The sequence below is a fragment of the uncultured Butyricimonas sp. genome (genome assembly GCF_959596855.1).
Taxonomy (GTDB): Bacteria; Bacteroidota; Bacteroidia; order Bacteroidales; family Marinifilaceae; genus Butyricimonas; species Butyricimonas muris.
Map to the genome: position 1 here is coordinate 115,344 of NZ_CAUFYA010000001.1, position 57,671 is coordinate 173,014.

Consider the following 57,671-nt stretch of genomic DNA (forward strand, 5'->3'; position numbering starts at 1 on the left):
TCTAAGGGCTCGGATTCTACATTGTTCTGGTTGACAAAAGTGATGCTGGCACTTGCCTCTTGTGCTCTGGTAAAACCATCCAGCAGGAGTGAATCGCCACTGTAACCACAGGCTTTCAATACCTTATTCCCCTGTGCATCCAAATACCGAATGTTCATGGCAAAGATATCTCTATTATTCGGTAGAGTATAGTGCATCATCGCTCCGCCCGCCACAGGCATAAACTTAAGTTCCAAGCCTTCCGTTGATGTCTCGAAAATGACATTATCATCATTACAGGAAACAAAACCCAGTAACAGGAAGAATAATATCCATTTATGTTTTTTCATCGTCTGATATTTTAAAATGTATTGTGACTGTTCTTTTACCACCCCGGATTCTGTACCATTCCGGAGATTAAAATCTCTTCGGCATCAATCGGTTCGAAGTAGTCCCGGGGTGCCACGAATTTATTTTTGCTCCATACGACAACCGGTCCGTTCTCATTGTTATAGAATGATTGATATGTTGTTCCGAGGATATTCCAGCCGTATTGTTTCTGATTCATCTCCTGAGGTGCGATCAGCCAACGGCGAATATTCCAATAACGGTGTCCCTCGAACGCAAATTCAATATTACATTCCTGACGAATGATATCACGCATACCGACTTGTGATTCCACTTTCGTGGGGTTGTTGGAGTAACTCCTCCAAGCCTCCCGTACCGGTAGGATTCCTGCCCGTTTGCGTACTTCATCAAGCGGATTGTACACCCGATCATCCGGTGTCTCCAGATACTCGTTCCAAGCTTCAGCCTGCATAAGGTAAACCTCGGCAAGACGAATGATCGCGGCTGTTTCTATTCCCTGTAAGTTATTCGCATAACCTTGGGTGGGAAACCACGAGAAAAGGTGTTTTTTCAACCAGTAACCATTGATGTTCTGCCAAGTATTACTAACGATAATATCTGCTTGCGTACCCCAAGGCTCTTCATTTTTATGTGCTTGCACGAGTAAGTTATAATCATCTTGCAGCGTGTTATTTCCCCGTTGCCAGTACATCCGGTCGCCAGCAATACTGGCATAAAAACGAGCTTCCCGTTTCAAGTGAAGATTTACTACTGACGTATTCAACGGGATCACATTTTCGTAAAGCTGACTACTCTCGGAACCCAATTTGTAGCGATTTCCATAAGCCCAGTCATTGTCGGCATCAATCGGTAACCCGTGTTCCGTGTAATACATCTCCACCATCTTCATCGAGGGAGAGAGACAGCCGAGTGCACTACCTTCGAAGTTTTTATTATCGCCGACCAACCTCGGTAAAGTAAATGTATGAAATCCAGAAACATATTTCCATTCTAACAGATATTCTTGATTGTCAAAACGAGAGAATGTGGTATTCTCGATGTCATACATAGTGTTTAACAACTTTGTTTTTTTTGCACTATACCCGGAAGATAATTTTCGATCTCCCTGCAAACATATCTCGATTGCTTTGTCTGCAGCTTCGGCAGCCAACAACCATTTGTTCCGATCATAAGTTTTGTTAAAAAGCAGTTCTCCGTTCTTGTTCTTAAAATCGGAATAGAACACGTTCCCGTTAAAAAGAGGAGATGCGGCATAAAGCAGCACTTTGGCTTTCAGCGCATATAATGCTTCTAGACAGAACGTGTGTCCGTTGTTGGATAATCGCTGGTAATGCATAGGCATATATTTCATCGCCTCCTCCAGTAAATTGACGATTTCCTTGAAACAAGTATCCACGGGTTGACGCGGCAGTTGATACTTCGATACATCTAAATCTACCGGCATATTTTGGGGAATCAGACAAATAGGACCGTAACGACGTACCAATTCAAAATAGACAAACGCCTTCACCGCTTTCACGTCTGCTTTCCACCAGTTGCGATCGTCTTCATCAATATTATAAGTATGATCTATATTCTCGAGAAAAGTATTGCAGTTCCGAATAATAATATACATTCTATACCACAGGGAACCATAAGGTTTTTGTGACATTTGCAGCCCGTCAGCCACTTTCAATCCGTCAAGACCATACATATCCGAATTATATAAAGCCAAGCAGGTCACGTACTCGTCGGCACCCATATAGGAAATATTTGAACGAATATCCGTCATTACGGTATTCAAATCACTGTAAATCCCTTTCCACCATGCCTCTGCTTTTGTCCGTTGCTCGAAAATCGACTCCACCGTTTCGATGTCCTTTTCCGGTACCATATCGAGATAGTCACATCCGGGGAGGAGGAGAACAGCACAAAATATAGATAATAAATATTTTTTCATTGTTACATTTATTTAAATTAGAAACTTACGTTCAAGCCAACCGACCAAGTGCGTTGAATCGGGTAGTTAAAACCGCTGTCTCCCAATTCCACGTCCCAAATCTTGAAATTCGTGATCAAGAAAGGATTATTAACACGAGCATAGATTTTCACGCTTTGCATTTTCAATTTTTGCATCACCTTCTGTGGGAAATTATAGGCCAAATCGATAGAAGTACAACGCAGGAAGCTACATTCTTGCATAAAATAAGTCGATTTCCGCTCTTCAGCACCACTTTTCCAGTCTTCCTGAGGATTATGTACCTCGATGGATTGCGTGGAAAGACGCGGCCAGAAAGGACGTTCTTGCATATTATTTGTACTCCAGTGATCGTCATAAATAGCTTTCAACATCGCCCGATTCTTCACGAACGGGCTGATTTTCTGCGGGTCCACGAAGAAAGCCCGTTTTCCTGAGCCTTGAAAAGAGAAGTTGAACTCGATGTTTTTGAAAACAAAAAGCCCGCCAAACCCGTAAATAACACGAGGTGTACTGGGAAAACCAATGTAAGTGGCATCATTCACGTCTATCACGCCATCGCCATTCAAATCACGATAGCGAATATCTCCCGGCATCACATCTCCACCCTGCCGGGGAGAATTTGCAATTTCTGCCTCGTCACGGAAAAGACCTTCGGCTATGTAACCCACCTTTTGGGATAATTCATGACCTTTTTTCCGTTGCCATGCCGGTTTGTCGGTAGCCTCTTCAATTTCTTTAAATACAGCCTTATTGTAAGTGAACGTACCGTTCAGTATCATCCAGAAGTCTTGGGAAAACATATGTTGCACCTTACCCGCAAGGTCTATTCCCCGGGAACGGGATTTACCCACGTTCCCGATTTGCATCATCTCCAAACCGGTAGACGAAGGCATCGTGTAACGGTAGTCAAGAATATTGTGGCGTACCTCCTGATAGATATCTGCGTTAATATCCACGATCCCGCCGAAAAACTTAGCTTCTATACCGAAGTTGATTTGCTCGGCAATTTCCCACGTGATTTTATCGTTAGGATAAGCCGTGATTTTATATTTTTTCATCTGTTGTCCACCCGGAGAAGGATCCATAACGTTTTCCGTTTTTATTAAAGGTAAATGGGTGAAATGCGGATCATTAATAACCCCATCATTTCCGACCTTACCCCACGAAAGACGGAATTTCAAGAAAGAAAGCCAATGGGCTGTATGGTTCGCCAACAAGCTCTCTTTTGATGCGATCCAAGCTCCGCCGACCGAGGGGAAGAAGCCGAATCGATGATTCTTGGCAAAACGCTCGGAACCGTTATAACCGAAACTGGCTTCTAGGAAATATTTACTTTTAAACCCGTAGGTACCACGCATGGATAATCCCAAATTCCGACGAGGAATACCGTCCAGTACGGTCTGTGTCTGAGAGGTTGAATTCTCTTGCGCATTTAATACCGCTGTCAAACTGGTCTGGTGTTCTCCCCAAGCTGCCACGTGCAACCCCTGTATCTCGTAAGTCATCTGCGTGGATTGAGAACCACCACTTTGTTGTCCGTCTTTCTCCAATGTTCTTGATGCATTAAGCGAGTTTATCGCGTTTAGCTTATGCACACCGGTTTCAAAATCATAACTGGCTAAAGCATACCTATAAGGATCGGTAACATAAGCGTTGACATAGTATCCCTCCTGATTCAGCGAAACGGAAGCCCGTAATTCCAATCCTTTGAGAATGGGTGAAAGATTATGAATATACTCCGCCCGAGCTACCGCCGAGTAACGACGGCGATCTTTGTATCCCTTATGAAGTTCCATATAGGGATTAGCCGTATTCTGGTCTACGGCTCCGAAACGAAGATGCGGCCAGGCAAATGTAGCATCTCCCGGGTAAGTCGGAGCAAAATCCACAGGCGAAGCGTTGAAAGCCATACCGTAAGCCTGTGTTACATCTGCATAAGGACCGTGATATTTATCCAGATTGGCTGAGGAGTTAATGTTCAGGCGAATCCCAGCACTTAAGTCTATATTCAGGTTCGCGCGGAAAGAGAATGTACTATTTTCGATATTACATTTAAACTGGTTCAAACGGTCGGTTTTCAACATCCCCTCATCCCGGACGTAATTAACAGAAGCATAGTATTGAACCTGACGAGAACCACCCCGAAGATTTAGGCCTGCCCGATGATTAATGGAATAGTCGTGAAACATGATATCATACCAATCATTGGCGGGATATACCCAAGAAGGATAAAGAGGAGAACCTGTACGTTCGATGCGCTCCACACTATACTGGGGGGTTGCTTCAGGATCACGAGACAGTAATGCCCGATTGTACATTTTCATATAAGTAGTGGGATCCACCACCTCAATTTTCCTCGTTGGCATACTTACAACAGCTTCGTAACGGAAAGAGGTATAGACACTACCTTCCTGCCCTCTTTTAGTCGTCACAAGGATAACCCCGTTAGCTCCTCGAGCACCGTACATCGCCGTGGCAGAGGCATCTTTCATCACGCTGAAACTTTCTATATCCTCCGGAACCATACGAGAAAGATCCAATTTTGAAGATTCCACTCCATCGATTAATATAAGAGGATCAATGTTAGCACTCGTTTGGAATGAAGTAATACCCCGAATGTAGAATTTGGTATTCATCTCTTCTTCCGTCAGAGCCCCGGGAAGTCCTCCCGTCTGCCACCCGATCATTCCGGCGATTTTTCCAGCAAATTGAGATGTCAAATCACTACTTGAAGATTTTAAGTTTCTTGCATCAACAGTAGTAATTGCAGAGACCACACTTTCTTTTTTCTGCTCGCCGAAAGCCACGACGGTTACTTCCTCGAGATTCTCTTCCGTGGGAATTAATCGAATGTTGACTTTATCTTTCCCCTTTATTTCTACGACTCCTGTTTTATAACCGATAAAAGAAACCCGCAATACATCTGTTGCTCTTGCCGAAATAGAATAACGTCCATCGGCATCCGAGGATACTCCTTGAGTGGTTCCTTGAATAAGCACTGTTGCACCCGCGATCGGATTTCCTTTTTCATCCACGATTTTACCACTGACTTTAATCAGATTCACAACAGGTTTTTGCCTCAAAATAATCACAATACGATTACTTTCAATGATATAATCGTAAGGACTATTACCTAACAAAATATCCAAAGCATTTTCTACCGTTTCATCTTTCACCTCTAAAGAGAAAGGACGATTTTTATCTATTTTGTCATTACTTTGGAAACCATAATCTATTCCCGTCTGCCGATTAATCTCAGCAAGAATTTTCTCTAAAGTGGCATTTTTCATAGAAATGGTCACTTTTTTCTGGATATTGTCAAATATATGATTCGTAGCCCCGCACATACTCAATGGTATGGAACTAAACGTAGCAAGCATAAAAAAAATGCACAATACGTATTTTTTAGGCGATAAGCATACCGCTCTTGATTTTTTTTGCATAAATTTGTAATACTATTTGATTAAAAAGTAAATATCATTTAGTAACACATTGCGATCGCTAAAGGTCCAATTTTATGTAATCGCAATTTGCTCTAAGATTATCCCGCCTTGCGGGATATCTTTTTGGATTTTCTGTTATCTCTTTATAATGTAATGCCCCCTTTCTTTTACGAATTTACAATTTGTCATCAACTCGATAAACGAAATCACTTCATTGATCGGAGTTTTCTTGTTCAGATTCATGGTTACTTCAATTATTGTAATATCGACCTGTGGTTCAAATTCAACTCCATACCACGCAGAGATATCTTCCAATACTAAATTCAATTTTTTATCTTGATATTTAAATACCCCGTCCATCCATGCCGTAGCGTATCGGGTATCCACTTGCCGCACTTCAACATGACCGGAGCCGGAATCATAAGAAACTTGTTCACCCGGCGTAATTCGGATCTCATTTCTGTTAGGTGATTGGAACCCTATATTACCTTCAACCAACACCGCTTCGAGCGTATTCAATCGAGTTGTTTTAACATTGAATCGTGTTCCATAAACCCGAATTTTCGAACCGGATACATTTACCTCGAACGGTTTTTCCGACTTCGTAACATCAAAAAATGCTTCTCCGGAAAGCTCCACTTCACGCCGTTCCCCGATAAACTCGACCGGATATTTCAAACGACTTCCTGCATTCAACATTACCCGAGTTCCGTCGGCAAGCGTAACATTGTACATATATCCGGCAGGAATCACAAGTGCGTTGTACTCCACCCCCCGGGTATTATTCACCATCGAGTCATAAGCGATATGATTCTCTTCCACCCGAATATTCGACCCATTAATTGTTTCCCCTACATTTTCTTTCTGCAAGTTCACACTATTACCGCCGGAAAGAATCAACGTGGGAACAGCAACTTTATTTTCAACCTTCACGACCTTGGTCACCTTCACAGCTTCAACCAACTTATGTTCCGGCTCATTTATCCACAACAAAGTAAAAATTATCCCAAACAGAATCACTGCTGCTGCAGAACTCGTACCCCAAATCAAGCGACGACGCAACTTCATCCGGCGGAGACGTCTGTCAAAGCGAAGTCCGGCAGCCTCCACTTCTTTGTCTGAGGGGATTTTTATCGTATCTATGATTTTTTCTATATCTTTTTCAGTTTTCATAGCTTATGCTTTTACGTATATATAAATCGAAACATGAAAAACTACCGTGAAAAACTATTCTTTTTGAAAAAAAAATTACATTTGCAAAAATAGAAGGTATATGACGTTTCATTCAGACTATTCGGATGATCAACTTTTAAAATTATTTAATCAACGGGATGCACGTGTGTTCGGGATTGTTTATCGTATGATATACAGGGAACTATATCTATACGCTACTAGTTTGTTTGAATCTCTCAACATCCCGTCCGAAGATATTATCCAAGATGTCATGGCCGATATATGGAAGCGAAGTTCTGTTCAATTTCCCACGCTGGCATACATTAAGACATTCTGTTTTATCGCCCTGAAAAACGCATACAAGAATAAATTAAAACATTTGGGACATCAGCAACGTTTCGAATTGGAGTGTAAAGTAGAATATGAATTCTCGGACGATATGGAACGTGTGGAACTGTACAAAACCCTGTACGATTCCCTTCAAATCCTGCCCGAAGATTACGCCACAGTGATTCGTATGTATCTCGAAGGTTGGAAACCGGAAGAGATTGCATCAAAACTGGGTATCGCTCTCCAAACCGTCTATAATAAACGGCGGGAAGCGGTCATCATCCTACGAAAACACATGGTGGATAACAATCTATGAACCGAACAAATCCCTGCAAATATCTCCTATTCGGGACACGAATTTCACGTTTATATGTGCCGGAGTTTTGACAAGCGCCTTTTTATTCCCCGACGGCACGAATATCTGTTGGAACCCCAATTTCTCGGCTTCCAATACCCGTTGCTCGATACGACTAACGGCACGTATTTCACCCGAAAGCCCGACTTCCCCGGCAAATACCGTGTCCGACGGTATCGGGGCGTCAATATTCGAGGAAAGTACAGCCATAACCACGCCGAGATCCAAGGCAGGGTCACTCACCCGAATACCTCCCGCGATATTCAGAAAAACATCCTTTGCCGCCAAACGGAATCCTACCCGTTTTTCAAGCACCGCCAACAACATATTCAAACGACGAGTGTCAAAGCCCGTTGCAGACCTCTGGGGCGTCCCGTAAGCAGCCGTGCTTACCAATGCCTGCACTTCCAACAAAATCGTTCTGACGCCTTCCATCGTGGCGGCAACCGCCACCCCGCTTAAATTCTGGTCATGATTGGAAAGGAGCAACTCGGAAGGATTTGCTACCTGACGTAAACCGGATTGCAGCATCTCGTATATCCCGATCTCGGACGTCGAACCGAAACGGTTCTTCATGGAACGCAGGATGCGATACATGTGTTGTTGGTCACCCTCGAACTGTAACACGGTATCCACCATATGTTCCAAAATCTTGGGACCGGCCAGCTGACCGTCTTTCGTGATATGTCCGATCAATATCGTGGTAATTGTATTTTCTTTGGAGAAACGCAACAATACATTCGTGCATTCCCGTATTTGTGAAAGACTTCCCGGGATAGCATCCACCGTTTCGGTAGACAATGTCTGAATGGAATCGATAATCAACAGTTTCGGTTCCAGTGCACGGGAATGTTCCAGCACCGCTTCCAGTGAATTACCGGAAAGAAACAAACAATCGTCATTCTCCGCACCCAAACGTTGTGCCCGCATCTTGATCTGGGATACACTTTCCTCCCCCGACACGTAAAGCACCTTCCCGTTATGATTATGCAAGGCAAATTGCAAGATAAGAGTGGATTTCCCGATGCCCGGCTCTCCGCCCAACAAAATCATAGATCCCGGTACAATTCCGCCTCCCAACACCCGGTTCAATTCCCCGTCGCCCGTATCCATCCGTTCGTCGGCATTGGTTTTCACCTCCGATAACCTCAACGGGCGGGAAGAACTGTTCCCGATAATAGAAGCCGCCCGTTTCCCCTTCACGGCAACTTCCACTTCCTCCACAAAACTATTCCACTCTCCACAAGTGGCACATTTCCCTACCCACTTGGATTCTTTCGCCCCGCAATTCTGGCAAACGTAAACGGTCTTAGATTTCACCATAACAATTGAAAATTGAAAATTGAAAATTGAAAATGATTAGTTTTCAACGTTCAATTTTGTTGTTTTTACTATACTTGCTGTAAGCCGGATTAATTCACGGCTCTCCCCTATGATAGAATCAAACTCTGACTCGGTTAAATAATCTGTTTCTTTCAGCAATAGAAGCCAATATTCCGTTTCATTGGCCTCTTTTAAAGCTATATTCACTTTATTAATGAAATCTGCTTTAGACTGCGCGTGTTCACTCTCTCTAATCAACGCTCCAATCGACGTCCCACTCCTAAGCAACTGTTTCGACAACACAAACTCCTTACGCTCTGCACATAAAAACTTGTACAAATTAACTATCCGTACCGCAAATCGGAAAGACTTCCCCGCAACAATATTTTCCTCTTTCATTTTCAATTTTCAACTTTCAATTTTCAATTGTATCAGTCAAAAATTTCATCCACGAAATCGGATTCAGTGACCACCTCGTCACCCTCATCATCACAATCAAGGACTTTATTCACGCCATTCGGTTTTTCGAAATCTCGTTGCGGAACGGCAAGCGATTTATCGGCATATACTTTTTGCATAAATAATGCCCAAATCGGGAGAGCCATACTGGCTCCTTGACCATTCGCCAAGTTCTGGAAATGGATGGAACGGTCTTCAGCTCCAACCCACACTCCCCCGGCAAGATCGGGAGTGATTCCGATAAACCAACCGTCGGAGTGATTCTGTGTCGTTCCGGTCTTCCCACCGATCGGATTGGTAAATTTATAACGATAGCGTAACCGAATACCGGTTCCTTCATCAATAACACCTTTCAAAAGATTTGCCATCAAATAAGCCGTATTCTCCGTGATTACCTCTCGGGATTCGGGCTGGAACGTCGCCAATAAATTACCGTACTTATCCTCTATCTTGGTCACCATTATCGGCGAATTGTACACTCCTTTATTCGCGTACACGGAAAAAGCGGAAACCATCTCTTTCACGGAAACTTCCGAAGAACCCAAGAATATAGCAGGCACCGGATCTATAAAACTGTTAATACCCATTCTATGAGCCATCTGTACCACTGCCTCCGGGGTAAATTGCTTCAATACCCAACCGGAAATATTATTTACCGAGTTCGCCAACCCCCATTTCAAAGTAACCATCTCACCCTCACGCTTATTTGTCGAATTGCGGGGCGTCCATGTAGTCCCGTCCGGCAACACGAAAGTTTGCTGCACGTTCAACACTTTCTGACAGGGCTCCAATCCCTCCTGCATCGCCAAGGTGTAAAGAATCGGCTTAATAGTAGATCCGATCTGCCGTTTACCCGTGCTCACCATATCATACTGGAAATAATGATAATTAGGACCTCCCACGTACGCCTTGATATGTCCGGTAGCGGGTTCCATTGCCATAAATCCGGCACGGAAGAACGATTTATAATGTTTCAGAGAATCCAACGGACTCATTGTCGTGTCACGCACTCCATTCCACGTGAAAACAGACATGGCTATCGGTTTAGCGAACTCTTTCTTGATTTCGGCAAAACTCTTGCCAGCCTTGTTCATGGAGCGATAGCGCTCCGTGCGCCGGATAGAAGTATTCAAAATTTCATTAATCGCTTCCTTTGTCAGGTCATTGGAGAAAGGCGGATTCGCTTTATGCTTTCTTTCCGCCATAAAAGTCGGTTGCAACGTTCCCCCTAAATGCTCGGTCACCGCCTCCTCCGCGTACTTTTGCATCCGGGAATCCAGAGTCGTGTAAATCTTCAACCCATCAGTATAAATATTATAACGGGAACCGTCGGATTTCAGATTCTTGTTACACCACCCGTAAAGCGGGTCCCTCTCCCATGCCAGCGAATCAACGGCATATTGATCTTTATTCCATTTGTAATTCTTCTTTTCCGGTTTATTAGCTGTCAGGTACAAACGCATATATTCCCGGAAATAAGTAGCGATACCCTCTTTATGGTCTTCTTTATGAAAATCCAGTCCCAACGGCAAATTCTTTAAAGAATCGCATTCCATTTCGGAAATCTTGTCATATTTCAACATCTGACTCAACACCACGTTCCGGCGCCCCAACGTTTTATCCGGTCGACGCACGGGATTGAAAAGTGAAGGATTTTTCGCCATACCCACCAACATGGCCGATTGCTCTACCCGTAATGAATCGGGAGAAGTGGAGAAATAAATATTTGCCGCGGAGTTAATACCTACCGCCAAATTCAAAAAGTCAAATTTATTGAGATACATGGTGATGATTTCCTCTTTCGTGTAGCTCTTTTCCAACTTCACGGCAATCACCCATTCCCGGAATTTACGGACAGCCAACTCCACGAAGCTTTGGTTTGCCTCTCTGGGGAATAACATCTTTGCCAGCTGTTGGGTAATCGTGCTACCTCCCCCGGCTGCCGAATTACCTGTCGCCATTCCTTTTGCCACCCGGAACAGACCGCGCACGTCAATACCGCTATGTTCATAAAAACGTACGTCCTCCGTGGCTATCAACGCATCAATCACGCTCTGGGGAATATCTTTATATTCCATGTAACGACGGTTCTCGCTACCCTCGAAATATTTCCCTATGATTTTCCCGTCAGCAGAATACACCTCTGTCGCAAAACTATTATTCGGATTTTCCAACTCCTCGAACGTGGGCATAAAACCTAATTTCCCGTCGGAAACCAAGTAAAAAAAGAAAAATATTCCTCCCACGAATATCACGAACAACCCCCAAAAAATGACAAAGTCTTTCCAATATTTCTTTAATATCTGCATCCTGTTAAATATTTATTACCTATTTTCATTCCACTATCCACTCCCCGATATTTCGAGTTTTATTGTCAAAATTAATTCCTATCCGGAACAACTGCCGGGAATCAGCCTCGAACGGGCGAGCGTAATGCTTCTCCTCTATCTGACGCAGAGCCTCCTCCGCCGTTCCGTCCAACTTGAACTCCATCTCGTAAATATAACGGTCTGTCTGCAACACCAAATCAACCCTTCCCTCCGACGTGTGATACTCGACTTTCACGTAAAAGCCCACCAAACGAAAAACAATGAAAAGTACATTCTGATAATGCACTTCCAAATCCCGGATAATCTCGTAAGGCGTATCGGCAAAAAAACTCTGAAGCCTACACAAGAAAGCATTCGGCTTACCAGTTCTGATTTCTTTCACGAATTGTTGAATTTCGAATGGGGATTCCACTTTATTTATTCTCGTGTAGAACGGCATCAAAAACTTGACAAACCCCTCCCCCACTTCACGATTCGGGAATCCAAGAATATAATTTCCAAACTCTTCATCATAATCCTTAATCGTGAGATACCCGCTTTGATAAATCACGGGAATCGGACTCTCGTCCGCGTAGATACTGTTCAGCACCTCCGCGCTCGTTTCCTCCCGGGACATTTGTTCCAAATTATAATGGTTCTTCTGTAACAATTCCACCAGATAAGTCGGGGTCCCCGTTTCAAACCAGTAACTACCGAATTTCATCTTGTAAAAGGTGTTCAACACGCTAAAGGGATTATAAATTCCCTCGGAATTTTCCACGAAATGATACCCGTCATAAGACTCCTTCAACCGGGCGCATACTTCCTCGTACGTCATTTTCTGGGCAGAAGCCAATTCGCGCAAATCAGCCTCGAAATAACGATGAATCTCTTCCCCCGTCATCCCGCATATAGCGACATACCGGTTATCCATGGATATATCATTCAGATTATTGAGGTCACTGAACACGCTGACTTTCCCGAACTTGGTAACACCTGTCAATAAAGCGAACTTGATATCCCCGTCCATGGTTTTCAAAACCCCGTAAAACGGTTTCAACGTATTACGAAATTCCCGTTGCAACCCTTCGTTATTGATGGCCTGCAACATCGGCTTATCGTACTCGTCAACAAGAATTACCACCCGTTGCCCTGTCCGCTCGTGAGCCCGGCGAATAACCCCAGCGAATCGTAACGAGAACGACACCTCCGACGCTTCCCGCCCGTAAAGGTTCTCCCACCGGGTCAAGTTATCATTGAGAATATTGCCCAAGCTCTCGACGGAATCATACTTCTCGATATTCAAATCAAGATGCAGAATAGGATGTTGCAGCCACTCTTTTTCCAACTCCTCCATGGCAAGACCATGAAACACCTCACGTTTTCCTTGAAAATAAGCCTCAATCGTCGAGATAAGCAAACTTTTCCCGAACCGACGCGGACGACTCAAAAAATAGTAACGCCCTGATTTTACCAGCCTATAAATCAACCTTGTTTTGTCCACGTAAAGATACCCGTCTTTCCGCAGGCTCTCAAAATTCTGAATACCGATAGGATATAACCCGTTGCTCATTTCTCTTGCATTTAAACCACAAAGTTAGGCAAAATCAGCGAGATTTAGAACATTATTAAGCAAGACAATAAAGATATTACAATTCACGTTAAGACCTCAATCAGCCCCTTCTCTCGTTCTTCAACCGTTATTCCATCATTGTCCAGCCGTTTCGAAACGACTGAACTCCGATAACCCGACGTGAGAACATCTTCTCCCTTTCCCGTGCTTGACCTTTCCGTATCTTGATATTGTCAGACTTTCAGGCCTTATGGACGAGAGGGTGTGTCGAAACACACCCTACACATTTTCAAATAGTTATTAAAAAACAAGCCTATTCCGTTCCTTTCAAAGCTGCAGCAATACATTCTTCCAACGCTTCTCCCCTTAGGCTTTCAGCTATAATTCGATTGTTTTCATCCAACACGAAAACGTAAGGAATGCCGTGAACTTCATACAGGTCGGAAGCTACGCTACTCCATCCTTTTAAATCAGACAAATGAATCCAGTTTAATTTATCCTCTTGAATCGCTCGTATCCATGCCTCTTTTTTGGTATCAAAAGATACACTTACGATTTCCAATCCCGCGTCTTTATACTTGCGATAAATTTTCCGGACATTAGGATTTTCCGCGCGACAAGGTCCACACCAAGAAGCCCAAAAATCCAGTATTTTTACTTTTGCTTTTATATCATACAAGGAAAGCGAATCTCCTTCGGGAGTTACCATTTTGAAATCGGGAGCGGTTCCCCCGACGATGATTCGTGACTCTTTATCGACATACGGCTTCATTAAAAGCCCCGGAACTGTTTTACGAGCGTTTTCACCCAGCAAAGCATATCTCTCGTGTAGACGTTTTGCCCTGTAAAAAGTTTGCATACGCCCGTACACGACGGCAGCACCGACAAGATTATCGTGTTGACGAACAAAATCACTCTCAACTTCACTATAACGCTCATCCATTTTAGACAATAAACCACGTATTTGCAGTTTACCGAAGTAATCATTGCCGTAAATTTTCTCGTATTCTAATCGCATCGAATCTTTTTGCACCTTTATCTCCAACTCTTTTTTCCGCAGTTCATTCCGTTGCTGTTGCAGAACTCCTCCTCCATCTATGGCATAAGTTGAAACATCCGGTATATTCGCTTCCACTTTGAACTCGCTATTTTCAACAAGTATAGGCACTCGTAACCTCGTGTCCGGAGCCACAATTTCTGCCATAACCGGTTCTTTTACACTTCCTTCAAAGAGAAACGTGCCATCTGCCGACAATACATTTCCCAAGGTATCCCACGTTCCCGTCACTCTCGGGGTAACCAACAATATTCGCCCCTCGTAACCCGTTATCTGTCCCTCAATCACATAACGAGGAGAGGGCTGGCAGGCAGCCAAAATCATACTGCCTAACCAGACTATCCAATTCATTTTCATCAATATTTAATTTTTATCAGGTTCTTTATACGTGATATCCACAATATTTCCCAGTTTATCGTGTTTTTTATGTAGTTCAAACTTGCCTTTCCGCAAATCTTGAGGAGTATCGTAGGTCCGCATGATACCGCATTCCGATTCATCCATACCATCCACCGTGGATCCCACGATTAATCGCCAACCGCGTTTTCTTTGCCATGAATCAGTAGCACCCCAAGAATTATTAGACACTAAAGGTTCAAATTTTATCACTTTTATCTTTTCTCCCGGGAATGTCAATACCGGTATCGCTTCTTCGTCGGGATAAGCAACGTCAAAAGCATAAATCGTGTTATTACTGAGATAATAAATATGATTATAGTTATTACTAAAGGCAAATTGAATCGCGTTTTCCAAGCCGGGACCTTTAATCTCCTCGTAGAACCTTTGTTCGTTTTTCTCATCGTATCCCATGAGAATCCCATAAGCGTAATGCCTCCTCGTGTTCGGATCTTTCAAAACAACCCAATTGAGCCCTTCGCCCAACGAACTAAACGTACTCGCCCCTGCCACAAAATCCCGCCCAGTTCGTGCATCAAACTTTTTATCCCCGGAAAATTCCATCACGGAGGGATAAGTTTCTTTTTGCTTAATATTTACAAACTGACGATTCGTGGCATCATATAGCATCACCGGAACCGGGTCTGAAGCACCCGGGATATAAATCCAGCGATTCATCACCCCGACGAAAGGAGCAGCCTCGAACCGTTCCCCCTTGATAAAATTCACCGGATATCCGAAAAAACCGACCCCGTTAGCGGCAAGCTCGGAATAGACATCTCCGCTTTCTGTAACAAGTGTCCAACGATCTTCTCCTTGGGTACAGCGTTGCGAGAATTTAGCCATCTGAAGATTTACCACCTCCGGAACAATTCCGAAATACCACCTGAAATCGGTATCCTCACCTACATGCATATCGTATTTATCAATCTCGTAAGTCCCTTTCTCCGAAACAAGTAATACGCGAGAATTTTTATTACGGAACCAACAAGGGAGTAACTTCAAAGGTTTCCCCATGGAAAAATCTTGGTTTGCCCAAATATTCTTGGCAATAATATCCTTTGTTTCATCCCTATTGACTACCATATCAAGACGAGCTTCTCCCCCTATGTCACAAAGCACTAACCATCCTTCACTCATCATTGTTGTCAAACGTACAGAAAAACGCTCCCGATAGGCCACTCCCGTTGATTTGTCCGTCACGATATAAAACCCGGCGTAAGTGCCGGCATTCGCCTCGGCTAACCATTCCAAGTTTTTATCTCGACCGATAACAAAATCTTCCCCGTCTTTCACTTCATTAATATCTATTCCACTGGGTATCAATTTCCATTCATACTCGTACTCGGATTCATCCTTTTCTAAAGTAGAAGCTATTTCCGGTTGCAGACGAAGTACATCCGCGAAAGCCATCAGCGTGTAAATCGTATCCCTGCCGATTCCGGCAATGGACAACTCGTTAATCTCGCGATAATCGTAATTCCCCTTGTCATCAAAACAGGAGGAAAATGCCCACCAACCCAATAATATATAAAACAAATATCTTTTCATAACGCTCTTATTTAATATTATTTCTGTGCATCAGGTCCCATTGTCATCGGTTCTCCATCCTCATCCAATTCCGGATGCTCCTGAAGGTATTCATGCAAGTATCTCGCGGCAAATCTCAACTTACCTTCATTCAAGCCGCTTTCCACGAAAGAAGCAACAAAATCCTCACGATCGTACCCCATTTGATCGCAAATAAATATAGCCTTTTTCGTTGAGAATTTACCAAAGAAGTTTTCGCCATAAAGTGACCACCACACGGGGGTTTGAAAACGTTCATCCATGTGTATGACACGTTGATAATCTATCGCTCGCAATGAAGTTACTTGAGCAGTATCAATTAATGTTTGCATACGAGAATACAGGAATCCCAATTCCGGAGTTTCTTCCAGTCGTAACGTAAAACGCCGGGGACGTTCAATAAGATCATCAGCCCGCAACAACTCGATTTCCACCAATGCGTCCGCTTTTCCCGCGAGAATCGCGTATTCTTTTTGCAGAAGACGGAAATCTTCGCCCTCCACGGCACTCAAAGTATCTTGTTCATCCGCGATTACCTGAATCGTGAATTTTCGGTCATAAGCAGCCACATCTCCCAACAAGCACACTCGCAGATTCATATTTTGCGTCTTTATGTCTGAATTCTTCAATCCCCATGGCACCACAATCGTGTCCAACACGGCTTCCGTCGGGTCAAAATAAATCCCACTTGCACCCTCGTATACATCTATTTTTTCCTCGCATGCTCCCAAAAAGATCATGAACAGGATAAGCATATAAATAATTCGTTTCATAACTTAAACTTTAATTATATTTTGTTTCCCCATCTGGAATGGGTAATACATATCTCAACAGATTGATTGTTTTCGTTCCGTACGGATCGTATGCCGATTGAATCTCTGTTTTCATTTTCCGTTTGTAATAGAAAAACAATTGCCCCTCTCCATATAACTCCCTAAGCCATTCCGCTTCCAAAGACTGTTCTACTTGTGTCGAAGAGATCTCACGCAATCCCCGGTTTACCCGCAAGGTATTAAGATAGTCGGTTGCTTCCTCGGGATCTTCTGTCACCTCCGTGGCAATCATATACATCTCGCTTGTTCTTAACATAGGTATCATTTGCTGGTACAATGAATCTTGCCCTTGATAACGGTCATAAAGTGCATAACTCTCTCCATCAAAGTCAAATGTAGCGGAAGACAAAAAATATTTATACCGGTAATCAGCTCCCGAGCCTCCTGCTTTTTGAAAAATTTGTCTTACAACATCGAAACGGGGAATCAATAATGATGATTGCAATTTCAGATTTTGCGCATCAAACAGAGAGGTAAATATTGAATTACGATTCAAGTTTTGCAGTGCGAATAATACCTCGGTTGAAAACATCCTATCGGGAATAGTCCCATCAGTTCCCATCTTCATCGGGTCTACCCACGGGAATAACTTTTCCGATATTTCAATAATTTTCAGCGCGTATTCTTTCGCTTTCTCCGTATCCCCGATATACATGTAAACCCGGGCTAACAAAGCCTGTACGGCATAATAATTAAGACGTAAATTACGATATTGGAAAAAGACATTTCTTGAATCGCCTTGAACTCCATGTGTAATAATGGGATCAATCTCCAACTCTTTCTCCGCATTCAGTAAATCATCTATCACCTTACCCATAAATTTATCGCTCGGCAAAGAAGGGTTTACATCTAACACGAACTCTTCGTAATAAGGAAGTGTTTCCGAGGAAGCCCCGTAAATCGGTCCGAATAAACGGAATAAATCAAAATGCAACATCCCGCGTAAAGCCAATGCTTCACCCCGGCACAAATGATAGTAATCGTCCGATAGAACGGCACGGTTTACCTCGCAATTCTTTATTAACAGATTAGTATTGGCAATCAAGCTATAAACCTTTTGCCAAATAGATTCAATTTTACTCTTGGAATAAGCTCCATCATACTCGTAATTCGCTAAAGAATAGAGACTCTTATTCTCTTCCGGGATAGCGTAACGCTGTGCCAAGATTTCCACGAATTCACATGTTAGTGCCCGACCGTACAAGTTATCGTTGTTCAATTCAACGTAAATACCATTTAACGCTTCTTCAAAACCGGCAATAGTTGAAAAAGCTGTTTTTTCCGATATTCTGTCACTGGGTTTCACATCCAACCAATCGGAACATCCACTACATATTCCAGCTAACAGGAGAAAAACAGATATAAATTTCGTTTTCATAATTGTCAAAAATTAAAAATTAACCGAGATAGCAAACGTAACACTTCTCGCGAACGGATAATCAATACCGCGTTCGTCTTTCAAAGAAGCAATCCGGCAAATATCATTCATGTAGGCACTTAACGACATTCCTGAAAAACCCGTCTTCTTTATCCAATTGTACGGCAATTCGTATCCCAATCGAACGGACTCCAGCACGATATAATTATTTTTCTGCACGAAACGAGATGACATTTGGGTAACATCCGTCAAGGCGATTCCTTTGAATCTGGCCTTGTCCCCCGGTTCTTTCCAACGGTCATACAGCGCGCGTTTGTCTTGATTCTTTTGTAAACCTTCTCTCGAAATATTTTCCACCTTGTTGTACAAAGTAGAGTTGAACGCATCAGCCCCAAAACTATACCTGAAATAAATACTAGCCGAAAGACCTTTAAAATACAAGACATTGCCGAATACCCCCTCCAAATCCGGACGAGTATCACCTACAAGTACTTCATTTTCATAATCGTAAGTAAATGTTCTACGTCCGTCTTTTGTCAAGAAAATTTCTTTTCCCGTGGCAGGGTCAATTCCCTCCGAACGAACTGTCCATAAAGCTGTCGGGCTACCGCCGTCAAAATAACGGGACAAATTTTTCCCGATATTCTCGTTGTTGTATTTTCCCAATTTCGTTTCGATGCCATCATAATACGCCTTGCTTCTCCGGAAAGTCAAACTCGTTGTTAGATTTACACGCTCTTTAGGCTTATAAATGAAAGAGTATTTTATCGTTCCGTTAAATCCTTTGTCAACTTGCTTTCCGATATTTGCCAAACGGGAAGTGACTCCCACGGACATGGCAACCCCGATGGAGGCTAATAAAGGATCCGTCAATTTGTGGTAATAATCAAAAGTAACATGGAATCGATTATTGAACATACTCACATCCGCACCAATATTTTTATCCAATGTTTTCTGCCAATCCAAATCCGGATCTCCAAAAGCGTCTACCAAAATACCCGTGCCAAAATTATTCTGCATCCAGTTGTTAAACTTGTAAGTATTAATCGTTTTGAAAGAACCGAAATTCTGGTTACCCGGGTTACCGATAGAAGCTCTGATTTTCAACATGGAAAACAAATTCGTGTTATTCTTTATAAAATCCTCGTTATGAAGATTCCATGCCAACCCGATAGCCCACGTCGTGGTGAAACGTTTGTTAGACCCAAATACAGATGAACCGTCAGCTCTTAAATTGACATCCAGCAAATAGCGATTCATGTAAGAATATCCACCGTTAAAATAAAAATTAACCGCTCTCTTTTTGGCATCGCTATAACCGGGTTTACTGTTTTCCGTGTACGAATTGGCAAAACCGGGTGTAGTATAATCTCCGCGTGGGAAACCTATCGCGGAAAAAGATTTAGAATCACTGGTGCTTTCCGAAAAAGAAAGCCCGAGAACAGCATTGATTTGATGCGCATCGGCCAATAGTTGTCCGTAAGTCACAGTCAAGGAGCCGTCATACCCGAATGATTCGGAATGGCTATCAGAATAAGAACCTTTTTTCAATGACTCTGTTTCATCGAATTGCGTGTCTTCCGGTGAACGAAAAACTTCTGTTGTCGATACCGATTTCGATACCCCGATACGTCCGCGAACATACAAAAAATCCCAAGGACGATATTCTATATCCAGATTATTGCGCATATCATAAGTATCCCCCTCGTTATAACTGTTCAATGAAGCATTCCAAAGTGGATTCGGCACGTAGATTCCCCCGTCTGAAGCTTGAGTATCACCTGCACCCGGCGTTTCCAGCCATTTGTCTATTCCCCCGAACTCGTTGTATTTAGGGTAATACGGGTTTGCTCTTGAATACTCCGAGAAAGGAACTATCGGGTCCGTGGTCTTCGTGAAATCAAGAGTTAATTTATTTTGGAAATTCAATTTACCAACCCGGTACAACAAATCCAAGTTTCCACTTACCAACTGACGACGCGACTCTTTCATCACACCTTCTATATTCGTGTAATTCAGCCCCAACCCGAAACGAATCTGCTGGTCACCTCCTTGCACGTATAAATTATGACGTTGGTTCAAACCTATTCGCAAAGGCTCGGACATCCAATACGTGTCAACACCTTTCTTCACGTTCGCCAGCAAACGATTATAACGCATTTGTAACTCTTCTTCATGAGTTACAACATTTGAAGAAAAATTTCCTGCCAAACGTTCAAACTCCAACTTTTCCGCCGCGTTCATCAGGTTATAAGCGCTCAAATCAGCAAACGACACATCAAAACTCCCGTTATACGACAATCTTATTTTACCGGCCTCCGGAACTTTTGTTTCCACGACAATAACCCCGTTGGCAGCCTTTGCACCGTATATAGCAGTGGAAGCCGCATCCTTCAATATAGTGACGGAAGCTATCCTATCCATACTCAAGTCCATAATCGTGCGCAAAGAACTCTCGAAACCATCTAAAATAAATAACGGTTGATTAGGATCTTCCCCGAACTCCTCCTTGAAACCGACGATACTACTCTTTCCCCGGATTTCCACGTCGGGCAAGCGATTAGGGTCAGAACCGTATTGATTGTTTTCAAGAATGGCAAAAGCGGGATCCAGTGTTTTCAAACTTTGCAATAAGTTTTGATTACCGACTACTTTCAATTCTTCCGCTTTATAAGTTTGCGAAGATCCGGTAAAACTTTCTTTCTTACGGTTATAGATACCGGTCACAACAACTTCTTCTACCTCGGTTTTTTCTTCTTGCAGCACAACATCAATAACTTTTCGTCCGTCAACAGCAATTTCGTCTTTTTTCATCCCAATGAATGAAAAAACTAAAACCGGATTCTCCACGTTGGGAATCGTGAGCGAATATTTTCCGTCCATATCCGTCGTGATACCTAAAGTTGTTCCTTTCAGCAAAATCGTAACTCCCGGCAAAGGAATATTATCCTTATCTGTTACTTTACCCGTGATTGTGATTTTTGTTACTTCTGGCGTTTTAGCACCTTTCCGCTTGATTACTACCGTATTCTGTTGAATAACATACTCAAAACCGGTATCTTTCAACACGATTTTCAAAACCTCCTTCAACGGCATTTGCTTCACGCTAAGCGTAACGGGTTTCAGTTGTTCCAATTGCGTCTTCCCGTAAGCGAAATTCACATCCGTTTGTTTTTGAATTTCCAACAACACCTCAATAATGGGGGCGTCTTTTAATTCAAGTGTAATTTTTTTAGATAAAACGTCTTGAGCATTCACGCTCGTAACTCCCAATAGCAGGCAAACCCACAAGCATATCTTACAAAAAGAACCGCCCCTATTGCGAAATAGTAAACTTTTTTTCATAACTTTGTTTTTAAATATTTATCGAGTTAATTAACCGGTTCGTGATTTTCGAGATACACACTGAACCATTAATTTATTCTACAGGATGCACGTCGGCAAACGGGTATCCTGTTTTTCTTTATACATGATGCTATTTCCGGGTAATCTCCACCTCCTTCCCGTCGATTACGAATTTAACATCAGCAACAGACACTATCACGTCCAAAACCTCCCGAAGAGAGGAAGTACGTTTCACCGAGAACACGTATTCCCGCGTATCCGGAACTACTCCCTCGTGCACAAAATCAACATCATAATATAATTCAAGACTTCGCACTATTTGTTCTATCGTTTTACCGTTGAAAAGGACATAACCATTCCGTTTTGCCTTGTATTCTGCCAAATCCACCTGCATCACTTTAATATCTCCCGCTTCGTCAATAGAATACATATCCCCGGGATGGAGTATCGTTTCTTCGGTACCATTTTCGGGAGTGATTCCCACCCGCCCCTCGACCAACACGGCTTCAACCGGCATCTTTTCCCGGGCAAAAACATTAAACGTGGTCCCGTACACCTGCAATTTCATTCGCTCCGTGTTCACGGCAAAACGGTTGGATGATTTAGTCACCTCGAAATAAGCCTCTCCCCGAAGAGTAACTTCTCTCGTGGAACAAGAATCAAATTGCACGGGATAAGTCAACTCGCTGGAAGGTCCGAGTAACACGAAAGTCCCATCAGCCAAAACCAACTCGAAAGTCTTACCCCGCGGCACGATTATCGTGTGCCTCGGCACCTGTTTTTCCACACGGGCAGCATCCTCTTCACTCGTGTTCTCACGCGCGGAATATTCCAATTTATTATCGGCAACTTGTCTCGCGATACCGGAATCCAATTGCTTGGCTGTAAACTTATCGCCGCTCTCGGTAATAATGATTACCTCCGCCGCATGAACGGGAACATGTGCTTTACTCTCGTCGTGCATATTCCCGGTATAATACCACCAAACACCTGCTGAAAGCAACAAAATAACAGACGCTGCCACCGTTGTCCTTTGCCACAACGCACGCCGTTTCCTGCCTCGTTTACTCTTCAACATCTTCTTGTAAAGAATATCCAATTGTCCTTCCGAAAAAGATTCGTTCCGGGTTGGACTATTCGCGTAATAATCCCGGGTACGCCGGTAAAACTCTTCATTCCGGGAATCCTTTTCACGCCAACTTTCCACTTCCTCGATAGTCTTCCGGTCCGCAAAACCGTTGATATATGAAAATAATTTGCTCCAATCTATCTGCATAAAACCACTTGATTTTTATAATAAAACGCTTAAGTGAAAAAATGGGCCCCCCTTATTCCAATATTTTTTTATTATTTCCAACAATATATTTTTACCCCAACAAGTCCAAATAAAAATTTTATCGCATATATTTGTGATGTGGTTTTGGAAAAAAACAGAAATTTTAAATCCCGAATATGCCCGAGGAGAAATTTGAACATATCTTCAAAAGCTATTATAGTGATATATATAACTTCATTTATCACTATATAATGAATAGAGATGATACCGAAGATTTGGTTCAAGACGTGTTTATCTGTTTTTTCGAGAAATATCAAACTATACCGGAAGAGATAAACACGAAACAATACCTGCTGGCGATGTCTAAAAATCGTTGTATCAGCTTTCTCCGTCACAAGAACGTGATAGACCGCAATAACCTGAAGTATTTCGAATCGCTCGTTTTCAGTACCACTTCCGAATATGACACCACGTATGACGACTTGTTCACAAAACTGAATCTGGCAATGGATAACCTTTCCGACTTGCAAAAGCGAATCGTAGAAATGAAATTAGCGGGCAAAAACTACGACGAAATATCGAATGAGCTGAACGTAACACATTCCCAAGTTCATAAAAACATCAAAAAAGCATACACGAAAATCCGGACTTATATCGGTAAAAATCCGGATAAATCAATTCATTGCCTGTTATTTTACCTTTTTTTTCACTCATTCTAGCCGCAAACATCACGACACCATTTCAGTCCATCTTTTCAAACGTTCCGAAATATCCTTATCAGGTAAACGTTGATTAATCGTCCTCAACAAATTTAGTTTATCATACGCAATTTGAGGAGTTATTATATGTTGTTCTACCAACTGATCAAAAATATAAAGAATTCCAGAAACAATAGTTCCCGATTTAACAGCCGATCTACGCAACTTGTTATCTCCCGTGAGTAATCTATAATGATTCTTTTGAGCGTATAACCAAACGGAACAATCAGTAATAGACACATTATTATCTTGTTTCTGCTGATAATCAATTATTTCTAATAATTCATCAACAGAATGTGTCTTAACCGCTAACAAGCCATCATTAAAAAATTGCTCAACTTTTACCCGTTGTTCTTCCTTTACCAATTCATTCATAACAAAATCAGTTGTATGAATTTTCTGAGAAAGTCTAAAAAAATCATCCAATAAATCTATATCACAGAGATCTATAAATACATTGGTATCATTAACAACAACAGTTTCCATTTACACGAGATTTAAACTTTCTTTTAGCTGGTGTACTGGCTTTTTAACCAACACAGAAGCCTTTGAGAATGAAACTATTTCACTTGCTAGAGCCCGATACACGAGTCGTTCGAAACGAGAAGAACATTCTTCAGGAAAACGACTTTTTTCTACAATTTCTTTAAAATCAGATATTCTATTCTTTTTTATATAATACGTTTTTAATCTTGATTCCGTTATGATATTCAATTCTTTCGCCTTATACATCAACGCATCTATCGATACACCGAATTGACATTGAATATCTATCAACTCTTTTAAAGAAATATCTTTCCGACTGTTGCCAATAAGATTAATAAACACAGATTCAGAGATCAAAATCTCATTAGCAAATCGATTACATAAATATTCTTTCTTCTTACTTGATAAAACAGGATCTATATTCAATAATAAATGCCCTAATTCATGTGCCGCCGTGAATCTTTTTCTTTCCGGTAAAAAATTCTTATTCAAAATAATAAACGGACATTTTCCCCCAATAAAGCCACTAAGCCCATCAAAGGAATTATCTGCATCAATTTCTATTACTTTAATCTTATTCTCTTCCAATAATTCTATAATATTATTGATAGGATCTTCACCTATTTTCCATACCTCTCGGAGCCGATCAACTAAAGGTCTTATATCTTTGGCATCCCGTACTACTATATAATCCAATTCAGTACTAAACGTAGAATCAATGTTAAGAATACTTTCTATTTCCAAGTATCTTTCCACCATATCCAAAACTTGTTCTTCAATTTTAGCTTTCTCTTTGGATAATAATTTTGCTTTTTTTCGAAATTCAATTCCTTCTAATTTAACCTGAAACGGTTTGAAAAAATAATCAATACTCGTGTGAAGTACATTTGCCAATTGTATCAACACAGTACTATTGGGTAACATCTTTCCATTCTCATATTTCGAAATAGCTTGTTTAGAAACAATATTACCCATTACTTCACACAATTCATCCATAGAGAGTCCTTGCATGATCCTCGCATTCTTTAATCTTTGAGAAAATATTTGTTCCATAGTAACTTTTATTTGAGTTTACAAATATACGATTTTTAATCAAAAATGTAAACCAGAACAAATAATTTTTACTTACCCTTCGACTTCGATATGGATTTCCACATCGTTCACTTCGCAATCTTTAGAACGTAACTCGATAATCATCCCCGGGTGTGTCCAAGTTGTCTGGAAATCGTAATCTTTGAGTTCTCCGGCTTTCAGCGGAAAAGAACGACGGAAACGAATGGCATTTCCTTCCCCGTTTTCCTTGATAATCAATATAGCATCACAATCTAATTTCCCGTCAAAATGTACACGTATCGCTTTAGGTAACTCTATCTTCGTGTTATACTCGAAAATCGCTTCCTGTTGCCCTTTTATCGTGAACGTCTTTTCCTCCACTATTTTGGACGTCTTCATCCAAATGAACAGCCCTAACGCGAACAACACCAGAATAGCACATAAATAAAGTATCCCTTTCAATTTCTTATTCTTCATAAGCACCTATTTTTTGTAATGGTGATTACAAAAATACAAAATTGCCGATTCAAAACAGCAATTTGTTCAAAAAACGCTACTTTAAATCGGCAATTTACTCAACTTTTAGTTTTTATCTCTCAGCTTTCCCCGTATTCGTCCCAACTCTTGATAGCGATTTCGTCAGGATTGACTTTGCAGATTGCATAGATAAACGCGCTTGCCAAACGGGCATTCGTGATTAGCGGGATATTATAATCCACCGCAGCACGACGGATTTTATACCCGTTATCCAACTCCCGTTTCGTGTGATTCTTTGGGATATTAATCACGAGGTCTATCTTACGGTCATGCAAATATTCCATGATATTCGGTTCCTTATCCTCATCCGGCCAGTAAAGAATATTCACGTCGATATTATTTTCCTTGAAGAATTTAGCCGTTCCTTCCGTGGAATATATCGTGAATCCTTTCTCTATCAGCATCCGGGTAGAATTCAACAACTCTACTTTGGAACGCGTGGGACCCGAGGAAATCAGGATATTCTTCTTCGGGATACGATGTCCCACGGAAAGCATACTCTTCAATATTGCCTCGTAATAATTCTCACCGATGCAACCGACTTCCCCGGTCGATGCCATATCCACTCCCAACACGGGGTCCGCTTTCAACAGGCGGGCAAACGAGAATTGAGAAGCCTTCACTCCCACGTAATCCAAATCGAAAACCGATTTGTTCAACGCCTCCACTTTCTCCCCCAGCATAATCCGGGTTGCCATGTCAATAAAGTTGTATTTCAAGACTTTCGACACGAACGGGAAACTCCTCGAAGCCCGCAAGTTACACTCGATTACTTTTATATCATTGTCTTTCGCCAGAAACTGCATATTGAAAGGGCCGGATATATTCAATTCCCTCGCTATCGACCGGGCAATCTTTTTAATCCGGCGAATCGTTTCCACGTACAATTTCTGGGCGGGAAACACGATTGTAGCGTCACCGGAATGTACACCGGCAAACTCCACGTGTTCACTGATAGCGTAAGCTCTCACCTCCCCTTCCTGTGCCACGGCGTCAATCTCGACCTCTTTCGCCTGCTCGATAAACTCGGATACTACCACGGGATGCTCTTTTGATACTTCCACCGCCAACTCAAGGAAATGCAATAACTCGTCTTTATTCGACACCACGTTCATGGCAGCCCCCGAGAGCACGTAAGAAGGACGAATCAACACGGGGAAGCCTACCTTATCCACGAAAGCGTATATATCCTCTATGCTCGTCAATTCGCTCCACCGGGGCTGGTCTATTCCCAGTTCATCACACATGGATGAAAATTTCCGGCGGTCTTCCGCCCTGTCAATGGATTCGGGCGAAGTACCCAGTATATTCACGTGCTGCCCGTGCAAACGCATCGCCAAATTATTCGGTATCTGTCCCCCCGTGGAAACAATCACTCCCTTCGGCACCTCCAATTCGACAATATCCATTACCCGCTCGAAGGAAAGTTCATCGAAATACAAGCGGTCGCAGGTATCGTAATCCGTGCTTACCGTTTCAGGATTGTAATTAATCATGACTGAGCGATACCCCATTTTCCGAATCGTGTTCAAGGCACTCACCCCGCACCAGTCAAATTCCACGCTACTGCCGATACGATACGCTCCCGACCCCAACACGATAACCGAACGACCGTCACGCTCGTACGCCACGTCATTTTCAGAGCCATTGTACGTGATATAAAGATAGTTCGTCATGGCAGGATACTCCCCCGCCAGCGTGTCTATTTGCTTCACGACGGGCAAAATACCCAGTTTTTTACGGTATTCTCTCACTTTCAACATCTTCTCGTGATGCGAAAGAGATGTATTTTTAATCGTCAACCGACCTATCTGAAAATCGGAAAACCCGTATTGCTTTGCCGCGCGCAATAAATCCGCGCTAATTTCCTCCTCGCCATTCAATTTTGACAACTCTTCTTTCAACAAGTGAATATTCTCCAAACGTTGCAAAAACCAATGGTCTATCTTTGTCAAATCGTGAATCTTCTGCACGCTGTACCCTTTATCGAAAGCCCCAGCTATGGCGAATATTCTGGCATCCGTCGGGTTCGCCAACTCCTCATCTATATCTCTCGATTTAAGCACATTACCCACGAACCCGTGCATCCCTTGCCCAATCATCCGAATCCCTTTCTGGATAGCCTCCTCAAAAGTCCTACCGATAGCCATAATCTCCCCGACACTCTTCATCGAGGAACCTATCACCTTGGAAACCCCCTCGAATTTATTCAAATCCCAGCGGGGAATCTTGCACACCACGTAATCCAACGCCGGTTCAAAACAAGCCGTGGTCACCTTCGTTACAGAATTTTTAATCTCGTGCAACCCGTAGCCCATACCTAATTTCGCCGCCACGAATGCCAACGGGTATCCCGTTGCCTTTGAAGCCAAAGCGCTGGAACGGGAAAGACGCGCGTTCACCTCTATCACCCTGTAATCCTCCGAATGGGGGTCCAAGGCATATTGCACGTTACACTCTCCCACTATCCCGATATGACGGATAATCTTGATAGCGATTGACCTCAGTTTATGGTATTCACTGTTACTCAACGTCTGCGAGGGAGCTACCACGATACTCTCGCCCGTGTGTATTCCAAGAGGGTCGAAATTCTCCATATTACACACCGTGATGCAATTGTCATACTTATCCCGAACAACCTCGTATTCCACCTCTTTCCAGCCTTTCAAAGACTCTTCCACGAGAATCTGCGGCGAATAGGAAAACGCACTGGAAGCCAGACGTTCCAACTCTTCTTTGTCCGAGCAGAAACCGGAACCCAAACCGCCCAACGTGTAAGCAGCCCGAATAATCACGGGGAATCCCAACCTATCCACCGCCGCGAAAGCCTCTTCCATGCTATTGGCGGCAATACTTCTCGGTGTTCTCACGTCAATCTCAGCCAGTTTCCCGGCAAATATTTCCCTGTCTTCCGTGTCTATAATCGACTGCACGGGTGTCCCCAACACCTGTACATTATATTTTTCCAATACCCCGGATTTGTACAACTCCACCCCACAATTCAATGCCGTCTGCCCGCCGAAAGAAAGCAGTATCCCTTCCGGACGTTCCTTCTTAATCACCTCTTCCACGAATTCGGGAGTAACCGGCAAATAATATATCTTATCCGCCACTCCCTCGGAAGTCTGCACCGTGGCAATATTCGGGTTAATCAACACGCTATAAATACCCTCTTCCCGCAGTGCCTTCAACGCCTGCGAACCCGAATAATCAAATTCCCCCGCTTCCCCTATCTTTAACGCTCCCGAACCTAGAAGCAAAACTTTCTTCATATTTATTTATGATTTACGATTTATGATTTATGAATTCTATAATTTAATGATTACCTTACGATTTATGATTTACGATTTTAGATTTAGCCGGATATCGGTGGAATCATAAATCGTAAATCATAAATCTAAAATATTCGATGATTTCATCGCCTCGATAAAATCATCGAACAAAAACTCCGTGTCTACCGGACCACTCGACGCTTCCGGGTGAAATTGCGCGGAAAAAAACGGCTTTTTCTTGTGCCGTATTCCCTCGTTCGTACCGTCATTCACGTTCACGAAAAACGGTTCCCAATCTGCCGGAAGAGTCTTCTCGTCAATGGCAAACCCGTGATTCTGTGAAGTTATATAACAACGCGTTCCCCCGGGTTTCATCACCGGTTGATTATGGCTTCGATGCCCGTACTTCAATTTATAGGTCGAAGCTCCTGCCGCTCTCGCCATCAATTGATTTCCAAGGCAAATTCCCATAATCGGGATATTCCCTTTCAAGGCCTTCCGTATATGTTCGATAGTTTCGACGCACATCGCCGGGTCACCGGGTCCGTTGGAAAGGAAAAGCCCGTCATACTTCTCCCTCGTGAAATCGTAATTCCACGGTACCCGCTTCACCGTCACGTCACGTTTCAATAAACATCGCAGAATATTATTCTTCACCCCGCAATCCACCAACATCACTTTATACTTCCCGTTCCCATACTCCATAATCTTTTTGGTAGAAACCTCAACCACGATATTATCCTTATTCGGGTCGTAGAAAGGCACGTCCTCATCATCAAACAAAATTTTCCCCACCATCGCACCGTTATCCCTCAACTTCCGCGTCAAAGCCCGGGTATCTATACCAAAAAGCCCCGGAATCTGTTGTTCTTTCAACCAATCTCCGAGGCTTTTTTGTGAATTCCAATGACTGTACCGGGAAGAATAATCGGAAATCACCAACGCCTTGCAATGAATCCTGTCCGACTCGAAAAACTTCGATATCCCGTCCCGTTCATCATCCACCGGGACCCCGTAATTCCCTATCATCGGGTAAGTGGGAACCAGTATTTGCCCCTTGTAGGAAGGGTCCGTCAAACTCTCGGGATACCCCGTCATTGCCGTATAAAAAACAACTTCCCCGGACACCGATTTCTCGTAACCAAAGGAAGTTCCTTCATAAACCGTCCCGTCTTCCAGAACCAGACGAGCTTTCTTTAATTTCTGCATATTTATTCTATCAACTAAAGATTATATGTAATTATACGCGAAAATAGAACTAATAATTGACACTACAAAGAATATTTATGTGTTTTAATAAATAATTATGCATAAATATATTCATCCATTGAAAATCAAACATTTTTGATTAGTTTTGTAGGGCGTAATATTAACACCTATGAGAAATAAAACAAAGCGCTTGTTATCTATTAGAAAGCTCATCGAGAACGAGCAAATATGTTCACAGGAAGAACTACTGTTCAGACTGAAAGAACTGGGCGTGGAAGCAACTCAAAGCACCCTGTCGCGTGACTTGAAATTCATGAGAGTGGCAAAAATACCTCACAAGGACAAAGGTTACATTTACATCATACCGGAAAGCATCCAGAACGAACAGGCTGACGAAAAAGCATCGGCTATCGTCACGGATTCCATTTCAAGTATCGATTTTTCCGGCAACATCGCCGTCATGAAAACCCTTCCCGGTTATGCCAAAGCCGTTACCGTTTTAATCGACAACGAGAACTATTTTGAAGTTTTAGGCACCATCGGGGGCGATGACACCGTTTTAATCGTGATGCGGGAAGGCGTTACCCACAAGGAATTATTGGACGCCCTTTCCTCCATACACCCTAATATTCACTCGCTATTTAAGTAATCATTTTGAATTTTCAACTTTCAATATGGTATTATCTCGAAAATAGTTTGTAAACTTGCACCCCGTATTTTCAAGATTATAATCATGAATATTATTACAAAGAAAGCGGAATTAACCACCACGATAGAGAAGCTGAAACAAGAAGGGAAAACGGTGGGACTCGTACCTACAATGGGTGCACTTCACGAGGGACACATCTCTCTGGTAAAAGCATGTAAAGAAGGAAACGACGTGGCTGTTGTCAGCGTGTTTGTCAATCCCACGCAATTTAACGATAAAGAAGACCTCAAACGCTACCCGCGCACCTTGGACAAAGATGTCGCCTTACTCGAGAAAAACGGGTGTGATTACGTGTTCGCCCCCAGCGTCGAGGAAATGTATCCCGAGGAAGATACCCGGGTATTCAATTTCGGGTACGTCGAGAGCGTCATGGAAGGAGCCAAACGCCCGGGACACTTCAACGGCGTGGGACAAATCGTCAGCAAATTATTCGATGCCGTTCAACCCCACCGGGCTTATTTCGGGATGAAAGACTTCCAGCAGGTAGCCGTGATTAAAAACATGGTAAAACAACTGCATTATAATTTAGAAATCGTACCTTGCCCCATCATCCGCGAGGCAGACGGGCTTGCCATGAGTTCCCGCAACACCCTGCTGGAACCGGAATACCGGAAAAACGCGCCTCACATCCATGCCGTTCTTCAAGAAGCCACTAAACTGACTTCCGAAATGAGCGTCGATGAATTAAAACAATGGGTAACGGAAGAAATCAACAAAAACCCCTACCTTGAAGTCGAATATTTCGAAATCGTGGATGACACCGAATTAAAAACCATCCGGGATTGGAAAGAGAACAACGTGAAAGTCGGTTGCGTGGCAGTATACGCCGGTAAAATCCGACTGATTGATAATATTGTATTTTAAACGTATATCAAACTGACACGAAGATGTTTATAGAAGTAGTAAAATCTAAACTTCACAAAGTTACCGTTACTGAAGCCAACCTCCAGTACGTGGGTAGTATCACTATTGACGAGGCTCTTCTGGAAGCCGCCAACATGATAGAGAACGAGAAAGTTCAAATCGTGAACGTCAACAACGGCGAGAGATTAGATACCTATATCATCAAAGGTGAAAGAAACTCGGGTATTATCTGCTTGAACGGACCGGCTGCACGCAAATGCGCCGTGGGCGACGTGATAATCATCATCTCTTACGCCTCCATGGATTTCGAAGAAGCCAAATCACACAAACCCGTTCTCGTATTCCCCGACACGGCTACAAACAAACTAATCTGACACGCCAATGGACTTTTTACCTTACATAGAGAAAAAAATAGCTCACACGCCAGAAGAAGCCTCCAAAACCATCAGCATGTGGAGATACAGAAACGACAAAATCGTCTTCACCAACGGCTGCTTCGACATCCTGCATAAAGGACACATCGAATACTTGGCAAAAGCCGCTTCTTTAGGAACTAAACTCATTATCGGTTTAAATACCGACAGTTCAGTAAAAAGATTGAAAGGCGATTCCCGTCCCGTGAACGATGAAAATGCCCGGGCTTTAGCGTTAGCTTCATTGATTTTCGTTGACCAAGTCATCTTCTTCGATACCGACACCCCTTACGATTTAATAAAAATGGTACAACCGGACGTATTGGTAAAAGGAGGGGACTACCGCCCGGAAGACATCGTCGGGTACGACATAGTGAAAGCCAAAGGGGGAGAAGTAGTTACCATAGATTTCGTGGAAGGTTACTCCACCACTTCCCTGATAGAGAAAATGAAATAAAATAGTTGCTCGTTATCAACTATTCCTTACAGGAGGATGTATCTCGAGATACATCCTTTTTTTATCAGTTAAACCTTAAAACACAATGAATAATTCGATTACAATCCGGGAATACAAATCAATAGACAAAAGTTCCGTGATGAATCTAATCAGGTTAAACACGCCCGAATACTTCGCACCGGAGGAAGAGGATGATTTTAGCAATTACTTGGATAATGAAAGAGAACTCTATTACGTTCTACTCTTTAATGAAAAAATTGTAGGATGCGGTGGAATTAATTTTGCCAAGAATAAAACGATAGGAAAAATCAGTTGGGACATTTTACACCCGGAATACCAAGGAAAATCACTGGGAACCAGATTACTTGAATATAGAATCGAAAAACTTGAATCCATCAAAAGCGTTCAAAAAATAACCGTCAGAACTTCGCAAGTAGCTTATCAATTCTATGAAAAACAAGGATTTGAACTAAAAGAAATCAAAAAAGATTATTGGGCTAAAGGATTTGATATGTATAAAATGGAGTATTCATACCCAAAACGCAAGTGAATCCGTCTGCAATAAGGCATCACTTCCGGTTCAGTAGTACTTATAAAGTTTTTTATACTCTATTGTAATCCTATTAAAACGCTATTATAGTATAGGGTTTTAATAGCGCTTTAATAGGGAACTAATAGCGTTTTATACGGAAGTGATGTGGAAGTGATACCGAAGTAATGCTATATTCAGCTATAAATCCTACATGTTCATTCTATAAACCGATATATGAATATATAGACATTTATTTGTTAGTATCCCCGTTAGTAACTGTGAATAAAAAAAGAACTAAAAAGAATAACTTCATTTGCATTTCACGAAAAGAGAAGCAAGTAATAATTGAAATCAAAAATCCAAGAATAGTTTTTTAAATTAACCCTGCTTGTTTCTACAAATTACTAACATCAGTTTTCTATCATTTCACAAAATACTTTTTCCGAATCATTATTACTAACAATTGTGGATAACTCAAAAACAATTTTGATTATCAGTACATAATCAATACATACATTGTGAGTAACCTTCAAACCAACAAATAATAACTACAAAAACAAGAGAAATCCATTTATTTTATCACAATTACTCACAGCCTATAATCATCTTCATATTCTTTTTAAAAAAAATAAAAGATAATATATATATGATATTGTTGTTGAGAACTTCTTACTTTTGTCACTTCAATGAACTTGAAGCAAAAGTAGAAAAAATATGAACCCACTGAAAAAACTAATGGGAGAAACCGTGATATACGGTTTCACGACAATTATCGGACGATTTATAAATTGGTTGCTGGTGCCTTTGTACACGAGAGTATTTATTGCAGACGAGTACGGGATAGTAGTCAATCTAATGGCGTACACTTCTATTTTAATGGTGCTGTTGACGTATGGTACGGAAACCGGTTTTTTCAGGTTCGCCACGAAAGACGGTAAGGATAGAGTTTTCTCCACTCTATTGACTTCTTTGAGCTTTACTTCCATACTTTTTCTTGTTCTTTGTTTTTCTTTTCTTCCTCAACTTTCTGTTTTATTGGAAGTTGAAGATTATCCGATTTACATCTCTCTATTAGCCGTGACATTGGCTATCGACGTGATTACTACTTTGCCTTTCGCTTTGCTCCGTTTGGATAGCCGTCCTATTCGTTTCGGAATCATTAAGTTAGTGAATATAGGAATCAATGTAGGTTCGAATTTGTTTTTCTTGTTATTGTGTCCTTATCTCGAAAAGCAAGGAATACATGTTCCCTTTTATAACCCGGAGGGAGGGGTTATCTACGTTTTCATTTCTTACCTGTTGGCTTCGGTTGTAACTCTGCTTATGTTACTTCCTTATATATTGAAGTTTAAGTTTGTTTTTTCTTTCTCTTTATTGAAAGATATATTGAAGTATTCTTACCCGATTTTAATCGTGAGTTTAGCAGGAATTATTAATTTGCAAGGTGATAAAATATTGATGCCAAAGCTTTTGGAAGATGAGGCTACCAGCATGGCGATGACCGGGATCTACGGGGCAAACTATAAACTTGCCTTAATCATGTATATATTTACCCAAGGATTCCGTTTCGCTTTTGAACCTTTCTTTTTTAATTATTCCAGAAACTCTGACTCAAAAAAAGTGTACGAGGATGTTTTACTCTATTTTACCGGGTTTGGTTTGATGATATTCTTGGGTGTCATGTTTAATCTCGACCTTTTGAAATATTTCGTTAAATCGACTTATTTCGAGGGATTGGCTATCGTGCCGTGGGTTCTCATGGCAAATCTCTTCCAAGGGATGTATTATTCGCTTTCCTTGTGGTATAAATTGACTGATAAAACGATATACGGTGCGTACATGGCTATCGCGGGATGCGTGATAACCATTGCCGGTAATGTTATTTTCTTGCCTAAAATCGGTTTTATGGCTTCCGCTTATTCCGTGTTTACTTGTTTTTTGGTAATGACTATACTTTCGTTTATTCTGGGAAGACATTTTTACAAGATTAATTATGATATACCGAAAATTCTTTTCTATTTCGTTATTTGTCTGGCGTTTTATTTTGCAGGGCGAATGATTAAATTTGACGGGGATTTGGTAACTTGTTTAGTTCGTTTGCCGTTATTTATACTCTTCGTTTATATCTTCGTGAAAAGAGAGATGAGTTTTTTATTGACAAAAGATTTTATGTACAAGTTAATTCATAAAAAATAGCTATCTTAGCACGATTTATACAAATAAGGTATTGTATAACTAACTATCAAAGTAATAGAGAGAAATGAAAATAAAGATCGTGAATAAGTCGAAGCATGCGCTTCCGGAATACAAGACAAAATCATCGGCGGGAATGGATATTCGGGCAAATTTGGATGCCCCGGTTATGTTGAAATCGTTGGAAAGAAAATTGATTCCTACCGGGTTATTTATTGAATTGCCCGAGGGCTACGAGGCTCAAATGCGTCCGAGAAGCGGGTTGGCTTTAAACGAAGGGATTACTTTGTTGAATACGCCGGGAACGATAGATGCCGATTACAGAGGAGAGATTGGTGTTATTTTGGTTAATTTATCACACGAAGTTACACAAATCAATGACGGTGAACGGATTTGCCAAATGGTGATTAATAAAGTCGAACAGGCTGAATTGATTGAAGTGGAGACTTTGAACGATACGGAAAGAGGAGAGGGAGGCTTCGGTCACACGGGTAAAAAATAAACAATTTAGAATGAACAAATTAGTTAAATCGTTATTTGTTATTCTGTTTCTTTTATGTGCCATTCAAGTATTTGCAGATAAAAAGAAAGCAGTTGAACCAACTTTAGAAGGTGAAGCTAAAGTGCAGTTTGACTATGCTTTCATGGAAGGAGTCCGGTTTAAAATATTGGGTGATTTGAAGTCGTCTTTGACTTATTTCGACCAATGCATGAAAATTTATAACCGGAGTGCCGCGGTGCGTTACGAAATATCCAGTATACTTTCTTTGGGTGAAGATTTAAACCTTCCTCTTCAGTTGATGCGTGAAGCGGTTCAGCTCGAACCCGATAATATTTGGTACAATCTTTTGTTGGCGAATATCTTGCAGAAAAAATCAATGATTGAAGAAGCCTGTAAGGTATATGATGAACTAATCGCCAAACATCCTGAAAGAGAAGATTTTTATATTATTCAAGTTGATCTTTATACCTCGACTGAAAAATGGGAGAAAGCGATAGAGGTTTTGAATAGATACGAGAAACAATTCGGAGTAAATGAACCCGCAATAATAGAAAAAGCCAAATTGTATTCCAAAATGGATAACGTGAAGAGAGCTTCTTCCGAGATCATGAAATTGATTAAAAAATACCCGGAGAATACTGATTATTTGGGATTATTGGCGGAGTTGTATTTGTCACACAATCAGGAGAAAAAAGGATTACAACTCTTGAATAGGATTGTGAAAGATTATCCCGATAACGGTTTCGTTCAATTTTATCTGGCTGATTATTATCGAACCAAAAAAGATTCTCTGAACACGGAAAAGTATATTCGTCCCGCGTTGGCGAATGATAATATAGACAACAACTTGAAAGTTCAATATTTATTGAAATTACTTGTTAATCAAGCGGATTTAAGTTTATCGACCGATCATATTTACAGATATGTTCAATTATTATTGGAGAAATATCCGGGTGATCTCAGTGTAAGAACTTTGAATGCTGATTTTTTAAAGAGAGAAAATAAATTGGAGGAATGTAAGAAAGAACTCGAATTTATTATCTCTAAAGAGAAGAATAATTATCTGGTTTGGGAGGAATTAATGCTTTTATCTAACCAATTGGGTGATACGGCAGCTATGAAAAGTGAAGGGTTGGAGTGTTTGAATTATTTCCCGAACGAGCCGCTCCCTTATATGATGATAAGTTTACCTATGTTGATTGAAGGAAATTACGCGAAAGCAACGGGATATCTTCAGAAAGGGCTTGAATTGGCCCCGGATAAATCTTTTATAAAATCTCAATTGTACGCTTATTTGGGTGAATGTTATTACAAGCAAGATAGTATAGAAATCGCTTTTTCCATGTTTGATAGTGCGATAGCTATCAATCCGAATGATATAATGACTTTGAATAACTACAGTTATTATCTTTCTTTAAGAAATGAGCGTTTGAATCAGGCTGAAAAAATGATTTCAACGGCGTTGAGTGCTGATCCTAATAACGCTACTTTCTTGGATACTTATGCTTGGGTACTTTTTAAACTTAAAAATTATTCTTTGGCACGTTTTTATATGCGTTCTGCCATAGAAAACACGGAAAAGCCTAGCGGAGTGTTGTACGAGCATTACGGTGATATTCTTTACATGAATGGTGATAAGGAAGAAGCATTGAAAATGTGGAAAAAAGCATTGGAATTGGGTGATGATATTAGTGATAATTTGAAAAATAAAATAGTGAATGGTTTATCGGTAGAGCATGAGGAATAGTTTTATTTTTATTTTGGTTTTGATCTTATTAGTGTCGTGTAAGTCTGTTAAAAAAGTAGTTGAAGTTAAACGAGAATTACCGAATATAACTGAAGGAAGATTACTTAGAAATGTTTATTTCAACGAATTGGACTATAATACTATATATGCCAAGAAAATAGATTTGACGTTAAAGGAGAAAAAGAAATCCCATAGTTTGAAAGCTATGATGCGTATTCAAAGGGATAGTTTTATCTGGGTATCGGTGACTGCCCCGATGGGGATCGAGGTTGCACGAATTTTATTGACTCCCGATAGCGTGAAGTTTATCAGTCCGAGAGATAAAAAGTATTTTGTATCGGACTATAACTATTTTATAGAGCGTTTCGATGTCGGTTTTACTTACGACTGTTTTCAGCGAATGTTGACAAACCGTTTCTTTGATTTTGAATCCTGTACTACCGAAATGGATAGAAATAAGCGATTCAAATTTGATAAGTCCGGTAATGACTATGTTTTGTACACTTTGGAGGAGAAAGCAATCGGTAGAAAGTTGAAGAAATTATACAAGAAAAAGAGGAAAAACAAAGAATTTTCCTTGATCTTGCAGAAAATACATATAAATCCTGATTGTTTCAGACCTTGTCTGGTGTCTATTGAGGATATGGAAGAAAGAGTAGGGATGAGTGTTAAGTACAAGAATATTAAAGATTTTGAAGGGAAAGTTTTTCCTGAACGGATAGTTTTTAATATCTTTACCGATGATGACAACTGGGAAGTCCAACTGGATTTCAGCCGTGTGGAATTTGATGTTGAAGTATCATCTAACTTTAAAATATCGAGCAAATATAAACGGATGTATTAACATGAATGTTTTTCGCGTCATATTGATTTTAATCTTTTTCTTCACCTTTACGGTTGCTTACACGCAATCTATAGAGGCGATTAAAAAGAAAAATGCGAAGACCGAAAAAGAAATTGCTTACCTGAACAAATTATTGGATAACGCTCGTAATGATCAATCGGCTACTATTCAGAAAATCACGATTATTAACCAGAAAATTGTAAAGGGAAAGGAAATGATCCAATCCCTCACGAATGAAGTTAAATATATAGAGAAACAAATATCGAGCAACGAGTACGTTAAATCTGATCTGGAAGCGAGTAAGCAACAAATGTTGGATTTCTATGCTAAAATGGTTTACGAAACTTGGAAAAAAAGAAATACATCCGATAAGTTGGTATATATATTCTCTTCTTCCAGTTTTACTCAAGCCTATGCTCGATATAAATATTTCGAGCAGGTACAGGATTATTCCAAACGTCAGTTAGAGAGAATAAAACAAACGAATGATTCGTTGACTTCGATCAATAATCAACTTACTGAATTGATGGCGTTGAAGAATGCGACGCAATCTAAAATATCTGCCCAGAACAACGAGTTAATCAAGGAACAGAATCAAGCTAATAAATACGTCGGGGAACTCAAGAAAAAAGAGAAAGAGATTCTACGAAAACTGAATATCGAGATTAAAAACCGGGAACGGTTTAAAAAAGAATTGGAGAAACTTATTGCTGCTCAAGCGAAAAAGTCCGGGAGTAAAAATTCTAACTATAAATTAACACCGGAAGAGAAACTTATTTCTGACGATTTCGCTAAAAACAAAGGAAAGTTACCTTGGCCTGTTGAACAAGGGTTTGTTTCCGAAAAATTCGGGGTGAATATACATCCGGTGTTCAAACAGGTGAAGTTAAATAACGCGGGAATTACAATTACTACATCGCGTAATGCTGATGTGAGAGCGGTATTCAAAGGTGTGGTAACTGAAATAATGTTTATTCCGGGGGATAATAATGTTGTTATTGTGCGCCATGGAAATTATCTGACGGTATATTCAAATTTGGTGGAGATCTTTATAAAGAAGGGCGACACCGTGAACGTGAAACAGAAAATTGGTAAGTTGGCAAGTAGCGGGGAAAACAGTACACTAAATTTTCAGGTATGGAAAGATAAGGATAATATGGACCCACAATTGTGGTTAACGCCGTGGTAAATTATGGATATAAAATTTTTATATTTATCGGAGTTGATAATTAGAAATATTTTGCTTACATTCGCTAAACTGTAGTTAGTGGGGTATTTTGGATACGTTTACGTATGTTTGGTTTAATAATTAATAGGAGTTATTTAGTTTATGATTTTGTCTAAGATTTTAGATATTAACTGTAGAAAGCATGGACAAACTGGAATTTTCAATTGCCTCGGAAATTGGCAATATCGTTAAAGTTGAGAATTTTATCGATTATTTTTCGGACGTTTATAATGTTGAACCGGACGTGTTTGGCAAAATAAGTTTATGCGTCATTGAAGCCGTAAATAACGCTATTCTTTACGGTAATAAATTGGATCCTATGAAGCATGTGAAATTCATAGTTCATGAGGAAGATAAGCGTTTGTTCGTTGCTGTAAAGGATGAAGGCGAAGGTTTTGATTATTCATATATACCTGATCCTACTTTGCCCGATAATATTGAAAAAGATGCCGGGAGAGGACTTTACCTGATGAAAACGTTTTCTGACGATTTGATATTTGAAGACGGAGGATCCAAAGTGATCATGGTTTTCAATTTATGAATGGATTAGATGAGTGAGATTTTTTTTTTCAACGAGGAATGTGAATTTCCTGCTTTTTTCTCAAAAGAGAGGGTGACTCAATGGCTTCAACTTGTTGCTGAAGATTATTCATTGAAATTGGGTACTATCTCTTTTATTTTTTGTAATGATGATTATATACTGGACGTGAATAGAAAGTATTTGAATCATGATTACTATACTGATGTAATCACGTTTGATTACAGGGAAGGGAAAGTACTTTCCGGTGATGTATTTATAAGTCTGGACACGGTTCAATCCAATGCTTTGGAATTCGGTACTACCTATGAAGAAGAATTGCATAGAGTGATAGTTCATTCTGTGCTTCATTTAATAGGTTTTAAAGATAAATCGGATAATGACGCGCAAGAGATGCGTCAAAATGAAAATCATTGCTTAGAATTGCTTAAAACACTTTGATATGTCGCAGTTGTTACCTGAATATGATGTTATTGTAGTGGGAGCTGGTCATGCCGGTTGTGAGGCAGCTTGTGCGGCAGCTAATCTCGGATCAAAAACTTTACTTATCACTTTGGATATGAACAAGATAGCGCAAATGTCTTGTAATCCGGCAATGGGTGGTATTGCTAAAGGTCAGATTGTCAGAGAAATAGATGCGTTGGGTGGATATTCAGGTATCGTAACGGATAGAAGTACAATTCAATTCAGAATGTTGAACCTTTCCAAAGGACCTGCTATGTGGAGTCCGCGATCTCAATGTGATCGTATGGTATTTTCTTCCGAGTGGAGGGATATTGTAGAACATACCGATAATCTCGATCTTTGGCAGGATGATGTTATTGAATTGATTTTGGATGATGGGAAAGTGGCAGGGGTGAAGACTCAATTGGGTGTTTCCTTTTCAGCTCCTCGTGTAGTGCTCACGAATGGAACATTTTTAAATGGTCTGATGCATATCGGTCGGGTAACTTTTCCCGGTGGTCGTATTTCTGAACCTGCTTCTCATGGATTGTCCGAGCAATTGTTTGATCATGGTTTTACCGTGGGGCGCATGAAAACGGGAACACCTGTTCGTATTGATGGTAGAAGTATCGATTTCTCTAAATTGACCAGACAGGATGGGGATAATGATTTTCATAAATTCTCTTTTCTGAGTTTCGCGTATACAAATTCACTAGAGAAACGACCTTGCTATATCGCTTACACGAATAAAGAGGTTCATGATATATTGCGTGAAGGTTTTGACGATAGCCCCCTTTTTAACGGGACTATCAAGAGTATAGGCCCTCGTTATTGCCCGAGTATCGAAACTAAGTTAGATACTTTTTCCGATAGGGATAGTCATCATTTATTTTTGGAACCGGAAGGGGAGAGGACTACGGAATATTATTTGAACGGGTTTTCTTCTTCTTTACCTTGGGATATACAATTAAGGGCACTTCGAAAAGTTGAAGGTTTTGAAAATGTAAAAATATATCGTCCGGGGTACGCGATTGAGTATGATTTTTTTCAACCGACACAATTGTACCCGACTTTGGAAACGAAGTTGATTAAGGGACTTTATTTTGCGGGGCAAATTAACGGGACTACCGGATATGAAGAAGCCGCCGCTCAAGGTTTGATGGCTGGGATTAACGCGCATCTTTCTTTACATGAGAATAGAGATTTTGTATTAAATCGGGATCAAGCTTATATAGGTGTATTAATTGATGATTTGGTGACGAAAGGAGTGGATGAACCTTATCGTATGTTTACCTCTCGTGCCGAATATCGTATTTTATTGCGACAAGACGATGCCGATGTCAGATTGACTCCCTTGGGATATTCTATAGGTTTGGTGAAGGAAGATCGTTACTCTATTTTTGAAGACAAAATTTTAAAGCGGGACAGGTTAATAGACTTTATTTCCAATTTCAGTATTTCTCCGGATGAAATAAATTCCGTGTTGGAATTATTCGGTTCTTCACCTATTCGTCAAAAATTGAAATTGATTGATATCATTTCTCGTCCTCAAGTAACGATTCCTAAAATAGTGGATTATATTCCTTCATTGAAAGAATTTATTTTTGATAATTCTATTCGAGAAGAAATTATTGAGGCGGCTGAAGTTTTGATTAAATATTCGGGGTATATAGAACGTGAAAAATTAATTGCCGATAAATTGAATCGATTGGAAAATTTAGTCATCGAGAATAAATTTGATTACATGGCGATAAATTCTCTATCATATGAAGCTCGTCAAAAGTTGACTAAAATCAAACCAAAAACAATAGGACAAGCGTCACGTATAACCGGAGTATCGCCTTCGGACATTAATGTTTTATTGATTTTAATGGGAAGATAACTGAAATGTTTCACGTGGAACATTTCAAAATGGTGCGAAGGGTACCTTGTAATATAGATACATGAAAACTTGGGGAGAGATAGAAAAAGTAGAAATAAACATCATATAAACAGTTATTTTATGAAAGTGATAGAAGGAAATTTAGTTGATATTGACAATAGAGAATTTTATCCGTGTACAATAACTGTTTCTGACGGAAAAATTCTTTCGATAGAGAGAAATTCAAATTCTTACAATCATTATATATGCCCGGGATTTATGGACGCTCATGTACATATCGAGAGTTCTATGTTGATGCCTTCGGAATTTTCAAAATTGGTTATTCCTAACGGGACAGTGGGGGTAGTATCTGATCCGCATGAAATAGCGAATGTTTTGGGTGTTGAAGGAGTGAAAATGATGATAAAAAACGGGGAGGAAACACCTTTAAAAATTTTCTGGGGAATACCTTCTTGCGTTCCGGCGACTCCATTAGATAAACCGGGTAATATTATTACCGCAGAAGACACGGAGATATTGGCAAAAACCGGACAATTTACCATGCTCGCGGAGGTGATGAATATTCCGGGTGTTCTTAACGGTGAGCCGGAAGTTATAGCAAAACTGGATATAGCTAAAAAATACGCTTTAAGAATAGACGGTCACGCGCCGGAATTGAGGGGTGATACGTTAAGCGCTTATATTGCTCATGGTATAGAAACCGATCACGAGTCATCTGAATTGGAAGAAGCAGAGGAGAAAATTTCAAAAGGAATGCAGATCATGATTCGAGAAGGGAGTGCGGCAAAGAATTATGATGCTTTAAAATCTTTAATTGCCACACGTACCGATAACGTGATGTTTTGTACGGATGATTCCCATGCCGACGATCTTTTAATAAAAGGACATATCAATTATTTAGTGAAAAAAGCCGTGTCTGACGGTTTCGGGATATTTGATATTCTTCAGGTGGCATGTATTAATCCGGTACATTTTTATCATTTGGATGTAGGGACATTGCATGTCGGGGATAAAGCTGACTTTATCATTTTGGAAGATCTCGAATCTTTGGATATTCATGCTACTTATATTAATGGGGTAGAAGTCTATCGAAAAGGGGGAAAAATAGAAATTTCGGATTCAAAAATTCCTTGTTTGAATTTATTTAATCACGATATTATAAAAGATATTGATATCCGCACGGATGTGGAAGGAGATATTCACTGTATAAAAGTAGTTCCGGATAGTATCATTACCGAGAGAATGATGCTCCATTTCGACCGAAGAATAGAAAATTATCAATCGGATGTGGATTCCGATATTTTGAAAATAGTGTACTTGAATCGCTATTATAACACGAAACCCCAAGTCGGATTTATATCCGGTATAGGTATAAAACATGGGGCTTTCGCTTCTTCAATTTCTCACGATTCCCATAATATTATCGCGGTAGGCTGCACGGATACGGATATTGTAACTGCCGTGAATGAAGTGATAAAACTCAAGGGCGGACTGGTCGTGAATGATAGCGAGAAATTGCATGCGTTACCGTTACCGGTAGGGGGAATTATGAGTGATCGTTCCGGTCAGGAAGTTGCCGAACAGTACATGGAATTGAATAAATTACTTTCTAAAATGGGAACACCCTTGAATTCTCCTTTTATGACGCTCTCGTTTATGGCATTGATTGTAATACCTACTCTGAAAATAGGCGAAAAGGGAATATTTGACTTCGATAAATTTGATTTCATATAGGAGTTTATTGATATGACTGATGAATTAGGATTGAAAGAGAAAGTTAGTAAATTACCTACCACTCCCGGGGTGTATCAATTTTTTGATGCAAATGGAGTTATTATTTATATAGGTAAGGCTAAAAATCTAAAGAATAGAGTTTCATCCTATTTTGTAAAGAATAATCAATCTTCGAAGACCATGGTTCTGGTCAGAAAGATACGTGACTTAAAGTATATTGTCGTTAATACGGAAGAAGATGCTTTGTTACTGGAAAATAACTTAATCAAGAAATATAAGCCTCGATATAACATCCTACTGAAAGACGATAAAACTTACCCTTGGATATGTATCACGAAAGAGGCTTTTCCCCGTGTATTTACCACACGTAAGTTTATCCGGAACGGTTCGGAGTATTTTGGTCCTTTTACATCTGCCAGATACGCCAGTACACTGATTTCCTTGATAAAAAGTCTTTATAAATTGCGTACATGCAATTTAAATCTCAATAAATCAGTGATATATAGCGGAAAATATAAAGTTTGTCTTGAATATCATATAGGAAATTGTTTGGGTCCATGCGTGGGGTACGTGACGGAAGAGGAATACATGGAAAATATTACCCAAATTCGAAATATATTGAAAGGTAATATCTCTTCTGTCATTGACTTCATGATGCAAAAGATGAAGGAATATACCATTTCGCTTCAATTCGAGAAAGCTCAAGAAATGAAGGAAGCCATAGAAGCACTGAAATCACACCAGACTAAATCCACTATTGTTAGTGCTTCCATGAATGACATAGACGTTTTCTCTTATCTGGAAGACGAAAAATACGCGTACGTGAATTATTTGCGTATTGTTCATGGAGCTGTAAACCAAGTACATACAATAGAATTAGAGAAAAAACTAGATGAATCGAAAGAATCACTTCTATCATTTGGAATTTTTGAAATCCGCCAGCTCGTGAATAGTCGTTCCAAAGAAATTCTGGTTCCCTTTTATCCTGATTTGCTTATGCAAGGGCTGAATTACGCTATTCCCCAGCGAGGAGAGAAAAAACAATTGCTGGACTTATCGGAACGGAACGTGAAATTCTTTAAAATGGATCGTGAGCGGCAGAGAGGATTACGTCGTCAAGATACCAAATTGGACTTGTTGAACACGATAAAAAACGAGTTGAAATTGCCTCGTTTACCGCATCGCATGGAATGTTTCGATAACTCGAATATACAGGGAACCACTCCGGTAGCTTCCTGTGTTGTCTTCATAGACGGGAAACCGGCGAAACGGGAATATAGACATTTCCACGTGAAAACTGTTATCGGGGCAAATGACTTTGCTTCCATGGAGGAAATATTGTATCGTCGCTATCATCGGGTTTTGGAAGAGGGGGGAGAACTTCCCGATTTGATAGTCGTGGATGGTGGAAAAGGACAATTAAGCTCTGCTGTTGCCACTTTACGAAAACTGGATTTGGTGGAACGAGTACCGATAATCGGTTTGGCAAAGCAAATGGAGGAAATCTATTACCCGGGCGATAAAGATCCTTATTTATTGGCGAAAACATCTATTTCTTTAAAGACTTTGATGCATATTCGGGATGAAGCCCATCGCTTCGGTATCACATTCCATCGTAAATTGCGCGAAAAGAAACAAACGGTTAGTGTCTTGAGTGAAATAAAAGGTATAGGAGAAAAGACGGAAATATCTTTATTACAGAATTTTAAAACGGTAAATGCGATTCAATCCGCTTCACAGAAAGAACTGGCAACTGTTATCGGGGCAGCTAAAGCAAAAATCGTGTATGATTATTTCCATAAATCCGATGAATAAAGATATTGGATTCGAGTACAAATAGAATAGGTTTTTTAAACGATTATTTTGGAAGTAAAATATAATCTCTATATTTGTCTGTTACATCGAACGGAAAATATTCAATAAACTATGCATGTTTATTATACGAGTGTGTGATTTTATCTATGAGTGACGAATTGTATACAGTAGAATGGCTGAATGAGGATTATTCCGAGCATTTTGAAGGTTTATACAAGTTTATGTATAAACGTCTGTATCTTTTTGCCCGAAATTTTTTAATGGATGAAGCGCTTGCCGATGATGTTGTTCAGGAAGTTTTCATGGGATTGTGGAATAAAGGGAAAAGTATGCCGGAAAATATTCCACTGGAACGTTACCTGTTTACCTCGGTGAGAAATTTATGCGTGGATCATCATCGTAAATTGAATATTATAGATAAATATCAAAAGCATCTTGTTGAATCCGAAGCCATGGTATATTTTCCGTACGGGGAAGAAGAATCGGAGCGGGAAAGAAAGGTGAAAAAACTTTTGGCGGAATTACCCGATATGCAACGGCAAGTGTTGGAATTGAGTGTCGTCGAAGGGTTGAAGTACAAAGAAGTGGCGGAACGTTTGAATATAGCGGAGGGAACCGTACACACGCATATAAAAAGAGCATATAAATATATCAAGACTCACTTGGCATTTTTGCTGTTATTTTTGTATATGATATTCAAATAGTCATTTTATGGAAAAAAAAAATCATTTTGCTGTACCCCGAAATAAACATGAGTTCGTTTTCAGTATCAGAAGAACTATGTAAAATTGAATTTATGTAGATTTAAGAAGAGGTGAATTATGAAACAGATAGAGTGGGATATCATAGAACGCAAATTAGAAGGGGGACTTTCTCCGGAAGAAGAAAGTCGTTTCGGAGAATGGTACACGGCAAACAGGGAGAATAAAGATTATTTTCACAAGATAGAAAGGTTTTATCAGAAAAACGGGTTCGTGAAGGAGATTACCGATAAGGATGCAAATGTTTCTTGGAAGAAGTTTTCCAATCGTCTGGAGAAAAAGAAACCGGGAAAAAGGCGCAATCTTTTTTATTGGTCTGTTTCAGGTGCTGCGGCTTGTTTGTTGATAGGCATTCTGGTATTTACTTTAGGGCGTGACGAGAAAACTGTTGCCCCTACCCAAATGGCAACCATTCCAGCGGGAGGAAATAAAGCTATTTTGCAGTTATCCAATGGAATATGTGTTGAACTGGAAAATCTTTCCAACGAGATGGAAGATGCTTCGGCTAAAATCGTTAATACAGGCTCTGTATTGAGTTACGAGAAAAAACAGGATACTTTGATTCAAGAGGAAGTTTTCAACAAAGTAACGACTCCGAGAGGGGGAGAATACGGGATAACACTTTCGGACGGGACAAAGGTGTATTTGGGAGCTCTCTCGGAGATTGAATACCCGGTGACATTCTCCGGAGATAAACGAGTGGTGAAGGCATCCGGTGAAATCTATTTTGACGTGGCTCATGATCCGGGACATCCGTTTGTCGTGGAAATGAAAAACCAGAAAATAGAAGTATTGGGAACATCATTCAACGTCAGGGATTACGAGGATGAAGAGTTTGTTGAAACCACTCTCGTCAAAGGTAAAGTGAAAGTATCGGCAGGCAATGAATCCTGTATTCTGGAACCGAGTCACCAAGCCGTGTTGGATAAGAAAAATAACACGATAGTACAGAGAGAGGTAAACGTGGATGAATTCGTGGATTGGAAAAACGGAAAATTGAATATCCGGAACCAACGTTTGGAAGATATTCTGACCCGATTGAGCAAATGGTACGATGTTTATGTCTTCTACACGAGTGAAGACGCCAAAAACTTGCGCTTCTACGCGAATATTGACCGGTATAGTGATATGAATGAATTGTTGGATAAGTTCGAAAAGACAGAACAAGTCAAATTCGAAATCAAAGGAAACGTGATTAATGTTTCGACCGTGAAATAAGAATTAAAATAGTATTGACTGTATAGAGTAGAGGGTGTGTCAAAACACACACTCTCGTCCATAAGGTCTGAAGGTCCATAATGTTGTAAGGTCAAATGTATAGAGAGATTTGATTTATGATATTGTATGTCATTGTGTTATTGAATCGTGGACTTTATGGAATTTAGGAGCCGGAGGCTCGACTTTGTGGACATTATAGACTGGAGGTGTGTCAAAACACACCTCTTTTATTAAGAATTTGTTAAAATGTATCTTCTTTGTACCCTGTTTTGAAAGTTTATTCGTTTTGCGTTAAACAGTAATTTCAACGCCGGAACGAATGAATAAGAATAAGGGTTTTTACTTGTAAGTTCGGGTAAATTTTAAAAAAGGGATGTATGAAAAGAACGAAGATTTTTCTAGCAGTGTTCGCGTTATCAGGTATGTTTTATAACGGTCAGGCACAGGAAACAAAAACGGAAGTGAAGGATAGTGTCACAAGTGACGGTACCGTTCGCAAGACTATTAAAATGGAGGTCAAGAGTGCGGAGGATTTGCAGAATTTATTCAAGATGTTGGGTAATGGAAACGTGCAGGTTAAGAATAAGTCAGCCGATGCTCAACAAAAAAAGGGGACAGTAACGACCTTGAATCAAGTTCAGGGACGATTAATGGAGAGTAATGGTGATAAAACTTTGCATGCAAAATCTTATTTGAATCGTCAAGCACCGGAATTGAAAGTTGAGAAATGGTTGACGGATGTACCGAACACGGAAGGTAAATTTGTGTTGATTGATTTCTGGGGGCCTTCTTGCGGACCTTGTCGGAAGAGTATTCCTGATTTGAATAAATTCAGTAAGCAGTTTAAAGATAAATTAGTGGTGATTGGTGTGGCTCCAAACAAGGAAGAATCTGTACGGGGGATGAAAGAGCCTGTCATCGAGTATTATAGTGCTATCGATACGAAAAAGGAATATATCGGTAAATATGAAGTGAAAGGTTACCCGCATGCAGTGCTTTTGGATACTCGGGGAATCGTTCGTTGGGAAGGTAATCCGGTATTATCAGGATATGAATTAACAGCCGAGGTAATTGAAGGGTTGTTAAAAAAATATGATTACGAGAATGGAGGGGTTGACCGGAATATGGCAAAACCGTTTTTAGGAGAAAAAGTACCGGATTGGAATATAAAGGAATGGTACCCGAAAGAACCGAAAACGAAAGGCAAGTTTGTTTTGCGGGATTTCTTCAGTTTCCACTGTGGCCCCTGCCGGAAAGCAATCCCGAAGTTAAACAAATGGAGTAAGGAATTTGCCGATGATTTAGTGGTGATTGGTTGTGCCAAAGATGGCGTAAAGCGATTACTGGAAATCGAGCCTAAAATCGAGTACAATTTGGCAAGTGACCCGCAAGGGGAAATATGGAAGACTATGGATTTGCACGTGTTGTCATACGTCCAATTGATTGATCCGAAAGGGATTGTCCGTTGGGAAGGTCTTTGCATAGATTTGACAACTGCAAAAATCAAAGAAATTATTAGTAAGTACAAGTAGCTGTTTTTTGGAGGTTGTCCGAGATAATTTTTGGACAACCTTTTTTTAATCGCATGAAAATGAAACGTAAAGTTATTCTTGTCGTTGTAGCGATATTGTGTCTTTTGGGAAGCGGATACGCGCAGAAGACTGAAAAAATGAAAGTTCGGGAATGGCAATCCCCGGTATTGAAAAGTGCCCGGACTTGTTTAGAAGTTCAAGTGCAGGGTTATGAACCCGGAATGAAGAAAGAAGGATATTTGTCATGGGGTGGATTTCTGCCCGGTAAACAAGAATTTGCACTGGATGAAAACGGGAAAACTCTGATAGAATTCGAGCAACACGGTTCTTTGTTGTTGAATCTTTCTTTAGCGTGTATGGATCGGGAATTAGAGATTGTCCTGAATCCGGGGGAGAATGCAAGGCTTTACGTGAATACAAAAGAAACAAGGGGAGAATTTGAAGGGGATTATTCGGAATTGAATCAATATTTGCTTTGTCGTGGTGAGCGTAACCGTAGTTATCCGGTAGATTTGGAAAAAATCAAAGGAATGACGGAAAATGAATACATTCTTTATTGTAAAGAATTGTATGATAGTCGATTAAAAGAGTCATCGAAGCAAAAGAAAAAACAAGGTGAAGGTTGGTTCCGCTATGCTCAATTGGAAGCGTTGTTGGATTGTGCGGAAGATATTTATTCGATGAATCCGAATTTTGAGAAGGCGTATCAAGGAGCAAAAGATTCGAGAGAGCTGCCTTATACAAAATATCCCTGCTTTAATATATTGCAGCCAATTTTTCTGGAAGCCGGTTATGATTTGATGCTTCTGCCCGAGCATTCGATTAACAAGATGTTATCGTACTTTAGAAAGGAAGAACAGTTGCAGGCTTTTTTGGAAAATAAAGGAGGTTATTTACTGGATTTACAAAAAGCTCATGTTTGCCATTTGCGTGTAAATAATGATCTGCCTTTAAAAAAGGAACATCTGACATTGATGCAAACGGCTTCACCCTACGTGAATGAGTTATTTACCGATATCTACGAGAAAGGAAATAAGGCATGGGCAGAACATCTGGCAAAACCGGGATATAAGATTGGAAAGGTTCCGGACGTACCGAAAGAACAGGTGTTTGACAGTATCATGACGGGCTACCGGGGAGAAGTGGTATTTGTTGATTTCTGGTACGTGTACTGTAAATCTTGTTTGAAAGCGATGAATGAAATGGAGGAAGTGAAACAAGAATTTGAGAAAAAAGGGGTTAAGTTTTTGTTTATTACCGGGGCGAAGGCTTCACCGGAAGAGCGTTGGTTGAAAATGATACCGGACATGAGTGGCGACCATTACCGGGTGACGAATGAAACTTACCGCTATTTGATAGATGAGCAGTTTAAGATGGGAGGGTTGCCCCATTATTTAATCGTGGATAGAGAAGGGAATATAAAACATTCTTTCAGAGGTTTTATGGGACGTGAAAAGATGCGGGAAGTATTGGAAAATGAATTAAAGAATTAAAAAAGAATATATGAAAAGAGTTGTATTATTATTTATAGCCGTGTGGTCTGTTTTTCCTGTTTTTTCACAACAAAAACAAGACAAAGTTTGGTTGTATGCCAAATCGATTATCAATCAAAAGGCTCCGGAATTAGTTGTCGAAGAATGGATTACGGATCGACCGGATACAAAAGGAAAATTTGTTTTGATTGATTTTTGGGCAACGACGTGTGGCCCGTGTAAAAAAGCGATATCTCATTTGAACGAGTTCAGTGAGCGGTTTAAAGATAAGTTGGTGGTGATCGGGATTTCTTATGAGAAAGCGGAGAAAGTGAAAGCCATGAAAGAACCTGTTATTGATTATTATAGTGCGGTGGATACGGAAAAGAGAATGAGTAAAGAATTGGAAATTACAGGGATTCCACACGTGATACTGATAGATCCTCAAGGTATAGTACGTTGGGAAGGTTATCCGTTGGGAGGGGTTAAGTTGACGGCGGAGGTGATTGAAGATATTATGAAGAAATACGGGAATGAGGATAAGGTAGAAAAAAAGATGTGGGCAAAATCTTTCTTGAATCAAAAAGCTCCCGAATTAGTGGTTGAAAAATGGTTGACCAAAGAGCCGAAAATGAAAGGTAAATTCTTGTTGATTGATTTTTGGGGACCTTCTTGTGCTCCTTGTCGGAAAGGGATTCCGGATTTAAATGAGTTCAGTAAGAAATTTAAAAAAGATTTGGTGGTCATTGGGATGTGCGGTCAGAAAGAAGAACAAGTGAGAGCGATGAAAGAGCCTGTGATCGAGTATTACAGTGCTATCGATACCAAGAAAGTATTGCATAAAGCCTTGGGGATAACGGCTGTCCCTCATGCTATTCTGGTTGATCCGGAAGGCATCGTACGTTGGGAAGGCTACCCTCTTCTGAAAGGACATGAATTGACGGCGGAAATAATTGAAGAAATAATCAAGGAGTACAAGAAGAAATAAAGATAATGGTAAGGTATTTTTTATGGATATTACCTTGTTTATTCGTCCTTTCCGGGGTAGGGCAAAAGGCGAATTATAAACAAGCGGAGCGTTTTTTGAATTTAGAATCTCTGGTCGGTTCTACAAGTGTGTTACCTAATGTTTTGAAGGGGACGGATAAATTCTGGTACAAATATGAAACGAAAGACGGGATACATTATTATTTCGTGGACCCTAAAGCCGGACTGAATCGTGAATTGTTCAACCGCAAAGAGTTAGCGGGTGAGATTAGCCGGGTGACGCACAAACCTGTTAATTACAAGGATATTAAATTATCGGGTTTTTCTTTGGAAGAGAAAGGGAAGGTTTTGCAATTTACTTCAGAGGGAGTAAGATTTAAATACGATCTTCGGACGAACGCTTTGGAACGAGTGATTCCCGACACGACAAAGAAAAATCCGAAAACACCGGTGAAGCCGGCTAAGACGATAAAATACGACGGTAAACTTTCCCCGGATAGCAATTACACGGTATATGCCAAGAATCATAATCTGTATTTATTTTCGCTGAAAGATTCCGTGGAAACACAATTGACAACGGACGGGCGTACAGGTTATTCTTACGCACCCAAGACGGCGGATTCCACGAAAAAGGTGATTCCGGATATTACTTGGTTCGGTGATTCAAGATTCTTTTATGCGGAGCGTGAGGACAAAAGAAAAATGGAGGAGCTTTACTTGGTAAATACTTTAGGCACGGGGCGTCCGACATTGCAGAAATACAAATTTGCCATGCCGGGGGATGAACACGTGCAACAGAATGAATTACACGTGTTTGATATTTCCATTAAAAAAGAGGTGAAATTAGATGTAGAAAAATGGAAAGATCAAAAATTATCCGTGTACAGTGTCGGACGCCCCGCTAAAAGGCTTTATTTCACGCGCAAGAAAAGGACTTGTGATGAGATGGAGTTGTGTCGGGTAATCCCGGAAACGGGAGAAGTGAAAGTGTTGATTAATGAAGTATGTGAACCTTATTTTAATGATCAGCTATTTAAATTCCACGTATTGAAAGACGGGGAAGAAATTCTTTGGTGGTCGGAACGCACGGGGCACGGGCATTGGTACCGGTATGACGGAGAGGGAAACCTGAAGAATGCTGTCACTTCCGGAGGTTGGACATCCGGGAAAATTGTTCGGATAGATACCACGGGACAAACCATTTATTTCGAGGCTTACGGGCAAGACAAAGAGGGTGTGAGTCCTTATTATGCTCGCTTGAATAAAGTTCGTTTTGACGGGAAAGGAGGGGTGAAAATATTGACACCGGAACAGGCAACGCACAAAACGAACTTTTTGTTTGGCGGGAAATATTTCGTGGACAATTATTCCCGTGCTGATTTGGAACCTCGGAGCGTGATAAGAAACACGGATGGGAAAGTTGTTGTAGAATTGGCATCTCCCGATTTGTCCCGGCTTTACGAAACGGGTTGGCGTATGCCCGAATCTTTTACCGTGAAAGCGGCGGACGGTTCAACCGACCTGTTCGGTTACATGTGGAAACCGGCGGATTTCGATTCCACGAAGACATATCCAATCATATCTTACGTGTATCCGGGACCGCAAACTGAAGGAGTTCCTTTGGAATTTAGCGTTTCAACGGGATTTAATAACGCGGCTTTGGCACAGGTGGGTTTTATCGTGGTCACGTTCGGACACCGGGGAGGAAGCCCTTTGCGTGACAGATGGTACCACACCTACGGATACGGCAACCTGCGGGATTACCCGTTGGCTGATGACAAGTACGGGATAGAACAACTGGCAGATCGTTACCCGTTTATTGATAAGTCAAGGGTAGGAATATTCGGTCATTCTGGGGGAGGCTTTATGTCCACGGCGGCAATCTGCACCTATCCGGATTTTTACACGGCGGCTGTATCTTCTGCCGGGAATCATGATAATAATATCTATAACATCTGGTGGGGAGAAACACACCACGGGATAAAAGAGGCAAAAGCTACCAAGCCTGTGACCAAGAAAAAAGCAAAAGCCCCGGAGGATGTAAAAGATTCCACGAAGAGTACGATTGAAAATGTAAAATTCGAGAAACCCAATATCCCGACCAATATCGAGTTGGCAAAGAACCTGAAAGGGCATTTATTGCTCGTGGCCGGGGATGCTGACAATAATGTGCATCCTGCCAACACTTTCCGAATGGCGGATGCGTTAATCAAGGCCGGTAAGAATTTCGATATGCTAATTTTACCCGGTCAAAATCACGGTTATCGGGGAGTGTCTTTGGATTTTTTCAAACGAAAAATATGGTTCCATTTCGCGAAGCATCTATTAGGCGATTATTCCACGGATCAATTTACAGAGATCGACGAATACATGCGTTTAGGAAGTAATTAGTTTTGTTTAAATAGTATCTGTGTATTTTTAAAAGCGTTCGGGATTTCCCGGACGCTTTTATTATGGATAAATAAAATAGATACTGATAGATTGCGATATAAGCCTCAAGGCAATTGGGGTGAAAACTTGGTTTTAGTATATTCCTTCATATTAATAAATTTTATTGCTGTATAATTTGTAAGATAGAGAAGGGGTATATAGTTAAATTTATTCGTTGTTTGGAAAAGTGATAAAGAATGTGTTAAAAAGAATGAGTTAGATTATAAGATATATATAAAATGCCTATCTTTAGCAAGATGAGTTTTGTGTGGTAAAAAAAACAATCGTGTGAGTTTTAAAAAATGAAATTGTTGTACCCGATTTTTACTAGTTATTCGTTTTTAAGAAAAATGAAATAATGTGGTAATCTAAAATCAATAGCATGATGAAAAAAAATGTAGGATTTTTATTATGGATACTTTTATCCATTTTTATTACATCTTGTACAAAAACGTATAGGGAAGCTGATGCGGAAAAGGAGGAAGAGATTGTTCCTCCCGGAGAGACCTATACGCCTGAACAGATGCACAATTTGAATGTAGTGTATTATGTACCGTCCGATATTTTGGAAATAGAGAATTGGCATTATCGTTTGTCAGGGATGACGCTGCATATACAGAATTATTTCCACGAGAATTTTATGCGGTATCGGGTGAACAAAAAGTTCGGGTTGGAGGTGAACGAGGCTAACCCAGAGTTTATTAGAATTCACTACATCAAGAGTAACAGGAGGCAAGCCGAGATGCAGGAGAAGAATGCATCGGAGATGGCACAAGAGGTGTTGGATTATTTCAAGCAAAACCCGGAGGCCAAACAGAGTGACCACTATCTGGTGTGGATGCCGAAGTACGAGGGAGCTTTTATCAAACATTTCTACCCGAGTGATAAAGAAGGATTTGCTTTTTGCGGGGTAGATTACACGAGATGGAATCCGAATTACCTGAAATCATCCCGTGCCATGGCGGCGTTTTTGACCGATTTGGGACTCGTGTTAAAGACGTTTGCGCATTCTTGTTTTGCCGTGAATGGGAATGTTGGGTCGGATGCTGATTTTATGAGTATAATGGGAGCGAATAAGCGTGAAAGATCGACAGCAAAATCTCAACCTATATATAATTATAAACATTATGCAGGGACGGGAGGTAGTTCGAGTTCTTTTATTGCCGGTACTCCGGGTAAAATTCGGGTGCCGATATGGGATGTGCGTTACTTGTCCGGCACCCAGTTGTTTAATGAAAAGTATTCTTACGAGCCGTTTGAGGTTGTTATAGAGGATTTTAAAGTGAAATCATGGGCTGGAGCAAATTTTGTTGTGGAGAATGATACAGCCAGGGCGGAGGTGAACTTTGTTGTTCCGCAGGATACGTTAAGGATTACGTGTAAATTCCGCACGGAGCCGGCAGATGTTGAATTGGCAGGAGTTACTTTGTTTGACGACCCGTGGTTGACGTATGATGTAACAGGGAAAAGAGATAGCAAAATGGATGAAGATGAAATGGAAGATACCGGTTTTGACGCTTACGGAATGTACATGGATGCCGTGTCGTTCACGAAAGAGGGTGATTGTCACGTGGTGGAGTTTGTTTACCCGATGGTGAATCATCTAAATATGTTGTTAACTGAGACATCGGTTAGTACTGAAACTCACGAGTTACGTCTTCGGTTTATCGGGAAAAACGGGATGGCTTACCCACATGCACCTCGGTCGATAAAGGGCGTGGAAGAAATGCGATACAAGTATAAAGTGACGGGAGTGAGGGCACAGACGAAACCTGTGGAAGTTCCTTACTATCAAAAGCATGATATTGCCGAGAAGGATTTCTATGGTGGCACGTGGGGTGAAATTGTTGAAGGGATGGAGTGATATGAAAAAAACAGATGTTTAATAAAGCTAAATATATATTTATGAGAGCGATAAAAACGATGAGATTAGTCGTGTTGCTTCTGCTGTTTTCGGTGGGTAGCGTGTTGTTTGCCAATGCGCAGGAGGTGAGGTTGGATTTGCAAGTGAAGCAAAAATCATTGATCGAGGTAATTGATATACTGAAGCAAAAGACGGGGTTCTCTTTTGTTTATTCTGCTGCGGATGCGGAGCGGGTGAAGGAGTTGACCTTCGACTTGAAGAACAAGACGATTCGCGAGGTATTGGATGCAGTGTTGGCGAAGACGAATTTCGTGTACACGATTGACGACAAGGTGATTATCTTGAAACGGAAAGTTCCGGTACGACCCGCTGCCAAGCGGACGGTGAGGGGAGTCGTGGTGGGTACCGCACCGAATGACACGTTGCCCGGGGTGACGGTGATGGTGAAGGGTACTACCACGGGGGTGACCACCGACGTGCACGGGAAGTTCTCCATCGTGATCCCGGACGGGGACGACGTGGTGTTGCGTTTCACGTTTATCGGGAAAAAGATGGCAGAGGTGCACTACAAGGGACAGGAGTTCCTGACCGTGAAGATGGAGGATGACGCGCAGGAGTTGGAAGAGGTAGTGATCAATGCCGGGTACCAGCAAATCGACAAGCGGAAATTGACCAGCGCAGTGACGACGCTGAAGATGGACGACATCATGACCCCGGGTATGACCACGCTGGATCAGATGCTGGAAGGGCGCGTGCCGGGTATGGTATTTATGCAGAACTCAGGACAGGTGGGTGCCTCCCCGCGGTTGCGTATCCGCGGTACGTCCACCGTGTTGGGTTCCCAAGAGCCGTTGTGGGTGGTGGACGGTATCATCCAGGAGGATCCGGTGAACGTGGATCCCGCCCAGTTGAATGACTTGGACTTTGTGAACTTGTTGGGTAATGCTATCTCGGGGTTGAACCCGGAGGATATCCAGCAGATCGACGTGTTGAAAGACGCTTCCGCCACGGCGTTGTACGGTACGCGGGCGGCCAACGGTGTTATCGTGATTACCACGAAACA

The 57,671-nt window shown here is 41.0% G+C and carries 44 protein-coding genes (2 of these 44 cut by a window edge); 25 read left to right on the plus strand and 19 right to left on the minus strand.

Features of this window, described 5'->3' with window-relative positions; genetic code table 11:
- The 4 genes from Q5866_RS00415 to Q5866_RS00430 all read right to left on the minus strand — a co-directional run.
- Positions 1–329: the 5' portion of a DUF4959 domain-containing protein gene (locus tag Q5866_RS00415; RefSeq protein WP_186974939.1), read on the minus strand. 1,006 nt of this gene lie to the left of the window's left edge; 329 of the gene's 1,335 nt are visible here — the first part of the coding sequence; the start codon lies at positions 327–329; its stop codon lies off the left edge, out of view.
- Positions 330–364: 35 nt separating this feature from the next.
- Positions 365–2,287: a RagB/SusD family nutrient uptake outer membrane protein gene (locus Q5866_RS00420; protein WP_186974938.1), complete on the minus strand. Its 1,923-nt coding sequence runs from the start codon at positions 2,285–2,287 to the stop codon at positions 365–367.
- A gap of 17 nt (positions 2,288–2,304) precedes the next feature.
- Positions 2,305–5,598, minus strand: a complete 3,294-nt coding sequence (locus tag Q5866_RS00425; protein ID WP_255469404.1) for a TonB-dependent receptor — start codon at positions 5,596–5,598, stop codon at positions 2,305–2,307.
- 288 nt (positions 5,599–5,886) lie between these two features.
- Positions 5,887–6,924, minus strand: a complete 1,038-nt coding sequence (locus Q5866_RS00430; RefSeq protein WP_186974936.1) for a FecR family protein — start codon at positions 6,922–6,924, stop codon at positions 5,887–5,889.
- A 100-nt stretch (positions 6,925–7,024) separates the two neighbouring features.
- Between Q5866_RS00430 and Q5866_RS00435 the strand changes: the two genes are divergently transcribed.
- Complete coding sequence (locus Q5866_RS00435) at positions 7,025–7,570, plus strand: RNA polymerase sigma factor (protein ID WP_186974935.1); 546 nt, start codon at positions 7,025–7,027, stop codon at positions 7,568–7,570.
- Here Q5866_RS00435 and radA read toward each other — a convergent pair.
- The 10 genes from radA to Q5866_RS00485 form a co-directional block, all read right to left on the minus strand.
- Positions 7,565–8,932: a DNA repair protein RadA gene (gene radA / locus Q5866_RS00440; protein ID WP_186974934.1), complete on the minus strand. Its 1,368-nt coding sequence runs from the start codon at positions 8,930–8,932 to the stop codon at positions 7,565–7,567. The genes Q5866_RS00435 and radA overlap by 6 nt on opposite strands.
- 36 nt (positions 8,933–8,968) lie before the next feature.
- Complete coding sequence (locus Q5866_RS00445) at positions 8,969–9,331, minus strand: four helix bundle protein (protein WP_099291400.1); 363 nt, start codon at positions 9,329–9,331, stop codon at positions 8,969–8,971.
- A 32-nt stretch (positions 9,332–9,363) separates the two neighbouring features.
- Positions 9,364–11,694: a transglycosylase domain-containing protein gene (locus Q5866_RS00450; RefSeq protein WP_368501996.1), complete on the minus strand. Its 2,331-nt coding sequence runs from the start codon at positions 11,692–11,694 to the stop codon at positions 9,364–9,366.
- Positions 11,695–11,725: 31 nt separating this feature from the next.
- Positions 11,726–13,273, minus strand: a complete 1,548-nt coding sequence (locus tag Q5866_RS00455) for an ATP-binding protein (RefSeq protein WP_303178080.1) — start codon at positions 13,271–13,273, stop codon at positions 11,726–11,728.
- 313 nt (positions 13,274–13,586) lie between these two features.
- Entirely contained in the window at positions 13,587–14,681 is a 1,095-nt protein-coding gene (locus Q5866_RS00460) for a TlpA disulfide reductase family protein (protein WP_303178082.1), read from the minus strand.
- A gap of 12 nt (positions 14,682–14,693) precedes the next feature.
- Positions 14,694–16,277 (minus strand): PKD-like family lipoprotein, encoded by a 1,584-nt coding sequence (locus tag Q5866_RS00465; protein WP_303178084.1) that lies wholly within the window; start codon positions 16,275–16,277, stop codon positions 14,694–14,696.
- A 17-nt stretch (positions 16,278–16,294) separates the two neighbouring features.
- Positions 16,295–17,068 carry a DUF4843 domain-containing protein gene (locus Q5866_RS00470; protein ID WP_303178086.1) on the minus strand — a complete coding sequence of 258 codons (774 nt, stop codon included), beginning with the start codon at positions 17,066–17,068 and terminating at the stop codon, positions 16,295–16,297.
- Between the two features lie 10 nt (positions 17,069–17,078).
- On the minus strand, positions 17,079–18,506 hold the full coding sequence (locus Q5866_RS00475; RefSeq protein ID WP_303178088.1) for a RagB/SusD family nutrient uptake outer membrane protein: 1,428 nt from the start codon (positions 18,504–18,506) through the stop codon (positions 17,079–17,081).
- A 12-nt stretch (positions 18,507–18,518) separates the two neighbouring features.
- On the minus strand, positions 18,519–21,851 hold the full coding sequence (locus tag Q5866_RS00480) for a SusC/RagA family TonB-linked outer membrane protein (protein WP_303178090.1): 3,333 nt from the start codon (positions 21,849–21,851) through the stop codon (positions 18,519–18,521).
- Positions 21,852–21,981: 130 nt separating this feature from the next.
- Entirely contained in the window at positions 21,982–23,127 is a 1,146-nt protein-coding gene (locus Q5866_RS00485; RefSeq protein ID WP_186974927.1) for a FecR family protein, read from the minus strand.
- A 176-nt stretch (positions 23,128–23,303) separates the two neighbouring features.
- Between Q5866_RS00485 and Q5866_RS00490 the strand changes: the two genes are divergently transcribed.
- Positions 23,304–23,846, plus strand: coding sequence for a sigma-70 family RNA polymerase sigma factor (locus Q5866_RS00490; RefSeq protein WP_186974926.1), 543 nt, complete (start codon positions 23,304–23,306; stop codon positions 23,844–23,846).
- A 9-nt stretch (positions 23,847–23,855) separates the two neighbouring features.
- Here the strand turns inward: Q5866_RS00490 and Q5866_RS00495 are convergent, their stop codons facing one another.
- The 5 genes from Q5866_RS00495 to carA form a co-directional block, all read right to left on the minus strand.
- A complete protein-coding gene (locus Q5866_RS00495) occupies positions 23,856–24,371 on the minus strand; it encodes a hypothetical protein (protein WP_186974925.1) in 516 nt (171 codons plus the stop codon).
- On the minus strand, positions 24,372–25,424 hold the full coding sequence (locus Q5866_RS00500; protein WP_186974924.1) for a helix-turn-helix domain-containing protein: 1,053 nt from the start codon (positions 25,422–25,424) through the stop codon (positions 24,372–24,374). It lies immediately after the preceding gene.
- Between the two features lie 72 nt (positions 25,425–25,496).
- The gene (locus Q5866_RS00505) at positions 25,497–25,901 is read right to left on the minus strand and encodes a hypothetical protein (RefSeq protein WP_099291388.1); all 405 of its coding nucleotides are present in this window, start codon (positions 25,899–25,901) and stop codon (positions 25,497–25,499) included.
- A 119-nt stretch (positions 25,902–26,020) separates the two neighbouring features.
- Positions 26,021–29,233 carry a carbamoyl-phosphate synthase (glutamine-hydrolyzing) large subunit gene (gene carB, locus Q5866_RS00510; RefSeq protein ID WP_303178094.1) on the minus strand — a complete coding sequence of 1,071 codons (3,213 nt, stop codon included), beginning with the start codon at positions 29,231–29,233 and terminating at the stop codon, positions 26,021–26,023.
- A gap of 117 nt (positions 29,234–29,350) precedes the next feature.
- Positions 29,351–30,442: a glutamine-hydrolyzing carbamoyl-phosphate synthase small subunit gene (gene carA, locus Q5866_RS00515; protein WP_292265084.1), complete on the minus strand. Its 1,092-nt coding sequence runs from the start codon at positions 30,440–30,442 to the stop codon at positions 29,351–29,353.
- A 169-nt stretch (positions 30,443–30,611) separates the two neighbouring features.
- On the opposite strand from carA, the gene Q5866_RS00520 reads away from it, so the two are divergent.
- The 23 genes from Q5866_RS00520 to Q5866_RS00630 form a co-directional block, all read left to right on the plus strand.
- On the plus strand, positions 30,612–31,091 hold the full coding sequence (locus Q5866_RS00520; protein ID WP_099291385.1) for an arginine repressor: 480 nt from the start codon (positions 30,612–30,614) through the stop codon (positions 31,089–31,091).
- Positions 31,092–31,175: 84 nt separating this feature from the next.
- Positions 31,176–32,015 carry a pantoate--beta-alanine ligase gene (panC, locus tag Q5866_RS00525; RefSeq protein ID WP_292265082.1) on the plus strand — a complete coding sequence of 280 codons (840 nt, stop codon included), beginning with the start codon at positions 31,176–31,178 and terminating at the stop codon, positions 32,013–32,015.
- Between the two features lie 23 nt (positions 32,016–32,038).
- A complete protein-coding gene (gene panD / locus Q5866_RS00530) occupies positions 32,039–32,389 on the plus strand; it encodes an aspartate 1-decarboxylase (RefSeq protein WP_099291383.1) in 351 nt (116 codons plus the stop codon).
- 7 nt (positions 32,390–32,396) lie between these two features.
- Positions 32,397–32,885 carry a D-glycero-beta-D-manno-heptose 1-phosphate adenylyltransferase gene (gene rfaE2 / locus Q5866_RS00535; protein ID WP_303178099.1) on the plus strand — a complete coding sequence of 163 codons (489 nt, stop codon included), beginning with the start codon at positions 32,397–32,399 and terminating at the stop codon, positions 32,883–32,885.
- Between the two features lie 85 nt (positions 32,886–32,970).
- On the plus strand, positions 32,971–33,435 hold the full coding sequence (locus Q5866_RS00540) for a GNAT family N-acetyltransferase (RefSeq protein WP_292265078.1): 465 nt from the start codon (positions 32,971–32,973) through the stop codon (positions 33,433–33,435).
- Between the two features lie 696 nt (positions 33,436–34,131).
- Positions 34,132–35,613 (plus strand): lipopolysaccharide biosynthesis protein, encoded by a 1,482-nt coding sequence (locus tag Q5866_RS00545; protein WP_099291380.1) that lies wholly within the window; start codon positions 34,132–34,134, stop codon positions 35,611–35,613.
- A 64-nt stretch (positions 35,614–35,677) separates the two neighbouring features.
- On the plus strand, positions 35,678–36,112 hold the full coding sequence (gene dut, locus Q5866_RS00550) for a dUTP diphosphatase (protein WP_099291379.1): 435 nt from the start codon (positions 35,678–35,680) through the stop codon (positions 36,110–36,112).
- Between the two features lie 10 nt (positions 36,113–36,122).
- A complete protein-coding gene (locus tag Q5866_RS00555; RefSeq protein ID WP_303178103.1) occupies positions 36,123–37,859 on the plus strand; it encodes a tetratricopeptide repeat protein in 1,737 nt (578 codons plus the stop codon).
- On the plus strand, positions 37,849–38,703 hold the full coding sequence (locus Q5866_RS00560; protein ID WP_099291377.1) for a DUF4292 domain-containing protein: 855 nt from the start codon (positions 37,849–37,851) through the stop codon (positions 38,701–38,703). Before Q5866_RS00555 ends, Q5866_RS00560 begins: the two co-directional genes overlap by 11 nt.
- 1 nt (position 38,704) lies before the next feature.
- Positions 38,705–39,892, plus strand: coding sequence for a murein hydrolase activator EnvC (locus Q5866_RS00565; RefSeq protein WP_186974917.1), 1,188 nt, complete (start codon positions 38,705–38,707; stop codon positions 39,890–39,892).
- Positions 39,893–40,073: 181 nt separating this feature from the next.
- Positions 40,074–40,472, plus strand: a complete 399-nt coding sequence (locus tag Q5866_RS00570; protein ID WP_303178106.1) for an ATP-binding protein — start codon at positions 40,074–40,076, stop codon at positions 40,470–40,472.
- A gap of 9 nt (positions 40,473–40,481) precedes the next feature.
- On the plus strand, positions 40,482–40,910 hold the full coding sequence (gene ybeY / locus Q5866_RS00575; RefSeq protein ID WP_186974916.1) for an rRNA maturation RNase YbeY: 429 nt from the start codon (positions 40,482–40,484) through the stop codon (positions 40,908–40,910).
- Positions 40,911–40,920: 10 nt separating this feature from the next.
- Complete coding sequence (gene mnmG / locus Q5866_RS00580) at positions 40,921–42,795, plus strand: tRNA uridine-5-carboxymethylaminomethyl(34) synthesis enzyme MnmG (protein WP_186975008.1); 1,875 nt, start codon at positions 40,921–40,923, stop codon at positions 42,793–42,795.
- A 120-nt stretch (positions 42,796–42,915) separates the two neighbouring features.
- Positions 42,916–44,529 carry an adenine deaminase gene (gene ade / locus Q5866_RS00585; protein ID WP_303178108.1) on the plus strand — a complete coding sequence of 538 codons (1,614 nt, stop codon included), beginning with the start codon at positions 42,916–42,918 and terminating at the stop codon, positions 44,527–44,529.
- A 12-nt stretch (positions 44,530–44,541) separates the two neighbouring features.
- Entirely contained in the window at positions 44,542–46,344 is a 1,803-nt protein-coding gene (gene uvrC / locus Q5866_RS00590) for an excinuclease ABC subunit UvrC (RefSeq protein ID WP_186974914.1), read from the plus strand.
- Positions 46,345–46,490: 146 nt separating this feature from the next.
- Positions 46,491–47,048 (plus strand): RNA polymerase sigma factor, encoded by a 558-nt coding sequence (locus Q5866_RS00595; protein WP_141560916.1) that lies wholly within the window; start codon positions 46,491–46,493, stop codon positions 47,046–47,048.
- 117 nt (positions 47,049–47,165) lie between these two features.
- Positions 47,166–48,323, plus strand: coding sequence for a FecR family protein (locus Q5866_RS00600; RefSeq protein WP_099291370.1), 1,158 nt, complete (start codon positions 47,166–47,168; stop codon positions 48,321–48,323).
- Positions 48,324–48,700: 377 nt separating this feature from the next.
- The gene (locus Q5866_RS00605) at positions 48,701–49,855 is read left to right on the plus strand and encodes a TlpA disulfide reductase family protein (RefSeq protein ID WP_292265065.1); all 1,155 of its coding nucleotides are present in this window, start codon (positions 48,701–48,703) and stop codon (positions 49,853–49,855) included.
- A 59-nt stretch (positions 49,856–49,914) separates the two neighbouring features.
- A complete protein-coding gene (locus Q5866_RS00610; protein WP_303178113.1) occupies positions 49,915–51,348 on the plus strand; it encodes a TlpA disulfide reductase family protein in 1,434 nt (477 codons plus the stop codon).
- Positions 51,349–51,358: 10 nt separating this feature from the next.
- Positions 51,359–52,315 carry a TlpA disulfide reductase family protein gene (locus Q5866_RS00615; protein ID WP_099291367.1) on the plus strand — a complete coding sequence of 319 codons (957 nt, stop codon included), beginning with the start codon at positions 51,359–51,361 and terminating at the stop codon, positions 52,313–52,315.
- 5 nt (positions 52,316–52,320) lie between these two features.
- A complete protein-coding gene (locus tag Q5866_RS00620; RefSeq protein ID WP_292265060.1) occupies positions 52,321–54,705 on the plus strand; it encodes a DPP IV N-terminal domain-containing protein in 2,385 nt (794 codons plus the stop codon).
- Positions 54,706–55,126: 421 nt separating this feature from the next.
- A complete protein-coding gene (locus tag Q5866_RS00625; protein ID WP_303178115.1) occupies positions 55,127–56,608 on the plus strand; it encodes a hypothetical protein in 1,482 nt (493 codons plus the stop codon).
- A 41-nt stretch (positions 56,609–56,649) separates the two neighbouring features.
- Positions 56,650–57,671: the beginning of a SusC/RagA family TonB-linked outer membrane protein gene (locus tag Q5866_RS00630; RefSeq protein ID WP_303178117.1), read on the plus strand. The gene runs 2,644 nt beyond the window's last position; the window shows 1,022 of its 3,666 coding nt (coding positions 1–1,022); the start codon lies at positions 56,650–56,652; its stop codon lies beyond the right edge, outside the window.

Coding starts and splice junctions, on each gene's coding strand:
- Q5866_RS00420 (WP_186974938.1), bottom strand. CDS start 2,287: ATGAAAAAATATTTATTATCTATATTTTGTGCTGTTCTCCTCCTCCCC.
- Q5866_RS00425 (WP_255469404.1), bottom strand. CDS start 5,598: ATGAAAAATGCCACTTTAGAGAAAATTCTTGCTGAGATTAATCGGCAG.
- Q5866_RS00430 (WP_186974936.1), bottom strand. CDS start 6,924: ATGAAAACTGAAAAAGATATAGAAAAAATCATAGATACGATAAAAATC.
- Q5866_RS00435 (WP_186974935.1), top strand. CDS start 7,025: ATGACGTTTCATTCAGACTATTCGGATGATCAACTTTTAAAATTATTT.
- radA (WP_186974934.1), bottom strand. CDS start 8,932: ATGGTGAAATCTAAGACCGTTTACGTTTGCCAGAATTGCGGGGCGAAA.
- Q5866_RS00445 (WP_099291400.1), bottom strand. CDS start 9,331: ATGAAAGAGGAAAATATTGTTGCGGGGAAGTCTTTCCGATTTGCGGTA.
- Q5866_RS00455 (WP_303178080.1), bottom strand. CDS start 13,273: ATGAGCAACGGGTTATATCCTATCGGTATTCAGAATTTTGAGAGCCTG.
- Q5866_RS00460 (WP_303178082.1), bottom strand. CDS start 14,681: ATGAATTGGATAGTCTGGTTAGGCAGTATGATTTTGGCTGCCTGCCAG.
- Q5866_RS00465 (WP_303178084.1), bottom strand. CDS start 16,277: ATGAAAAGATATTTGTTTTATATATTATTGGGTTGGTGGGCATTTTCC.
- Q5866_RS00470 (WP_303178086.1), bottom strand. CDS start 17,068: ATGAAACGAATTATTTATATGCTTATCCTGTTCATGATCTTTTTGGGA.
- Q5866_RS00475 (WP_303178088.1), bottom strand. CDS start 18,506: ATGAAAACGAAATTTATATCTGTTTTTCTCCTGTTAGCTGGAATATGT.
- Q5866_RS00480 (WP_303178090.1), bottom strand. CDS start 21,851: ATGAAAAAAAGTTTACTATTTCGCAATAGGGGCGGTTCTTTTTGTAAG.
- Q5866_RS00485 (WP_186974927.1), bottom strand. CDS start 23,127: ATGCAGATAGATTGGAGCAAATTATTTTCATATATCAACGGTTTTGCG.
- Q5866_RS00490 (WP_186974926.1), top strand. CDS start 23,304: ATGCCCGAGGAGAAATTTGAACATATCTTCAAAAGCTATTATAGTGAT.
- Q5866_RS00495 (WP_186974925.1), bottom strand. CDS start 24,371: ATGGAAACTGTTGTTGTTAATGATACCAATGTATTTATAGATCTCTGT.
- Q5866_RS00500 (WP_186974924.1), bottom strand. CDS start 25,424: ATGGAACAAATATTTTCTCAAAGATTAAAGAATGCGAGGATCATGCAA.
- Q5866_RS00505 (WP_099291388.1), bottom strand. CDS start 25,901: ATGAAGAATAAGAAATTGAAAGGGATACTTTATTTATGTGCTATTCTG.
- carB (WP_303178094.1), bottom strand. CDS start 29,233: ATGAAGAAAGTTTTGCTTCTAGGTTCGGGAGCGTTAAAGATAGGGGAA.
- carA (WP_292265084.1), bottom strand. CDS start 30,442: ATGCAGAAATTAAAGAAAGCTCGTCTGGTTCTGGAAGACGGGACGGTT.
- Q5866_RS00520 (WP_099291385.1), top strand. CDS start 30,612: ATGAGAAATAAAACAAAGCGCTTGTTATCTATTAGAAAGCTCATCGAG.
- panC (WP_292265082.1), top strand. CDS start 31,176: ATGAATATTATTACAAAGAAAGCGGAATTAACCACCACGATAGAGAAG.
- panD (WP_099291383.1), top strand. CDS start 32,039: ATGTTTATAGAAGTAGTAAAATCTAAACTTCACAAAGTTACCGTTACT.
- rfaE2 (WP_303178099.1), top strand. CDS start 32,397: ATGGACTTTTTACCTTACATAGAGAAAAAAATAGCTCACACGCCAGAA.
- Q5866_RS00540 (WP_292265078.1), top strand. CDS start 32,971: ATGAATAATTCGATTACAATCCGGGAATACAAATCAATAGACAAAAGT.
- Q5866_RS00545 (WP_099291380.1), top strand. CDS start 34,132: ATGAACCCACTGAAAAAACTAATGGGAGAAACCGTGATATACGGTTTC.
- dut (WP_099291379.1), top strand. CDS start 35,678: ATGAAAATAAAGATCGTGAATAAGTCGAAGCATGCGCTTCCGGAATAC.
- Q5866_RS00555 (WP_303178103.1), top strand. CDS start 36,123: ATGAACAAATTAGTTAAATCGTTATTTGTTATTCTGTTTCTTTTATGT.
- Q5866_RS00560 (WP_099291377.1), top strand. CDS start 37,849: ATGAGGAATAGTTTTATTTTTATTTTGGTTTTGATCTTATTAGTGTCG.
- Q5866_RS00565 (WP_186974917.1), top strand. CDS start 38,705: ATGAATGTTTTTCGCGTCATATTGATTTTAATCTTTTTCTTCACCTTT.
- Q5866_RS00570 (WP_303178106.1), top strand. CDS start 40,074: ATGGACAAACTGGAATTTTCAATTGCCTCGGAAATTGGCAATATCGTT.
- ybeY (WP_186974916.1), top strand. CDS start 40,482: ATGAGTGAGATTTTTTTTTTCAACGAGGAATGTGAATTTCCTGCTTTT.
- ade (WP_303178108.1), top strand. CDS start 42,916: ATGAAAGTGATAGAAGGAAATTTAGTTGATATTGACAATAGAGAATTT.
- uvrC (WP_186974914.1), top strand. CDS start 44,542: ATGACTGATGAATTAGGATTGAAAGAGAAAGTTAGTAAATTACCTACC.
- Q5866_RS00595 (WP_141560916.1), top strand. CDS start 46,491: ATGAGTGACGAATTGTATACAGTAGAATGGCTGAATGAGGATTATTCC.
- Q5866_RS00600 (WP_099291370.1), top strand. CDS start 47,166: ATGAAACAGATAGAGTGGGATATCATAGAACGCAAATTAGAAGGGGGA.
- Q5866_RS00605 (WP_292265065.1), top strand. CDS start 48,701: ATGAAAAGAACGAAGATTTTTCTAGCAGTGTTCGCGTTATCAGGTATG.
- Q5866_RS00610 (WP_303178113.1), top strand. CDS start 49,915: ATGAAACGTAAAGTTATTCTTGTCGTTGTAGCGATATTGTGTCTTTTG.
- Q5866_RS00615 (WP_099291367.1), top strand. CDS start 51,359: ATGAAAAGAGTTGTATTATTATTTATAGCCGTGTGGTCTGTTTTTCCT.
- Q5866_RS00620 (WP_292265060.1), top strand. CDS start 52,321: ATGGTAAGGTATTTTTTATGGATATTACCTTGTTTATTCGTCCTTTCC.
- Q5866_RS00625 (WP_303178115.1), top strand. CDS start 55,127: ATGATGAAAAAAAATGTAGGATTTTTATTATGGATACTTTTATCCATT.